General features: G+C 70.1%; 55 protein-coding genes (2 of these 55 cut by a window edge). 18 read left to right on the top strand and 37 right to left on the bottom strand.

Features of this window, described 5'->3' with window-relative positions; genetic code table 11:
• From LWP59_RS13445 to LWP59_RS13490, 10 genes are all read right to left on the bottom strand, one after another.
• Window positions 1-85: the beginning of a sugar ABC transporter ATP-binding protein gene (locus LWP59_RS13445; RefSeq protein ID WP_144635437.1), read on the bottom strand. Its footprint begins 1,424 nt before the window's first position; the window shows 85 of its 1,509 coding nt (coding positions 1-85); the start codon lies at window positions 83-85; the stop codon falls past the left edge of the window.
• On the bottom strand, window positions 82-1,665 hold the full coding sequence (locus LWP59_RS13450) for a GMC family oxidoreductase (RefSeq protein ID WP_144635434.1): 1,584 nt from the start codon (window positions 1,663-1,665) through the stop codon (window positions 82-84). Before LWP59_RS13450 ends, LWP59_RS13445 begins: the two co-directional genes overlap by 4 nt.
• A gap of 10 nt (window positions 1,666-1,675) precedes the next feature.
• The gene (locus tag LWP59_RS13455; protein WP_144635431.1) at window positions 1,676-2,596 is read right to left on the bottom strand and encodes a sugar phosphate isomerase/epimerase family protein; all 921 of its coding nucleotides are present in this window, start codon (window positions 2,594-2,596) and stop codon (window positions 1,676-1,678) included.
• Window positions 2,593-3,639, bottom strand: coding sequence for a Gfo/Idh/MocA family protein (locus LWP59_RS13460; RefSeq protein ID WP_144635428.1), 1,047 nt, complete (start codon window positions 3,637-3,639; stop codon window positions 2,593-2,595). Before LWP59_RS13460 ends, LWP59_RS13455 begins: the two co-directional genes overlap by 4 nt.
• Complete coding sequence (locus tag LWP59_RS13465) at window positions 3,639-4,529, bottom strand: sugar phosphate isomerase/epimerase family protein (RefSeq protein ID WP_144635425.1); 891 nt, start codon at window positions 4,527-4,529, stop codon at window positions 3,639-3,641. Before LWP59_RS13465 ends, LWP59_RS13460 begins: the two co-directional genes overlap by 1 nt.
• A 210-nt stretch (window positions 4,530-4,739) precedes the next feature.
• Window positions 4,740-5,600 (bottom strand): sugar phosphate isomerase/epimerase family protein, encoded by an 861-nt coding sequence (locus LWP59_RS13470; RefSeq protein ID WP_144635422.1) that lies wholly within the window; start codon window positions 5,598-5,600, stop codon window positions 4,740-4,742.
• Between the two features lie 11 nt (window positions 5,601-5,611).
• A complete protein-coding gene (locus LWP59_RS13475) occupies window positions 5,612-6,643 on the bottom strand; it encodes a zinc-binding dehydrogenase (protein WP_144635419.1) in 1,032 nt (343 codons plus the stop codon).
• 13 nt (window positions 6,644-6,656) lie between these two features.
• Entirely contained in the window at window positions 6,657-7,490 is an 834-nt protein-coding gene (locus LWP59_RS13480) for a carbohydrate ABC transporter permease (protein ID WP_144635416.1), read from the bottom strand.
• Window positions 7,491-7,493: 3 nt separating this feature from the next.
• A complete protein-coding gene (locus LWP59_RS13485; RefSeq protein WP_144635413.1) occupies window positions 7,494-8,435 on the bottom strand; it encodes a carbohydrate ABC transporter permease in 942 nt (313 codons plus the stop codon).
• Entirely contained in the window at window positions 8,435-9,892 is a 1,458-nt protein-coding gene (locus LWP59_RS13490; RefSeq protein ID WP_144635410.1) for an extracellular solute-binding protein, read from the bottom strand. Before LWP59_RS13490 ends, LWP59_RS13485 begins: the two co-directional genes overlap by 1 nt.
• A 106-nt stretch (window positions 9,893-9,998) precedes the next feature.
• Between LWP59_RS13490 and LWP59_RS13495 the strand changes: the two genes are divergently transcribed.
• On the top strand, window positions 9,999-11,264 hold the full coding sequence (locus LWP59_RS13495; protein WP_229858042.1) for an ROK family protein: 1,266 nt from the start codon (window positions 9,999-10,001) through the stop codon (window positions 11,262-11,264).
• A 182-nt stretch (window positions 11,265-11,446) separates the two neighbouring features.
• Here the strand turns inward: LWP59_RS13495 and LWP59_RS13500 are convergent, their stop codons facing one another.
• The 8 genes from LWP59_RS13500 to LWP59_RS13535 all read right to left on the bottom strand — a co-directional run bounded on the left by LWP59_RS13500 (window position 11,447) and on the right by LWP59_RS13535 (window position 19,243).
• On the bottom strand, window positions 11,447-13,102 hold the full coding sequence (locus LWP59_RS13500; RefSeq protein WP_144635404.1) for an amidohydrolase: 1,656 nt from the start codon (window positions 13,100-13,102) through the stop codon (window positions 11,447-11,449).
• Window positions 13,099-14,598 (bottom strand): purine-cytosine permease family protein, encoded by a 1,500-nt coding sequence (locus LWP59_RS13505; RefSeq protein WP_144635401.1) that lies wholly within the window; start codon window positions 14,596-14,598, stop codon window positions 13,099-13,101. Before LWP59_RS13505 ends, LWP59_RS13500 begins: the two co-directional genes overlap by 4 nt.
• A gap of 106 nt (window positions 14,599-14,704) precedes the next feature.
• Window positions 14,705-15,298: a DUF4286 family protein gene (locus LWP59_RS13510; RefSeq protein ID WP_144635398.1), complete on the bottom strand. Its 594-nt coding sequence runs from the start codon at window positions 15,296-15,298 to the stop codon at window positions 14,705-14,707.
• Between the two features lie 20 nt (window positions 15,299-15,318).
• On the bottom strand, window positions 15,319-15,702 hold the full coding sequence (locus tag LWP59_RS13515) for a carboxymuconolactone decarboxylase family protein (RefSeq protein ID WP_186383111.1): 384 nt from the start codon (window positions 15,700-15,702) through the stop codon (window positions 15,319-15,321).
• Between the two features lie 14 nt (window positions 15,703-15,716).
• Window positions 15,717-16,796, bottom strand: a complete 1,080-nt coding sequence (locus LWP59_RS13520) for an LLM class flavin-dependent oxidoreductase (protein ID WP_186383110.1) — start codon at window positions 16,794-16,796, stop codon at window positions 15,717-15,719.
• Window positions 16,797-16,875: 79 nt separating this feature from the next.
• Window positions 16,876-18,372, bottom strand: coding sequence for an aldehyde dehydrogenase family protein (locus LWP59_RS13525; RefSeq protein WP_308431764.1), 1,497 nt, complete (start codon window positions 18,370-18,372; stop codon window positions 16,876-16,878).
• A 39-nt stretch (window positions 18,373-18,411) separates the two neighbouring features.
• Window positions 18,412-18,903, bottom strand: coding sequence for a flavin reductase family protein (locus LWP59_RS13530; RefSeq protein ID WP_144635389.1), 492 nt, complete (start codon window positions 18,901-18,903; stop codon window positions 18,412-18,414).
• A gap of 7 nt (window positions 18,904-18,910) precedes the next feature.
• Complete coding sequence (locus LWP59_RS13535) at window positions 18,911-19,243, bottom strand: EthD family reductase (RefSeq protein ID WP_144635386.1); 333 nt, start codon at window positions 19,241-19,243, stop codon at window positions 18,911-18,913.
• Between the two features lie 401 nt (window positions 19,244-19,644).
• Between LWP59_RS13535 and LWP59_RS13540 the strand changes: the two genes are divergently transcribed.
• The gene (locus tag LWP59_RS13540; protein ID WP_229858065.1) at window positions 19,645-21,186 is read left to right on the top strand and encodes a PucR family transcriptional regulator; all 1,542 of its coding nucleotides are present in this window, start codon (window positions 19,645-19,647) and stop codon (window positions 21,184-21,186) included.
• 97 nt (window positions 21,187-21,283) lie between these two features.
• Here LWP59_RS13540 and LWP59_RS13545 read toward each other — a convergent pair whose 3' ends face one another.
• Window positions 21,284-21,664, bottom strand: coding sequence for a hypothetical protein (locus tag LWP59_RS13545; RefSeq protein ID WP_144635380.1), 381 nt, complete (start codon window positions 21,662-21,664; stop codon window positions 21,284-21,286).
• A gap of 176 nt (window positions 21,665-21,840) precedes the next feature.
• Between LWP59_RS13545 and LWP59_RS13550 the strand changes: the two genes are divergently transcribed.
• The 4 genes from LWP59_RS13550 (at window position 21,841) to LWP59_RS40325 (ending at window position 27,551) form a co-directional block, all read left to right on the top strand.
• Window positions 21,841-22,464, top strand: a complete 624-nt coding sequence (locus LWP59_RS13550; RefSeq protein ID WP_222425453.1) for a cadmium resistance transporter — start codon at window positions 21,841-21,843, stop codon at window positions 22,462-22,464.
• An 87-nt stretch (window positions 22,465-22,551) separates the two neighbouring features.
• The gene (locus LWP59_RS13555; RefSeq protein WP_186383109.1) at window positions 22,552-22,998 is read left to right on the top strand and encodes a hypothetical protein; all 447 of its coding nucleotides are present in this window, start codon (window positions 22,552-22,554) and stop codon (window positions 22,996-22,998) included.
• Between the two features lie 128 nt (window positions 22,999-23,126).
• On the top strand, window positions 23,127-27,314 hold the full coding sequence (locus LWP59_RS13560; RefSeq protein WP_144635374.1) for a cation-translocating P-type ATPase: 4,188 nt from the start codon (window positions 23,127-23,129) through the stop codon (window positions 27,312-27,314).
• 111 nt (window positions 27,315-27,425) lie between these two features.
• A complete protein-coding gene (locus LWP59_RS40325; RefSeq protein WP_267903746.1) occupies window positions 27,426-27,551 on the top strand; it encodes a hypothetical protein in 126 nt (41 codons plus the stop codon).
• Window positions 27,552-27,562: 11 nt separating this feature from the next.
• Here LWP59_RS40325 and LWP59_RS13565 read toward each other — a convergent pair whose 3' ends face one another.
• From LWP59_RS13565 to LWP59_RS13585, 5 genes are all read right to left on the bottom strand, one after another.
• Entirely contained in the window at window positions 27,563-28,501 is a 939-nt protein-coding gene (locus LWP59_RS13565; protein WP_229858044.1) for a PrsW family intramembrane metalloprotease, read from the bottom strand.
• 180 nt (window positions 28,502-28,681) lie between these two features.
• Entirely contained in the window at window positions 28,682-29,701 is a 1,020-nt protein-coding gene (locus tag LWP59_RS13570; protein ID WP_144635371.1) for a dipeptidase, read from the bottom strand.
• Window positions 29,698-30,090, bottom strand: coding sequence for a nuclear transport factor 2 family protein (locus LWP59_RS13575; RefSeq protein WP_186383108.1), 393 nt, complete (start codon window positions 30,088-30,090; stop codon window positions 29,698-29,700). The genes LWP59_RS13570 and LWP59_RS13575 overlap by 4 nt, the downstream gene beginning before the upstream one ends.
• Window positions 30,087-31,649 carry a hydantoinase/oxoprolinase N-terminal domain-containing protein gene (locus tag LWP59_RS13580; protein ID WP_229858046.1) on the bottom strand — a complete coding sequence of 521 codons (1,563 nt, stop codon included), beginning with the start codon at window positions 31,647-31,649 and terminating at the stop codon, window positions 30,087-30,089. Before LWP59_RS13580 ends, LWP59_RS13575 begins: the two co-directional genes overlap by 4 nt.
• Entirely contained in the window at window positions 31,646-32,740 is a 1,095-nt protein-coding gene (locus tag LWP59_RS13585; protein ID WP_229858048.1) for a DUF917 domain-containing protein, read from the bottom strand. The genes LWP59_RS13580 and LWP59_RS13585 overlap by 4 nt, the downstream gene beginning before the upstream one ends.
• Before the next feature lie 235 nt (window positions 32,741-32,975).
• Here LWP59_RS13585 and LWP59_RS13590 point away from each other — a divergent pair, with 235 nt between their 5' ends.
• From LWP59_RS13590 to LWP59_RS13600, 3 genes are all read left to right on the top strand, one after another.
• Window positions 32,976-33,290 carry a hypothetical protein gene (locus LWP59_RS13590; RefSeq protein ID WP_144635364.1) on the top strand — a complete coding sequence of 105 codons (315 nt, stop codon included), beginning with the start codon at window positions 32,976-32,978 and terminating at the stop codon, window positions 33,288-33,290.
• A 69-nt stretch (window positions 33,291-33,359) separates the two neighbouring features.
• Window positions 33,360-34,124, top strand: coding sequence for a polysaccharide deacetylase family protein (locus tag LWP59_RS13595; RefSeq protein ID WP_144635361.1), 765 nt, complete (start codon window positions 33,360-33,362; stop codon window positions 34,122-34,124).
• Between the two features lie 29 nt (window positions 34,125-34,153).
• Window positions 34,154-35,311 (top strand): YncE family protein, encoded by a 1,158-nt coding sequence (locus LWP59_RS13600; protein WP_229858050.1) that lies wholly within the window; start codon window positions 34,154-34,156, stop codon window positions 35,309-35,311.
• A gap of 203 nt (window positions 35,312-35,514) precedes the next feature.
• On the opposite strand, the gene LWP59_RS13605 is transcribed toward LWP59_RS13600, so the two are convergent.
• Window positions 35,515-36,942 carry a purine-cytosine permease family protein gene (locus tag LWP59_RS13605; protein ID WP_144635358.1) on the bottom strand — a complete coding sequence of 476 codons (1,428 nt, stop codon included), beginning with the start codon at window positions 36,940-36,942 and terminating at the stop codon, window positions 35,515-35,517.
• Between the two features lie 72 nt (window positions 36,943-37,014).
• A complete protein-coding gene (locus tag LWP59_RS13610) occupies window positions 37,015-38,166 on the bottom strand; it encodes an FAD-dependent oxidoreductase (RefSeq protein WP_144635355.1) in 1,152 nt (383 codons plus the stop codon).
• A gap of 269 nt (window positions 38,167-38,435) precedes the next feature.
• On the opposite strand from LWP59_RS13610, the gene LWP59_RS13615 reads away from it, so the two are divergent.
• Window positions 38,436-40,097 carry an amidohydrolase gene (locus LWP59_RS13615; RefSeq protein ID WP_144635352.1) on the top strand — a complete coding sequence of 554 codons (1,662 nt, stop codon included), beginning with the start codon at window positions 38,436-38,438 and terminating at the stop codon, window positions 40,095-40,097.
• Window positions 40,098-40,147: 50 nt separating this feature from the next.
• The gene (locus tag LWP59_RS13620) at window positions 40,148-41,167 is read left to right on the top strand and encodes an Lrp/AsnC family transcriptional regulator (protein WP_144635348.1); all 1,020 of its coding nucleotides are present in this window, start codon (window positions 40,148-40,150) and stop codon (window positions 41,165-41,167) included.
• A 338-nt stretch (window positions 41,168-41,505) separates the two neighbouring features.
• Here the strand turns inward: LWP59_RS13620 and LWP59_RS13625 are convergent, their stop codons facing one another.
• The 8 genes from LWP59_RS13625 to LWP59_RS13660 are packed head-to-tail and all read right to left on the bottom strand — an operon-like array spanning window position 41,506 to window position 47,673.
• Window positions 41,506-42,009 carry a flavin reductase family protein gene (locus LWP59_RS13625; protein ID WP_144635345.1) on the bottom strand — a complete coding sequence of 168 codons (504 nt, stop codon included), beginning with the start codon at window positions 42,007-42,009 and terminating at the stop codon, window positions 41,506-41,508.
• Window positions 42,009-42,419 (bottom strand): ester cyclase, encoded by a 411-nt coding sequence (locus LWP59_RS13630; protein ID WP_186383107.1) that lies wholly within the window; start codon window positions 42,417-42,419, stop codon window positions 42,009-42,011. Before LWP59_RS13630 ends, LWP59_RS13625 begins: the two co-directional genes overlap by 1 nt.
• A gap of 11 nt (window positions 42,420-42,430) precedes the next feature.
• On the bottom strand, window positions 42,431-43,921 hold the full coding sequence (locus tag LWP59_RS13635) for an aldehyde dehydrogenase (protein WP_144635339.1): 1,491 nt from the start codon (window positions 43,919-43,921) through the stop codon (window positions 42,431-42,433).
• Complete coding sequence (locus LWP59_RS13640) at window positions 43,918-44,664, bottom strand: alpha/beta fold hydrolase (RefSeq protein ID WP_144635337.1); 747 nt, start codon at window positions 44,662-44,664, stop codon at window positions 43,918-43,920. Before LWP59_RS13640 ends, LWP59_RS13635 begins: the two co-directional genes overlap by 4 nt.
• Entirely contained in the window at window positions 44,661-45,212 is a 552-nt protein-coding gene (locus LWP59_RS13645; protein WP_144635334.1) for an amino acid synthesis family protein, read from the bottom strand. Before LWP59_RS13645 ends, LWP59_RS13640 begins: the two co-directional genes overlap by 4 nt.
• On the bottom strand, window positions 45,209-45,811 hold the full coding sequence (locus tag LWP59_RS13650) for an amino acid synthesis family protein (RefSeq protein ID WP_144635331.1): 603 nt from the start codon (window positions 45,809-45,811) through the stop codon (window positions 45,209-45,211). The genes LWP59_RS13645 and LWP59_RS13650 overlap by 4 nt, the downstream gene beginning before the upstream one ends.
• Window positions 45,808-46,953: an LLM class flavin-dependent oxidoreductase gene (locus LWP59_RS13655; protein ID WP_144635328.1), complete on the bottom strand. Its 1,146-nt coding sequence runs from the start codon at window positions 46,951-46,953 to the stop codon at window positions 45,808-45,810. Before LWP59_RS13655 ends, LWP59_RS13650 begins: the two co-directional genes overlap by 4 nt.
• A gap of 33 nt (window positions 46,954-46,986) precedes the next feature.
• A complete protein-coding gene (locus LWP59_RS13660) occupies window positions 46,987-47,673 on the bottom strand; it encodes a GntR family transcriptional regulator (protein WP_144635325.1) in 687 nt (228 codons plus the stop codon).
• 211 nt (window positions 47,674-47,884) lie between these two features.
• Between LWP59_RS13660 and LWP59_RS13665 the strand changes: the two genes are divergently transcribed.
• The 3 genes from LWP59_RS13665 to LWP59_RS13675 are packed head-to-tail and all read left to right on the top strand — an operon-like array spanning window position 47,885 to window position 50,713.
• A complete protein-coding gene (locus LWP59_RS13665) occupies window positions 47,885-49,342 on the top strand; it encodes a purine-cytosine permease family protein (protein ID WP_144635322.1) in 1,458 nt (485 codons plus the stop codon).
• A complete protein-coding gene (gene ribB, locus LWP59_RS13670; RefSeq protein ID WP_144635319.1) occupies window positions 49,339-50,463 on the top strand; it encodes a 3,4-dihydroxy-2-butanone-4-phosphate synthase in 1,125 nt (374 codons plus the stop codon). The genes LWP59_RS13665 and ribB overlap by 4 nt, the downstream gene beginning before the upstream one ends.
• The gene (locus LWP59_RS13675) at window positions 50,438-50,713 is read left to right on the top strand and encodes a hypothetical protein (protein WP_144635317.1); all 276 of its coding nucleotides are present in this window, start codon (window positions 50,438-50,440) and stop codon (window positions 50,711-50,713) included. Before ribB ends, LWP59_RS13675 begins: the two co-directional genes overlap by 26 nt.
• A gap of 171 nt (window positions 50,714-50,884) precedes the next feature.
• Here the strand turns inward: LWP59_RS13675 and LWP59_RS13680 are convergent, their stop codons facing one another.
• Both LWP59_RS13680 and LWP59_RS13685 read right to left on the bottom strand, forming a co-directional pair.
• Window positions 50,885-51,604, bottom strand: a complete 720-nt coding sequence (locus LWP59_RS13680; RefSeq protein ID WP_144635314.1) for an aspartate/glutamate racemase family protein — start codon at window positions 51,602-51,604, stop codon at window positions 50,885-50,887.
• A 161-nt stretch (window positions 51,605-51,765) separates the two neighbouring features.
• Window positions 51,766-52,311, bottom strand: a complete 546-nt coding sequence (locus tag LWP59_RS13685) for a hypothetical protein (protein WP_144635311.1) — start codon at window positions 52,309-52,311, stop codon at window positions 51,766-51,768.
• Window positions 52,312-52,761: 450 nt separating this feature from the next.
• Between LWP59_RS13685 and LWP59_RS13690 the strand changes: the two genes are divergently transcribed.
• Genes LWP59_RS13690 through LWP59_RS13705 form a run of 4 tightly spaced genes read left to right on the top strand, consistent with a single transcriptional unit; the run spans window position 52,762 to window position 55,377 of the window.
• Window positions 52,762-53,085 (top strand): hypothetical protein, encoded by a 324-nt coding sequence (locus LWP59_RS13690; RefSeq protein ID WP_229858071.1) that lies wholly within the window; start codon window positions 52,762-52,764, stop codon window positions 53,083-53,085.
• Window positions 53,082-53,699 carry a 5-oxoprolinase subunit B family protein gene (locus tag LWP59_RS13695; RefSeq protein WP_144635309.1) on the top strand — a complete coding sequence of 206 codons (618 nt, stop codon included), beginning with the start codon at window positions 53,082-53,084 and terminating at the stop codon, window positions 53,697-53,699. The genes LWP59_RS13690 and LWP59_RS13695 overlap by 4 nt, the downstream gene beginning before the upstream one ends.
• Window positions 53,696-54,598 (top strand): 5-oxoprolinase subunit C family protein, encoded by a 903-nt coding sequence (locus LWP59_RS13700; RefSeq protein ID WP_144635306.1) that lies wholly within the window; start codon window positions 53,696-53,698, stop codon window positions 54,596-54,598. Before LWP59_RS13695 ends, LWP59_RS13700 begins: the two co-directional genes overlap by 4 nt.
• Window positions 54,595-55,377 carry a putative hydro-lyase gene (locus LWP59_RS13705; RefSeq protein ID WP_144635301.1) on the top strand — a complete coding sequence of 261 codons (783 nt, stop codon included), beginning with the start codon at window positions 54,595-54,597 and terminating at the stop codon, window positions 55,375-55,377. The genes LWP59_RS13700 and LWP59_RS13705 overlap by 4 nt, the downstream gene beginning before the upstream one ends.
• A 10-nt stretch (window positions 55,378-55,387) precedes the next feature.
• On the opposite strand, the gene LWP59_RS13710 is transcribed toward LWP59_RS13705, so the two are convergent.
• Window positions 55,388-55,958, bottom strand: the 3' portion of a protein-coding gene (locus LWP59_RS13710) for a carcinine hydrolase/isopenicillin-N N-acyltransferase family protein (protein ID WP_144635298.1). The gene runs 275 nt beyond the window's last position; only the last 571 of its 846 coding nucleotides appear in the window; its start codon lies off the right edge, out of view; its stop codon occupies window positions 55,388-55,390.

Below are 55,958 nucleotides of genomic sequence, written 5' to 3' on the forward strand. Positions count from 1 at the left end.
ACAGCTCCATGCTCAGCCCGCACAGGGCGGTTACGCCGCCGAAGCGCTTCGCGATCCCGGTGAGCGTCACGAGTGGTGCGGTCATCGCGCCTCCCCGAAGGTGGTGCCACGGGCCGCGGCCGCGAGCCGCTCCGCCGTCATGACCGTGGGCAGCATGGTGTTCCCGGCGGGCGCGACCGGGATGACGGAGGCGTCCGCGACCCGCAGGCCCTGGCAGCCGTGCACGAGGCCGGCCTCGTCGACCACGCCGTCGCGCTCGGGCGGGGCCATCCGGCAGGTACCGGTGAAGTGGTAGCCGGAGGCCGCCATGTCCTCGATCGCGGTGTCGAGCGCCGCGTCGTCGGCGATCGTCCTGTCGTCGATCCCCGTCGGCTCGTGCAGCAGGCCGGCCAGCGGGTCGCTGGTGATCACCTGCCAGCCGAGCCGGACGATCTCGCGCATGGCGTCACGGTCCACCTGCTCGCCGAGGTAGTTCGGCCGCACGCGGGGGAGCTCGGCCGGGTCGAGGGACCTGATGTGTACCGTGCCGGTCGCGCGGGGTTTGTTGAGCACACAGCCGATTCCGGCGACGTGGGTCACGTCCGCGCTGCCCTTGCCCGCCAGGCCGCGGGCGCCCTCCCCGGTGGTGGCGACGTTGAGATAGGCGAACATGGTCAGCTGTGCGTCGAGCGATCCGGGCTGGACGGTCGTCGAGGTGCGGACGGCGGTCTGCAGGCTGAAGTCCTCCGGCGACCACGCGCCCTCCCGCGGGGGAGCGACGAGCGGGACGGAGAAGTGGTCGCCGAGATGGTGCCCGGCCGGAAGTTCGGCGACCGTGGGCACGCCGAGCCGCGCCAGCACGTCCCGCGGCCCGATGCCGGACCGTTGGAGCAGCGCTGGGCTCTGGATCGCTCCCGCGCACAGGATCACCTCGCCCGCGCCGACGCGGGTCCCGTCGGCGAGGTCGACGCCGGTCACCCGGGTGCCGTCGAACGTGATGCGCCGGACCAGGACCTCGCCGCGCACAGTCAGGTTGGGCCGGGTGCGGGCGGGCGCGAGGTGGGTCAGCGCGGTGGACAGCCGCAGGGTGCCGCGCCGGTTCATCGGCACCGGCCCGACCCCTTCGGCGTCCGGCGCGTTGAAGTCGCACACGTCGTCGATGCCGAGCTTGCGGCAGGTCTGGACGAACGCGGCCTGCAGCGGACCGTACTCGTCCTCGTGGGCGCGCACGAGCGGAAACGGACCGGCACGGCCGTGGATGTCGTCGCCGGGTGCCGCGTCGTCCTCCAGCGCCCGGTACGCGGCGAGGACGTGTGGCCAGTCCCAGCGCGGGTTGCCCAGCGCGGCCCACTCGCGGTAGTCCGCGGTAGCGCCGCGCAGCGAGATCATGCCGTTGATCGCCGAGGCGCCCCCGACGAGACGGGCCTGTGGCACCGAGATCCGGACGTCGCCGTGTCCTTCGGCGGTCAGTGCCCAGTCGTGGCGCGGGTCGACTTCGGGGGCGTGCCCGCGCATGGGCACGTACCGGCCGTCGCGGACCGCGCCCGGGATCGCTTCCTCGACGGGGTAGTCGGGACCGGCCTCCAGCAGCAGGACCGTCCGGTCCGGATCCTCGCTCAGCCGGGCCGCGATGACGCAACCGGCTGTTCCACCTCCGACGACTACGACGTTGTAGTGCTCGGTCACGGGCTTCTCCTCAGGCTATGAGCAGGGGGCGGAGCGTGCGGTGGGCGACCTCCAGGCCCGTGCGGACCTTGTCCTCGGTGCCGCCCCAGACGGGGTCTTCGTGCTCGACGGACAGCACGCCGTCGAAGCCGCCTTCGTAGAGGGTGTCGACCACGGCCCGCCAGTCGACCTCACCGAGGCCGGGCACCCGGTAGCGCCACCAGCCGACGTCGAACGGGTCGGTGCGGCCAATGGCCTTGCCGGGCCAGCCGTAGCGGTGCCGGCGCTCGGGGAACAGCTGGATGTCCTTGGCCTGCGCGTGCGGGATCTTCTCGACGTAGGGCCGCAACGCGGTCACCGGGTCGATGCCCATCCACATCAGGTGGCTCGGGTCGTAGTTGAGGTAGAGGCCGAGGGAGAACATCCACTCCCACAGCTCCGGCGAGTAGGCCAGGTTGCCCGGATACCCGTCGGGGTGCCAGCCCTCCATCACGCAGTTCTCGACGATGAGCTTGACGCCCAGCTCACCCGCGCGGTCCACCAGCGGGGCGAACACCTGCTCGGCATCCTCGAGGTTCTCGGCCACCGTCCTGCCCGGATGGCGGCCGACGAACGTGCCGACCGTGGGGCAGCCCAGCCTGGCAGCGGCCTCGACGCAGGCCAGCACGTGCTCGTTGATCGCTTTCCGCTCGTCCGGGTCCGGATGCAGGTTGTTGTCGTAGAAAGCCAGCGACGACAACGTGAGCCCGTACCGGTCGAACAGCGTGCGGGTCTCGTCGGCCGCACGCTCGCTCAGGTTCGCGACATCGAGATGGGTGGCGGTGAACGGGCGGTCGCCGAGGTCGGGCCACGCGGCCACCTCGAGGGCCTCGTAACCGTGTGCCGCGGCCCATTCCGCGATCTCGGCCAGCGGCCGCGCGGGCAGGCAGGCGGTGAGGAAGCCGAGCTTCATGACGTGGGAACCTCCACCCAGGCCGAGGATGTGCTGGACGCGACGACCGCGTGGGTGAGCGCGGCCGCCCGGACGCCGTCGGCGAAGGTGGGCAGGCCGTCCGGGACGTCACCGGAGAGGGCCCGGTAGGTGTCGGAGACGAAGGCGTTGAAGCAGTCCTGGTAGCCCTGCGGGTGGCCCGGCGGCAGGGTGGAGTACCGGGCGGCGGCCGGCGACATCGTGGCGGAGCCACGGTCGAGCACGGTGTTCGCGCCCAATCCACCGATGTGCAGCTGCTCGGGGTGCTCCTGGTCGAAGCCGTACGACGCGCGGGTGCCGTCGAGTGAGAAGCGCAGGGAGTTACGCCGTCCGATCGCGGTCTGGCTCACCACGACCGCGCCGGCCGCGCCCGCCGTCGTCTCGAACTGCACCGTCGTGGCGGTGCCCCCGCCGGTGGTCCGTGCGCACAGGCGGGCCATCCGGTGGCCGGTGACGAACTCCACGAGGTCGCACCAGTGCACCCCGATGTCGGCGAACGCGCGATGGGGCCCGCCCTCGGCCGGATCCCCGCGCCAGCCCGCGCTCGCGCCGCCGGCCTGCCAGTCCTGCAGGTAGGCGCCGTGCAGCAGGCTCAGCTCGCCCGCCTCCCCGGCCGCGACCCGGGCCCGGGCCTCCCGGACCGCGGGGTAGAACCGGTAGACGAACGGCACTGTCGCGATCCGGTCGCCGGCTTCGGCGGCGAGTGCCACGGCGTCCGCGAGGGAGGTCGCCAGTGGTTTCTCGCACACGACCGCCTTGCCCGCGGCGAGTGCGTGGCGGGCCAGCGGCACGTGCAGCGAGTTGGGGGTGCAGATGTGCACGACGTCGACGTCGTCGGAATCGATGAGCTCTTCGGCGCCGGTGGCCGGTGCCGTGGCACCGAGCCGCGTCGCGGCCGCCGCGGATCTGTCCGGAGTGGACGCCGCGACCCTGGTCACGGTTCCCCCGGCCACGCGGACGGCCTGAGCGTGCACCGCACCGATGAACCCCGCGCCGATGATTCCGGCTCGCAACTGATCCGCCATCACTTCTTCCCCGCCGGCCCGTCAGGCCGGCTGTCGTCGGGGCCCTCGCGGGCCGGTGTCCCGGGGCCGACGGTCGCCGCCCCGAGTCGTTCGTCCAGATAGGACATGCTGAGCTGGGCGGCCTCCGCCGGGTCGCCGTCGTAGTGGTCGAGTTCCACGAGCAGCCACCCGTCGTAGCCGATCTCGCGCAGCGCGGCCAACACGTCGCCGAAGTCGACGTCGCCCTGCCCGAGCGGCAGGAACCGGCCGTCGCGCACGTCCTTGAGGTGCACGTGCCGGACGCGGTCACGGTGCGCGCGGATGAGCTCGGCCGGATCTCCGCCACCCGCGGCGAGGTGCGCGGTGTCGGGGCAGAAGCCGATGCGGGAGCGGCCGAACAGCCGGTGTACCTCGTCCGGGCTTTCGACGATCGTGGTGAGGTGCGGGTGATAGCAGGCTGTCAGCCCGTGGTCCTCGGCGAGGCCGGCGACGGTGTCGAGTGCTTCGCCGAGGCGGTCGTAGTCGCTGTCGGGGGTGCCCGCGGCCCGGCGCGCACCACCGCCCACGACGAGGTGCTCGGCGCCGAACGTCGCGGCGAGCTCCGCCGTCCGGCGTACCCGGTGCAGCTCGTCGGGCAGGAGCTCCGAGTAGACGAAGTTCGCTCCCGTGTAGACGCTCACGAGCGTGAGGCCGGTCTCGGCGAGCAGGTCCCGCAAGCGCTGCGGTTCGGCGGCGAAGTCGGCGAGGTTGCCGTCGAACAGTTCCACGCCGTCGTAGCCGGCGGCGGCGATGTCCCGCAGCGCGCGGGCCATGGAGCCCGGGACGCGGTAGACGAGGTCCTTGACGCTCGTGACCCCCGTCGGGTCGCCCGTCACGCCGCCCCAGGTGATCGTGTGGTAGCCGAGCCGCATCGCGCCCCTCCGCCGGAAAACCGCTTTCGGTGATTATGTGCAAGGTATTGCGTGCCACGTACAAAAGTCAAGGTGGAAGGAGCAGATGCCGGGAGTCCTTGCGCGGGGTCCTTTCCGCCGGGGTCTGCGGCAGGACATCTGCGCTACCGGTCGCCTCGCGGTGCGTGGCGACGGTGAGGTTGCCGCGGACCCGTATGACCAGCGCGGCGGCTATCCGTCGACCCCGGCCCGCCGCAGGCAGTCCCGGACGTACCGGTCGGACGCAGCCAGCTGCGAGGTCACCTTCTCCAGGGACCAGCCGCCGGTGCCGTGGCACTTCAGGCTCGCCGGCCCGCGGTAGCCCAGCCGCCGCAGGGTGGCGAGCGCGACGCTGTGGTCAAGGGTCCCGTCCGGGCGCGGCAGCTGCCGCTCGCCCGGCCCGAAGTTCAGCCCGTCGACCCCGCGGCGGTAGTCACGGTCGATGTCCCAGATGTAGTAGTAGAGCAGCTTCTTGCGCTCGGCGAGGAAGGTGAGCACCTCGCTGATCGTCTCTTGCATGACCCACAGATGCGACGGCGCGACGCACACTCCCAGGTTCGGATGGTCGAGCTCGGTCACCAGTCGCTTGATCTGTGCGAAGCTGTCGACCCCTTCGTCCCAGCGCTGTTCCTCGCCCGCGCCGGACTCGAAGTCCGCGTTGAACGGGACGGTCAGGTGGTTCTCCACCGCGATGCGGATTCCCTTGGCGGCGGCGGCCTCCACCAGCGGCGGCAGGAACGAGCCGACGAAGTCGGGAAAGTTCGCTTCGCAGTCGAACACGACCGTGTCGATCCCCAGCTCCGCCGCGAGCTCGATGCGCTCGGCGATCTCCTGCTGGTCCTTGCCGTAGGTGGTGAGCCCGCACGGCCTGATGCCGTGGGTTTCCAGCGTCTTCCGGATCGCGCCGACGTCGTCGCCGGGGTTCACGTGGTGGGCGAGGGGAGCGGCCGAGGACCACAGGTTGACCTCGTCGAACCCCAGCCGGGCCAGCTCGCGTAGCGCGACGTCCAGCGGGAAGTCGTGGTACGGCAGGATTTCCGCGGTGTAACGCATGTCGTTGCCTCTCAGTCCCAGGTGAACACTGCTTTGTCGGTCAGGCGCCGGTCGAACGCGCGGAACGCCTCGGGCGCGTCGTCCAGCGCGAACCGGTGGCTCACCAGCTCCTCGACCGGCAGCGCGTGGCGCACGGTGAAGCGGCTGAGCTCCGCGAACAGGCCGATGGGGAAGTACCAGCCGCCCACCACCCGCAGCAGCTTGCGGATGAGCTGGTCGCTCGGGTTGATCGTGGTCTGCCGTGACTCGCCCACGAAAGCGACACTGCCGAGCTTGCGCACGCTGTCCAGGGCTGCGTTCTGCGCGGGCGGTGCGCCGGAGCACTCGACTACGACGTCGGGCCCCTGGCCGCCGGTCAGCTCCCGCAACCGGGCCACCGCATCGTCGGAACCGGAGTTGACGACCGCGTCCGCGCCGAGCTTTCGCGCCAGCGCGAGCCGGTCGTCGAGCAGGTCGACGGCGAGCACGGTCGCGCCGAGCGCCTTGCCGACCAGCACCGCGGCGCCGCCCATCGGGCCCATCCCGAACACCGCGAGCGTCGTCGCGCCGCACACGGCGAGGGACTTCTGGGTGGCGTACTGCGTGCCCACCATGTCCGTGAGCAGCGCTCCGGCGGTGTAGGAGAGCTCGTCCGGCAGCGGCAGGCAGTTCACGGCCGGCACCACGAAGTACTCGGCGTCACCGCCGTCCACGTCGAACCCGAGGCACTTCCAGCGCGGACAGAGCATGAGCCGGCCACCGCGGCAGTATTCGCACCGCATGCAGCCGATCGCCAGGTATGCGGTGACCCGGTCGCCCGGCGCGAGGCCCGTCACGCCCGGGCCGACCTCGACCACGTCCCCGGCCGGCTCGTGCCCCGGCACGACGAGCCCGCCGCCGGCGGCCTCGCCACCGACGATCGGGTCGCCGGTGTACAGGCTCATGTCACTGCGGCAGATCGCCGAGGCACGGGTGCACACGAGCACCTCCCCCGGTCCCGGTTTCGGCGTCTCCCGCTCGACGACCCGGACCTCGCGGTCGCCCGGCAGCAGAACGGCTTTCATGGCGGTGCTCCTTTTACTTGACGGCGCCGAAGGTGAGCCCGGAGACGATCCGGCGGCGCAGGATGAGGGTCAGGACGACGATCGGTGCGACGATGACCGTCGAGGCGGCGGTGAGCAGCCCCCAGTCGGTTCCGAACATGCCGGTGAACTCCATGATCCCGACCGGCGCGGTCTTGGCGTCCTGGCGGGTGAGCGACAACGCGAGCAGGAACTCGTTCCAGGACAGGATCGCGGTGAGGATCGCCGCGGTGGCCACCGACGGCACGAGCAGTGGCCAGAGCACCCGCCGCAGGATGCCCCAGCGCGACAGCCCGTCGAGCATCGCGGCTTCCTGGAGCGCGTACGGGATCTGCAGGATGCTGCTGCGCAGGATCCACACCGCGATCGGCAGGTTGATCGCGGCGTACGGCACGATCAGGATCGGGTAGGTGTCGAACAGCCCGAGGTTGCCGGCGAGGATGAACAGCGGCACCACGGAGACCATCGGCGGGAACATGTACGTCGACAGGATCCACGACGACAGGAACCGCCGGGGCCGGAACTCCCGTAGCGAAAGCGCGTACGCCGCAGGGACCGCCAGCAGCATGGTGAGGATCGTGGCGCCGACCGTGACGATCACGCTGTTGAGCACCAGCGGCGCGAAGGCCTGGCCCGTCCCGCCACCGGTGAGCACCTTCGCGTAGTTGTCCAGGGTGGGCCGGAACGACCAGCTCGGTGGCACGCTGGTGGCGACGCCCGGCGGTTTGAGCGAGGTGACGACCATGAACACGACGGGGATCAGGGACACGAGCAACCAGGCCCACAGCACGAACTGCCCGAGCCAGGCACTGATCTTCCGGTTGGCCACGGCCTACGCCTCCTCGTTGTCGCCGCGCCGGCCGACCAGCCGCAGCAGTACGGGTGTCAGCGCGAGCAGGAGCACCAGCAGCAGGAGCCCGACGGCGGCGGCCGCGCCGATCCGGAAGCTCTGCAGCGCGACCCGGTAGATGGCCAGGTTCACGATCTCCGTCGAGTCGCCGGGGCCGCCACGGGTGAGCACCTGGAACGAGTCGAACGTCTTGACCGCCTGGATCGTCCGCAGTACGAGCGCGATCCCCAGGAACGGGGTGAGCATCGGCAGCGTGACGTGCCGGAACGCCTGCCAGCGGGAGGCGCCGTCGATCGCCGCCGCCTCCAGCGGCTCCGGCGACAGCGACTGCAGACCCGCCATGAGGATCAGCGCCACGAACGGGGTCCACTGCCAGACGTCGAGCCCGAGCACCGTGAGCCAGGCCGTCGCCGGCCGGCCGAGCCAGTCCAGATCGGCGGGGATGACGCCGAGCGCGCCCAGGTAGTGGTCCACCCAGCCGTAGTTCGGGTTGACCAGCTGCCGGAAGAGCAGTGCCGACACGGCGGGGGCGACCGCGAAGGGCAGCAGCATGAGCGCGGCGGCCGGCCCTGAGCCGCGGACCTTCGCGCTGAGCGGGATCGCGAGCCCCAGTCCGAGCACCATCTCCAGCGACACGGCCACGACGACGAACACGAGCGTCGCCAGGAGGGACGAGAGGATCTCCGGATCGGTCAGCACGGCGGCGAAGTTGCTCAACCCGACGAACTCGCTCTGCCCGCCGAACAGCTCGACGCGACGGAAGCTGGACACGAGCAGGTAGAGCGTGGGCACCACCGTCAGCGCGACGAGCACGAGCAGCGCCGGGGAGGCGAAGAGCCAGCCGCTGCGGTTGCCCCGCCGCCGGGCCGGCCTGCTGTCATCCACAGCGGGCACTGTCTTGGCGGGAAGGGTGTGGGCCGTCATCAGGGCACCTCGTATCCGGCGGCGGTCAGCAGGCGGCGGACCGACCGCGCGGCCTGGTCGAGTGCGGTGCGGGGCTCGGCCCGCCCGGCCGCGGCGGTGTTGACCGCGACCGCGATCGCCTGGCTCACCTCGGTGTAGTTGGTCAGCCGAGCGCGCCCGACACCGACGGCGAGGGTGTCCCGCAGCGCCCGGTAGAACTCGGCGTCCGGGCTGGTGGGGTCGGCGACCAGCCGGTCGTACACCGACGTCCGGGTCGGGTGCAGGCCCGCCTTCGCCATCTCCAGCTGGGCAGGGGAGCTCGTGAGCCAGGTGATGGCGCGGTAGGCCCACGCCTTGTGCGCCGAACTGCGATTGATGCTCAGCATGTACGTGCCGAAGTGCGGACCCGCGGCCTGCCCGCGGGGCACCGGGGCGTAGCCGAGCTCGCCGAGCCGGGGCGAGTCGAGCTTCATGCTGTGGTAGTTCATCGACATCGCGGCGAGCCCGGCGCCGAAGGTCGACGCGGTCTCGTCCCAGGACGCCGACGCGGTGCCCGGCGGCACGACCGGGTGGTCGGTGATCATGTCACGGTAGAAGGCCAAGGCCCGTGCGCCAGGCTCGTCCGCGAAGTGCAGGCTCAGATCGTCGCCGATCAGGTGCCCGTCGCCACCGAAGCAGGCCAGCAGCGTCTTGAAGTCGTCCGTCGCCCAGTCGCCGACCCCGGCCATCCACGTCGTGCCGTACAACCGTTGGCCGGGGCGGGTGAAGAAGGCGGCCACGGTGCGGAATTCGTCCCAGGTGGACGGCACGGCCAGGGACTTGCCGGTGCGGCCGGCGAACGCGTCCCGCTCGGCCGGATCCTCGAACAGGCTCTTGCGGTAGGCCATGGTGAGACCGTTGGCCTGGATGGGCAGGCCGTAGACGTCGAACCCGGCAGCGCTGATCGCGTCCACCGCGGCCGGCGCGTCGGTGGCGGGGAAGTGCGCCGTGGGCGAGTCCTCGCGGTAGACGGCGGTGTCGTAGAAGATCTTCGGGATGAAGTCGGCGAGGTCGACCTCGGCGAAGTCGTTGAGCGCCGGCTCGCGCAGGTAGCCGCCGAGCGGCTCGATCACCTTCGTCAGTGCGGGCGTCCATGGCGTGTCCATGATCATGATGTCGTAGTGGCGGCTGCGGACGGCCAACTCCGCGAACGTCCGCTGCTGCAGCGCGTCGTAGGGCTGGCCGTCGATCTCCAGGTCGAACCCGAAGCGGTCGCGGAAGGCCGGCAGCAGCCCGCGCACGGCGTCCAGATCGCCCTCCACCGTGGCGTACAGCATGCGCAGCCGGTCGGGCCTGGGCTCGCCCGGCCGGGCACCGACCGGCCCGGGACCCGCGGCGCAGCCGGACAACGCCGCGACCCCCGCGGCCAGCCCCGCGGTCCGCAGCAGCTGTCGGCGGGTGAGCCGGTGGAGTGGCACGTGCACCTCCTGGACGTCCATGTCACGAAGAGCGATTCTGTTTGCCGGGAGCAAATTAATGCTTATAGAAAACAAAAGTCAACCCCGCTTGAGCAGAAAGACGGGCATCCGGGCTAATCTGGGAGTCGTGACCGACATCAGCATTCCGGCGGACCAGCTTGGTGACCTGGTCGCCGTTCTCGATCTCGTCCGCTCGGGAACCGCCCGGACCAGGCCGGATCTGGGCCGCCGGTCCGGCCTCGGCCGCACCGTGATCACCCAGCGGGTCGGCCACCTCATGCGAGCCGGCCTGATCGAGGACGGCGAACTGGGGATGTCCAGCGGAGGGCGGGCTCCCCGCGAGCTGCGTTTCCGGTCGGAGGCAGGGGTCGTGCTGGCCGCCGAGCTGGGAGCGACGAGCATCAGTGCCGGGGTCACAGACCTGGCGGGCCGCCTGCTCGCCCACCGCGAGGAGGTCGCGGACATAGCGCAGGGCCCGGAGCCCGTGCTCGCCCGAGTCCGGGCGATGCTCGACGGCCTGCTCGCGGAGGTGAACGGCGCGCCGGTGTGGGGGATCGGCGTCGGGCTGCCCGGTCCGGTCGAGTTCGCCACCGGCCGGCCCAGCGCACCGCCGATCATGCCCGGCTGGGACGGTTACCCGGTGCGCGACCACCTGTCGGCGCACTACGACGCGCCGACCTGGGTGGACAACGAGGTCAACACGATGACGCTGGGGGAGTACCGCAACGGGGCCGCGCAGGGGGTGCGCGACTACCTCTACGTGAAGATCGGGACCGGGATAGGAGCCGGCCTGATCTCAGGCGGTCGGCTGCACCGAGGGAGCCAGGGGTGCGCCGGGGACATCGGCCACACTGCGGCGCGCGCGGACAGCTCCGTCGTGTGCCGTTGCGGGAACACCGGCTGCCTGGAGGCGCTCGCGGGCGGCGCGGCACTGGCGCGCGACGGTGCGGCGGCCGCGCGCGACGGCAGCAGCCCGGTGTTGGCGGAACGGCTGGCGCAGCGGGGTCAGGTCGACGCGGCGGACGTGGCCTGGGCGGCGCAGAAGGGTGACCGCGTGGCGGTGGAGCTGCTGGTCCGCGCCGGCCGGCTGATCGGCGAGCAGCTGGCGATGCTGATCAGCTTCTTCAACCCGTCGCTGCTGCTGATCGGCGGCGGCGTCGCGGGCGCGGGCGACCAGCTGATGGCGACCATCCGGGAGGCGATCTACCGACGGTCGTTGCCACTGGCCACGCGTGACCTGCGGATCACCGGCTCCTCCCTAGGTGCGCGCGCCGGCGTCGTGGGTTCGGCCTTCATGGTCCTCGACGAGCTGTTCGCGCCCGACCGGCTGTCCCGCTGGCTTGACCTCGGCAGCCCGGCCGGGCACCCGCAGCTGGCGGACGCGGTCGCCTGAGCCAGTGCGCGCCGGCGCACGCTGCTGCCACTCGGGTCGGCACCAGACCGGCCTGGGACCTGCAAGCCCGGCGTCCCCAGCCGGGCACACCCGCGGAGCACGACGCCCACCGGCACCTTCTCCAGGTCCACCGGCAACGCGACCGGGGAAATCGTCCTTGCCGGACAAGCGTTTTCGGAGCCTTACCTGGAATGAATCCGACGCCCGCCGAGGAACACCGAGTCCACCTTGATGCGGGGGATGTCATCCACAGGAACCTGGTGTGGGTCCCGGTTCAGCACGATGAAATCGGCGAGCTTGCCCGGTTCCAGTGAGCCCTTTTCCCCGTCCTCGCCCATGGTGTACGCGGCGTCGATCGTGCACATCCGCAACGCCTGCTCCACGCTGAGCGCCTGGTCCGGGTCGATCAGATTACCGTCGAAGGATTGACGCCGCACCGCGCACCACACGCTGAACAGGGGATTGGTCGCCTCTCGCTCCGAGCCGATCCAGACATCAGAGCTCGCGGACAGGCGCCATCCGCCTGCGGTCAGGGAAGCGAACGGGAAGCGGCCGGTGCGGCCGAACTCGCCGAGATAGTCGACAAAGTAGTCACCGAAGGTGTAGAGGAACACCGGTTGCGGCACCGGGTGCACCCCGGCCAGCCGCCAGAGCTCGATCAGCTCGTCGTCCGGCACCAGGTTTCCCGCGTGCTCGACCCGGGTTCGGTTCCGGCCCCCGACTGATCCGCCGGCGGCGATGAGCTGCTCGCACACCCACCGTTGCGCGCGATCGCCGTTGGCGTGCACCGCGACCTGCAAGCCCCGCTCCCGGGTCGCCGACAGCACCTCGGCGAAGTAGTCCGGAGTGAGCGCGATGTCGCCGCAGAAACCGGGGCGGTGCAGATAATCATGGCTGACGGCTGCGCTCGACGCGGAGAACCCGCCGTCGGAGAACAACTTCAGGCCGCGCACCGTGAAGTCGTCCGGAGCGCTGCTCAACGGAAGGTGCCGCGGCCAGTCCGCGATCTCGTCCAGGCTCATGGTGCCCGGTGTCCACAGATACAGCCGCATCCGGACCGGCAGCCGCCGATCGAGCGCGAGCGCGTCCATCTCGCCGATGCCCGCCACCGTTTCCGAGATCTCGCCGATGGTGGTCACACCGTTGCTGGTGAACAGGGTCGACAGGCCCTCCTCGAGCGCGTCCCGCAGCTGGCCCCGGTCCATCCGGCCGAACGGCAGCAGATTGTCCATTTCGGTCACTACGCCGCTGGGATCACCGTGGCCATCCAGCTGCACCGCCGGTTTCCCGGTGATGCTGTGTTGAGGAGGCCGGAAGTCGCGGTCGATCCCGGCAGCCTCCAGTGCTGCGCCGTTGAGCACAGTGATGTGTCCTCCGGCCCGTAACGCGATCGGCACTGTACGGCTCACCCGGTCCAGCTCCTCTCGGCTGGGTAACCGGCCTTCGCGAAGCTTGCGGTCGAAGAACAGGTTCGCCTGACCCACCAGCCACTCGGTCCGCCGCTCGTCGATTCCGGCGGACAGCGCGGCGAGCACGTCCTCGACTGTCCGGCACTCCGGGGCACGACAGTCCACCGTGCCGAAACCCGCCCTGGCCGCCACTTCGGCATGCGCGTGCACATCGACGAAACCGGGCAGTACCGGCCGGTCCCCGGCGTCGAAGACCCGGACACCAGCGGCGATCAGCGTGGGGACGTCTTCCCTGGTGATATAGGAGGAGATGCGTCCGCGGGACACGGTGAAGCCGTCCCGGGGTGTCCGGTCCGTGGCCATGGTGAGCAGCCGCTTCGACAGTACGACCAGCTCGGGCAGGCCGTCCGGCCGCTGTTCGATGCTCATCGCAGCTCTTTCTCTCCGGCGGTGGCGGCCACGCCCGCCGCGGGGTTTACCGCCGTTCGGGGAATCGCATCGCCTGGGGCGCCGGTGTCGAACACCTCGTCCGGCAGGATGAGCGCCTCGGGCACGGTGTTCCGGTCCGAGCGGGCGAGGAAGTAGTAGAGCAGCCCGGTGAAGGCCAGGCCGACGATCCACGAGATGTCCGCGCCGCCGAGGCGGCCGACCAGGGGGCCGGTGTAGAGGCTGGTGGCCAGGAACGGCAGCTGCGCGAGCACACCGAGCCCGTAGGACAGCAGGGCGCGCCACCGCCACCGGCCGTAGCGGCCGTCGGGGTCGGTCAGTGCGGGCGTGTCGTAACGCTCCTTGGCGATGCAGTAGTAGTCGACCAAGTTGACCGCACTCCACGGGGTGAAGAAGGTGAGCAGGAAGAAAAGGAAGGTGGAGAAGTTGGGGAGGAAGTTGGTGCGTCCGAGCACCGCCATCGTCGTGCCCACGACGATGATCGCGACGATGTAGACGGTCCTGGCCCGGCGGCTGATCCGATACTGCCCGCGGAAGCCGCTGATCATGGTGACCAGTGACATGAATCCGCCGTAGGTGTTGAGCACGTTGATGGTGAGCTTGCCCAGCGCGATGACGAAGTAGAGCACCGCCGCCACCAGCCCGGCCGCACCCAGTCCGACCACGTAGCTGACCTGGTTGGCGGTGAACGCGCTGCCGCCGGCCGCGGCCGCCAGCGCCCCGAAGGCCATCGACCACTGGCAGCCGAGCACCGAGCCGGCGTAGGTGGACCAGAACGTCGCCTTCCGCGAGACCGAGCGGGGAAGGTAGCGGGAGTAGTCCGCGACGTAGGGTCCGTAAGCCAGCTGGTAGCCGGCGGACAGTGACATGGCGAGCAGGAATTCGGGCACGCTGGTGTGCCGTTCACCGATGATCGTCCCGAGGTCGCTTTCCTGGAGCAGGCGGAACGCCAGGTAGAGGAAGGCGAGCACGCTGATCGCGCTCGCGATCCGGCCGAGCGCATGGATCATCCGGTAGCCGACCACGGCGATCACCCCGGTGATCGCCGAGAAGATGATGATGCCCGCGGTCACGTCGATATGGGTGAGTGCGGCGACCGCCTGCCCGGCCAGCACCGAGCTGCTGGCGACGAACCCGCAGTACATCAGTACCACGCAGCACAGCGGGACGACTGCGCCGTACACCCCGAACTGGGCCCGGCTGGAGATCATCTGAGGCAGCCCGAGGCGGGGCCCCTGCACAGAGTGCAGGGCCATCACGATGCCGCCGAGCAGGTTGCCCACGAGCAGGCCGATGATGGACCAGAACGCGTCGGCGCCGAAGATGACGGCGAGCGCGCCGGTGACGATCCCGGTGATCTGCAGGTTCGCGCCCAGCCACAGGGTGAACTGGTTGAACGGCCTGCCGTGGCGCTCACTGTCGGGGACGATGTCGATCGAGCGGCGTTCGACCACGAACGCGGTATCGGAACTGCTCACGTCTACTCCTCAACGGGGGTGGGGCTGGCGGAGGCGTTTTCTCCGGGATCGGGTCGGTGGGCCGGTGGCCCCGGTCGGCAACCGCCCCGACCGGGGCCACCCGAGCTCAGGGCGTGTCGTGGCTGCGCCGATCTGTGAGATCAAGAGCCTGGTAGAAGGACCGGACGTTGTCGCGGAACCACGGTCGCGTGGCGAGCCGTCTGGTCCACTCCGTCCGGCCGGCGTTCGCCCTGGCTGGGCTCGCCAGCACCTCGCGGCCGTCCAGGTAGTGCAGCGCCAGATGCGTCACCCGGCGGGTGGAGGCGTGCATCCGGTACCGGCGGACGGCGTGCCAGCCTGGTATCCGCAGCAGCAACGGAACGTGTTCGGTGTCGAACCAGGCATCGAACTCCGCCCACTCCTCCTGGGGGACCGTGGAGGTCACCAGGAACAGGCCAGGGGAGCGGTCCGGCGAGGTGGGGTCACCCGCGAAGGTGTGCGGCCGAGCCTCGTACCAATCCGGGGACGGTGCGCCGGCCGCCGCCATGTGCGCGGCCAGTGCCGGACGGGCCGTGCCCGGTCCGGTGCCGTTGGACGCCCAGGTGATCAACATCCCGTCCGCGCCACGCCAGGCGCGGCATTGCCGGGGGAACTCGCGCGCGAATCCCAGCACTACCTCGTCCACGGCGTGGCCGGCGTGGAGCAGTAACAATCCGCTCACCACAGCTCACCTCCTTTCGGTCACTGGTCGCCGGCCAGCTCGCGGAAGGCGCCGCGGACGACCTCCAGTGAGGCGTAGGCGGCGGGCAATCCGGCGTAGAAGGCCAGGTGCACGACCGCGGCCACGATCTCCTGGTGGGACAGGCCGGCGCGGACGCCACCCAGGACGTGTGCCCGCAGCTGCCCCTCGCGGCCGAGTACGACGAGCGCGGCGATCGTCACGAGGCTGCGGTACTTGAGTTCCAGTCTCTCGTCGCGCCAGACCTGGCCGAACACCATTTCGTCCGCGAGCCGGTTGAGTTCCGGCGCCAATTCGCCCGCGGCTCCCGCGGCGAGTGCCTGGTCGGTGTCCGGTCCGAAAAGGACTCGACGGACCTCGTGCCCGGCTTCCCGGTTCGTGGTCACCTCCGTCTCCCCGTTCACGACGCCGGGGACGCGGCCGGCGCCAGCTGCTTGTGCCGGGAACGCCGGTACGGCTCGATGACACCCTCGGCGAAGACACGCATCGACTCCAGCACGGCTTCGTGGTCGGGGCCGAAGTCGAAGTGCAGGAGCAGCCGGTCCACCCCCAGCGCCTCGTACTCCTCGACCTTCGCCAAGCATTCCTCGGGCGTGCCCATCAGCATGTTCTGGTAGATCGTCGCCTCGTCCGGTTCGTTGTCGATCGGCTCGGGGGAGACGACGCCGCGCGGGTCGGCGTTCTGAGTGAAGTGGTGCAGGCGCTGGTTGATCCGGTGATTGGTCAGTGCTTCCCCGGTGTGCCTGCGCGCCTCGGCCGCGGTTTCCGCGGCGAAGGCGCTGCGCATGATCGCCAGCTGTTGCTCGCCCCGCACCCCACCGGCCTGCTCGCGTGCCTCGTGGAAGGTGTCCGCGATGTCCTTGACCGCCGACATCGGGCGCAGGAAGGGCCAGTTCGCCACGTGGTACCCCTTGCTCGCGGCCATTTTCACCGAGGGGCCGGACATCGCCGCGTACCACAACCGGGGATGCGGCTTCTGGTACGGGCGCGGCCAGACGTAGGCCTCGTCGATGTCGAAGTACCGGCCCTTGTGCGTGATGGCGGCCGACTCGCTGTTCCAGATCTTTTCCAGGACCTCCAGCGCCTCCAGGAATCGCGGCTGGGCTTCGGCGAAGGGAATGCCGAGCCGTTCGAACTCGTATTCGTAGGCGCCGCGGCCGACTCCCAGCTCCAGCCGTCCTTCCAGTGCGTTGTCCAGGAAAGCGACCTCGCCCGCGGTGATCAGCGGGTGGCGGTAGTTGAGCAGGTTGACCATCTGGCCGACCTTGCAGTCGACGTTGAGCCCGATCTGCATGGCCAGCAGGCTGGCGCTGGGCGCCTGCATGAAATGGATCAGGTGGTGCTCCGGCACCCAGACGCAGCCGTACCCGAGCCGGTCGGCCAGCTTGGCTTCGTCGAGCCGTTCGGCGAACAGGGATCGCTGGTAGTACTCGGGGCGGTGAATCCGGTTGTAGGAAATGAAGACATCGAATTCGATCACGGAAATCCTCCTGAGGCAGCGGGAGATGCCGGTGCGGTCGGTGCTGAACTGCGCTCGCGCGCGAGAGATGGCGGCCCGGTCAGGCCAGATTCGTCCAGACGCTCTTCGTCTGCAGGAACTTCTCCAAGGCGGCGCGGCCACCGTCCCGGCCGTGGCCGGAGTTCTTGTAGCCCCCGAAGGGAACCGCGCCGTCGAAGTAGTTGTAACAGTTGATCCAGACGGTGCCCGCCTGGAGCCGTCGGGCCAGGTCATGGGCCTTGCGGACGTCGTTGGTCCACACTCCCGCGGCGAGCCCGTACTGGTTGGCGTTCGCGCGGGTGGCCAGCTCGTCCACCGTGTCGAAGGCCTGGGTGACCAGCACCGGGCCGAAGATCTCGTCGCGGCAGACGGTCAGGTGGTCCGGCACGTCGGCCAGGACGGTGGGCTCGACGAAATAGCCGCCGGCGAGCGCATCGCCGGCTCGCCGGCCACCGGTGACGACCTTCGCCCCATCGCGCTCGGCGGACGCCAGATACCCGGTGACCCGCTCGAGCTGCTTGCCGGAGACCAGCGGTCCCAGCGTTGTGCGGGGATCGAGGCCGTGCCCGAGCTGTAGCTCGCGGGCTTTCTCGGCAACTGCGGCGACCACATCGTCGTAGATCTCCCGCTGGACCATCAGGCGGGAACCGGCGGAGCAGGTCTGGCCGCTGAGGAAGAAGATCGCCGTAGCGGCCGCGGTGGCGGCCGTCTCGATGTCGGCGTCGGCGAGAATGATGTTGGGGCTCTTGCCGCCCAGTTCGAGCGAAACGTGCTTGAGCTCGCCTCCGGCGGTAGCGCCGATCTCCCGGCCCACCGCCGCCGACCCGGTGAAGGTGATCTTGTCGACACCGGGGTGAGCCACGAGCGCGCGGCCGGCACGACCGCCGAAGCCGGGGCAGACGTTGAGCACGCCGGGCGGGAAGCCTGCTTCCAGTGCCAGGCGGCCGAGGAGCAGTGCGGTGAGCGGAGTCTGCTCCGCCGGCTTGAGCACCACCGTGCACCCGGCGGCCAGCGCCGGTGCCAGCTTCCACGCGGCCATCAGCAGCGGGAAGTTCCACGGGATGATCGCGCCCACCACGCCGACCGGCTCGGATCGCGTGTAGACGTGCATATCCGGATATCCAGTGGGGATCGCCTGGCCCTCGATCTTCGACGGCCAGCCGGCGAAGTACCGGAAGTGCCCGGCTGTCAGGGGGATGTCGGCATTCGCCGAGGCGCTCAGCGGCTTGCCGTTGTCGAGGGTCTCCAGCTGGGCGATGAGCGGTGCGTTCTCCTCGATGAGATCGGCCAGCCGCAGCAGCGCGCGTTCCCGCTCGGCCGGGGCGAACCGGCCCCATGGCCCGTTGAGTGCGGTACGGGCGGCGTATACGGCGAGGTTGATGTCCTCGTTCCCGGCTTCGGCGACGGTGGCCAGGGTGCGGCCGTTTCCGGGGTCGGTGGTCTCGAATGTCGCCCCGTCGCGCGCGTCGCCGAACTCGCCGTTGATCAGCAGCTGGTGTGCGCTGCGGAGGTGATCCCGGACCTCGGGGAGAAGGCGGTCGGTCTCGGTGATGTTCACTGTTTTCCTTTCCTGGACCGGATGTGGCGGATCCTGGCGTCAGGCCGAGGCAGCCGGCCGGGGGTCCGAGAGGGCCCAGAAGGCGCGGCGGCAGAAGACCATCGGTTCCCCGGCGTCGGCCTGCGCCGACAGGACCCGGCCGATCAGGATGCTGTGGTCTCCGCCCTCTCCGATGCTGTGCACCCGGCACTGCATGGTGGCGAGGGCGTCGCGCAGGACCGGTATCCCGCGCTCGTCGGGTCTGAAATCCTCACCGGCGAACTTGTCCGCGCCCCGTGTGGCGAAGATCCTCGCCAGCCGCTCGTGGTGCGGGCGCAGGAGGTTCACCGTGAAGTAAGTGGCTTCGGCGAACACCGGGTGGCACTCCGCCGAGGTGCTGAGGCAGACGACGATGAGTGGCGGGTCCAGGGACAGGGAGGCGAAGGCGCTGGCGGTGAAACCCCACGTCTTGCCCGCTTTGTCGACCGTGGTGGTGATGGTGACCCCGCTGGGGAAGCCGGCCACGGCCTCCTTCAAGTCACGATCCAGCATCGTGGCGCTACTCCGTCCGTGATTGATCGGTTGGTCGCTGGATCACACGCTCGTCGAAGGTGAGGATGGTGACGCCCTGCGCGAAGTTGGCGACGTCCTCGGTCGCCGCTATCCCCTCCGGCGAGCTCATCCCCGCCCGCATCGCCTCGGCCGAGTCGAAGGCGAGTTCGGCGACGAGGTGGTACGGCGTGCTTCCGGTCGTCGACACCGGGCCGTCACTGACGACGAACCGGGTCAGCCCGGGGATGCGTCCGGCCAGTGGCACGTGCACGCGAAAGTAGTATTCGTCGAACTTCTCCGGGTCGTCCGGCCGGTCGTACAACACCACTGTCGTCGCCATGATCGGTCCTCGATTTCTTCCGCAATACCGCGTCCGGAAAATCCGGCGCCATAACGTTTTCCTTGGTGAGACGAGGTGGTAACAAGGAATCGTCATCGGCCGGCGCGGTTATCGCTTCCAGCTGTTTTGAATGAATGTAGTGAACGCGCCCCCGGCATGTCCCTGGCCAGATGTCGATAGTTTCCGGGCCGCTGCTGGCCAACTGTCCATCCACTCCGGTTCGCCCGGCGGCCATGACCGAGTGTCACGCCGGCGACATCGGGCAATCGGTCGGCGGATCTTGCGGTTTACCGCCGGCCGATGGAAGATACGTCGATTCGTGGACCAGATCCCGGTCATCAGCCCGGTCGAACCCCGGTCGAGAGGGGAGGTAGGCGGCGGTGCCCCTGTGGTTGGAGTCGATGTTGCGGGTTCCTTCGCTGCACCTCACACTGGTTACGGGGAGTAGCCGACTGCGGGAACGAAGGTCGGTGCGCTGGGTGCACATCAGCGAGCTGCCCGACCCGTCACCGTGGTTGCAGGGTGGCGAACTGCTGCTGACCACCGGATGCGTGATCGGGCAGTCGGAGCGAATGCAACGCGAGTTCGTACGGCGGCTGGACGAGACCGGTTGTGTCGGGATCGGATTCAGTATGGGGACCGGTGGTGAACCGCTTCCGGGCATGGTGGACGAGGCGAAAATCAGGAACTTTCCGCTGTTCACGATTCCGCACGAAGTTCCGCTGATGGCGATCACGTCATGGGTGTCCGATTACCTCAACCAGGAGCGCAACCAGGTCCTCACCCGGGCCATGCAGATGCACCGCGCGGTGCTGCGCTCGGTCCTGCACGGTGGAGGACTGGCCGGGGTGGTCAAGAGCTCCGCGGCGTATCTTCCGGAGTTCTCGTTCCTGCTGTTCGACTACTACGGCCGGCTCGTCGCCGAGCACTGGGGGGGCACTGCCCTGCCGGACCCCGCGCAGGCCTTCTCCGCCATCTCGAAGCCACTGCGCGATCAGGAGCGGGTGTCGACCGAGGTCGAGGGCGCCGAGGTGACCGCCGCGGTGGTCCGCGTGCCCCACGAGGTCGAGGCGGTGCTCCTCGTGGCGGGCACCCGCGGGATGCAGGAGCATGAGTTGCTGCTGTTCGAGCAGGCGCTGACCGGTATCGGGATCGAGCTGACCCGGTTGCGCTCGTTCCGGCTGGAGCGCCGGCGCCAGGTCGGTGAGCTGCTGGACGACGTGGTGACCGCGATCTTCGACGATTCGGTCATCCGGCTGCGGCTGGCCCGGCTCGAGATCGATCCAGGCCAGCCCTATCAGGTGCTCTGTGTGCATCGGCCGGAAGAGGTCAGCGAACATGCGCTGGCCGCGCTCATCGAGGACTCGCTGGGTACCGCCACGCCCATGCTCGTCGGCACGCACGACGGCGAGCTGTACTGCGTGGTCCAGTCCGAGTCGCCCGAGCCGTCGGCGGCCATCGCCAAGGCCGCCGAAGTCAAGGGATGGCACGGAGTGCGGGTCGGCAGGAGCCTGCCGCGTAGCGAGGTGGGGGAGCTGCTGCCCGCGATGCGGGAAGCCCGGCTGTGCGCGTCGGCCCCGCTCACACCGGACGTGCAGGTCCGCGATGTCACCGTAGTAGGGGTACCCGGCCTGGTGGCAGGACTACACGCTCATCCGGCCATCGGGAGCTTCGTACGGCAGGTGATCGGCCCGCTGTGTGAGCAGGACCGTCGAGACGGCAGCCGGCTGCTCGAGACCGTGCGCGCCTACCTTCGGCACGGTTGCCGGCCGGGGGCGGCGGCAAGCGATCTGCATATCCACCGCCACACCCTGTCCTACCGGCTGGAGCGGGTTCACAAGCTCACGGGATGCGACCTGCGCGAAGGCAACCATTTCCTCACCTTCGGCCTGGCGCTGGAGGCCTACGACCAAGGTCTGGCCCAACCCGGCCAGGTGTCGTGAACTGGGATGTTGTTGTTGGTGGGGTGAGGGCGCCGTGCCGGACCATGGCGTTGTCGGTCAGCACTCGCAGCGCGCCGACAGAGTCCGAGCGAGCCTGTCAGGTCCCAGCCTGTGACGGCGCGGGCGCGGAGTGACCTTTCGGCTCGAGTTTGATCACCTTCGGCTCGGTGCGCTGTTCGTCCTCCAGTGCCACCACTCCTTCGGCGTCGCTGCCGACGGGTTTCGCCGCGCCTTCGAGCAGTTCGCCGACGGTCCGGATCGGTAGCGGCAAGGCGCTGTTGGTCAAGATTTTGAAAATCGGGACCGCGGCGATGAACAGGGCGAGCGGTGGCTCGATGAGGCCGGCGCCCACGGCGATCGCCAGTCCCCCGAAGTACCCTGCCGACCGCGGCACGTCCACGCTCACGGGACCGATGTCGATGGCCAGGACACTGCCTGGTGCGCCGACGCGGATTTCGATCAGGCTGTTGGTCGCCATGAAGCACTCCCACGCACCGGAACCCACTGCTTGCTTCCCTGACATACCCAGCGGAACCCTGTCCCTACCGCGGACAGCCCGAGGAAAATCGCTGCCCGAAGCCCGAATTGTCGAAGGTTTCCGAGACGCCGCAGCCACCCGAGGGGCCCGGTGCCTCGGGGCCGTAGCCTGCGATGGTGACCGGCCCGCTCGCCGCGCTCGCCACGGCCGGCGCCGTGTTCGCCGGCACCAATATCGACGACCTGCTCGTGCTCACCCTGCTGTTCCTCGCCGCCCGCGCCACCGGGCGTCCGGCAGCGTGGCAGATCTGGGTAGGCCAATACCTCGGTCTGGGCGTCCTGGTCGCCGTGTCGATCGCGGCGGCGCTCGGGTTCACCCTCGTCTCCAGCGGCTGGGCCGGGCTGTTTGGCCTCGCGCCGTGCACGCTGGGCCTGCTCAAACTGGCAGCGGCCTGGCGCGCCCGCCGCACCGGGGCCACGACGCCCGACCCGGTGGCCACTGGCACGGCCTCGGTGGCCGCGTTGACGATCGCCAACGGGGGCGACAACATCTCCGCCTACGCCCCGCTGTTCCACACTCTCGGCACCACCGCCACGGTGTACACGATGATGGTGTTCGCGGTGCTGCTCGCCGGATGGATCGCTGCCGGGTCCTGGCTCGGCTCTCGCCGGGCGGCAGTGTCCGCCGTGGAACGATTCGGACAGTGGCTCGTACCGCTGGTCTACCTGCTGATCGGCGCCGCGATCATCGTCGAGTCCGGTGTCCTCCGTAACCTCGAGCTCTATCACCCGAAAGGGTGACGCTGCCCCGCACGCTGATGTTCACTTGATGTTCGATAGCGCGTAACGTCGCTCGGATCTCGTGAACAATTCCCCGAGGAGGCAGTCATGCCCACCAAGTCTCCGCGAACCCGGGCCGGCCAGGATGACAGCGCACAGGGGGCCGCACCCGAGCAGCGAACCGGTGTGGCAGCGGAAGAGCCGGCCGCCGAAGAGCGGGCCGCCGAAGAGCCGCGTACGGCCACTGTCCGTCTTCCCTTTCTGACAGCCCAGTTCCGAGCGCCACGGCTGCATCTCCCGGCGCCTCCCGTCGGCAAGAACGAGGTCACCGCGGCGGCGCAGACCGCACGGTCGTTTCTGCCGGAACCGAAGCAGGTCCTGTACTTCGGTGGCCTGGTGGCGATGGCGGCCCTCGAAGTGATCGAATGGCCGGTCGCCGTCGCGATCGGGGTCGGCACCGCGGTGGCCCTCCGCGGTCGCGAAAGCGAGCGCGACCAGGGTGACCGCCAGGAGGCGAGCACGCAGCCCGCGAACACGAGCGGCACGCAGCAGTAGCGATGTTTCTCTCCGGCCTGGCGGGCGCGGCCGCGAAAATCGCCGGAACGCTGATCACACTCGCCGCGCCGTCTGCCGGAAGGCGTGTCTGGTCGGCAGAAGACCGCCTTCACGTCGAAGTTCGCGGGGTGCACCGCCCAGGCACGGAGAACGCGGTCCGTGCGCTGCGACAGCGGCTGCTGGAGCTCGACGGCGTGCGGTCGGTGGAGGTCAACGGTCATTGGGGCCACGCGGTGGTGGGCCGCGACCCCGATGTCGTCGGCCAGGAAGAGATCCTCGCCGCCGTGGCGGATGTGGAGCGGGAATGGGAGTTACGCGAGCAGGCGCCGGCGAGCGTGCGCCATCCGGCGAATCCGGGGCCGGGCATCCGCGAACTGGCCGCGGCCGGGCTGAGCCTCGCCGGTACCGGCTACGCCTTCGCCGGCCGGATCCTGCCGGTGCCCCCGCTGCCCCCGGTGTGGCCCGCTCTGCTCTCGCTGGTCGACTCGTCGCCCCGGCTGCGCACCGTCGTCGAGGACCGCCTCGGCCGGCCGGCCACGGACGCCCTGTTCGCCCTGGGCAGCGCCACGAGCCAGGCCCTCGCGCGCAGCCCCGTCGGACTGCTCACCGACACCGGCTACCGGCTGCTGCTCCACCGGGAGGCCGGCGCCCGGCAGCAGGCCTGGCGAGAATGGGAACGGGAGGCCGCCGCGCGTCCCGGAACACACGAAGCCGAGGCCGTGGACTACCCGCCACGGCCGGCCCCCCGGCCTGGCGGCCCGATCGAAAAACTCGCCGACGGGTCCACCGCCCTGGGACTGGCCGGGTTCGGCACGATACTGGCGACGACCCGCAACCCGGACCGCGCGACCGGGGTTCTGGTCGCCGCCGTGCCGCGCGCGGCGAAGCTCGGGCGCGAGGCGTTCGCGGCGCGGCTGGACACCGGCTTCTCCGGAACCGGCAGCCTCGTCCTCGAATCCGATGTCCTGCGTCGGTTGGACCGGGTCGACACGGTGGTACTGGACAGCGCATCTCTCCTGACCGGTCGATCCATTGTGGACAGTGTGCTGCCGCTCGGTGAGGTCGATGAGGCCGGGCTGTCGCAGCGTGTCCATGACCTCGTCGACCTCCGCGACCCGGGGACGCGCCGGGAACGGCACGGCTGGGCACTGACCACCGTGGGCGGCGAGCTGTCCCTGGAGGTCCGGCAGCGGGCGGACCAGCTCGCCGAGCCGGATGGGACCGTCCTCGTCCTGCTCCACGGCTCCGTGCCGGCCGCTCTCGTGCGGCTGCTGCCCGAGGCCGATCCGATGGCCGAAGCCCTGGTCGAGGCAGCCGGGTCGGCCGGTTCCGTGCTGCTGGCAGGCCGGCCTGCGCTGCGCAACCGGCTGCCGGTCGACGGCATGGTGGCGGGTGGTGCCGCGCTGGCGGATGAAATCCGCCGGCTGCAGGAAGACGGGCATGTCGTCGCGCTGGTCAGCGGGCACGAGCGCGCCGCGCTGGCCGCTGCCGACGCCGGGATAGGACTGCCCTGCAAGGCAGGCGCCGTGCCGTGGGGAGCCGATGTCGTCTGCCCCGACGCCGGTCAGGTATGCCTGTTGTTGTCCGCGACCGCCATCGCCCGGCGGACGAGCGTGGACGTCACCCGGCTGTCCATCGCGGGCTCCGTGGTCGGCGCCCTGCTCGGCGGTTTCGGCCCGGCGGCCGGAGCAAGCGCCCGTACCTCGTTCCCCGTCCACCTCGCCGCCGCCCTGGCGCTCGTCGTCGGAACCTGGCGGGGTATGACAGTCGGTGCGCAACCGGTTCCGCTGCCCGCGGACCGCACGCCGTGGCACGAGATGTCCCCGCCTGCGGTGCTGGAACTGCTGTCCAGCTCGCCCGAGGGCCTGGCCGAAGCCGAGTCGGCGCGCAGGCAGGGCCGGACCGGAGCCGGCGAGGAACCGGCGGAGACCGGGCTCGCCCGGGCGTCGGTGGACGAGCTCGCCAACCCGCTGACGCCGGCGCTCGCGGCCGGCGCGGGGATCTCGGCGAGTGTCGGGTCGATCAGCGACGCCCTCCTGATCGCCGGCGTGCTGGGCCTGAACGCGCTGATCGGTGGCGCCCAGCGGGTCGGTGCCGGCCGGGAACTGCGCCGGCTGATCGACACGAGCTCGGCCCGGGTCCGGCTGCGGCGCGAGGGACGCGTCCGGGATGCGCGGGCGGTGGACCTCACCCCGGGTGACGTGATCGAGCTGCGAGCGGGTGACGCGGTGCCGGCCGACGGGCGCCTGATCGAGGCCGGCGGGCTGGAAGTGGACGAATCGAGCCTCACCGGAGAGTCCCAGCTCGTGACCAAGACGGTCGCGGCCACGACCGCCGCCGATGTCGCCGACCGCCACTCGATGGTCTACCAGGGCACCGTGATCGCCGCCGGGCGCGCGCTGGCCGTGGTGGTGGCTGCCGGTGACCTCACCGAGGCCGGCCGCAGCGCGCACGCCGGCGGCGACGCGCCGAAGACCGGGGTCGAGGCGAGGCTGAGTGCGCTGAGCAGCCGCACACTTCCGCTCGCGTTCGGCGCCGGCGGCGTACTGATGGCCCTGGCTCTGTTGCGGGGCAGGGGAATCAGCCAATCGCTCGGACAGGCGGTGAGCCTGGCCGTCGCCGCCGTGCCCGAGGGCCTGCCGTTCGTCGCCACGGTCGCCGAACTCGCCTCGGCCCGCCGCCTTTCGCACCAGGGCGTGCTCGTGCGCAGCCCGAGCACGATCGAAGCGCTAGGCCGCGTCGACGTGCTGTGTTTCGACAAGACCGGAACGCTGACGGAGGGCCGGATCGCGCTTCGGCGCGTGTCCGACGGCGTCACCGATGCGGAGCTTCACGACCTCGCTGATCCGCTGCGCGCCGTGCTCGCCAGCGCGGTGCGGGCCAGTCCCTGGCAAGAAGGGGACGGTGGCGTACCGCATCCCACCGACCGCGCGGTCCTCGACGGCGCTCGTGAGCTCGGCGTCACCCCGCAAGAAGGGGTCGGCGAGCTGGAGTGGGTCGCCGAAATCGCCTTCGAACCGGCGCGCGGCTACCACGCCACGCTCGCCCGGCACGGGGACGGTCTGCTGCTGAGTGTCAAAGGCGCGCCCGAGGTGCTGCTCGCCCGGTGCACCAGCTGGCGGGACGGGATGTTCGGCCCTTCCGCACGACGGCAGGTCGAGGCCGAGGTCGAACGGCTCGCCCGGCAGGGGTTCCGGGTGCTCGGCGTGGCCGAACGCGCTGCCTCGGGCCGGGCCGACCTCGATGACGAGCGCATCCGGCGGCTGGAGTTCCGCGGTCTGGTCGCCCTCGCCGATCCGGTCCGGCCGACCGCCGCCGGCGCGGTGACCCAGCTACGCGAGGCCGGAGTCGACGTGCTCATGGTGACCGGGGACCATCCCAGCACCGCGGCCGCGATCGCCGCCGAACTGGACATGATCGACGGCCGCGGCGTGCTGACCGGCGCGGAACTCGACGCGCTCGAGGACATGCAGCTCGCCGAGGTGCTGCCCCGGATCGCGGTCTTCGCCCGGGTCAGCCCGGCGCAGAAGGCACGGCTGGTGCGTCAGCTGCGCAAGGCCGGGCGGGTGGCCGCGATGACCGGGGACGGCGCCAACGACGCGCCGGCCATCCGGCTCGCCCACGTCGGGATCGCGCTCGGCAGCCGGGCCACGGCGGCCGCGCGGGAGGCCGCCGACCTCGTCGTCACCGACGACCGGATCGAGACGATCACCGGCGCGCTCATCGAAGGGCGCGCGATGTGGTCCTCAGTGCGGGACGCGGTCGGGATCCTGCTCGGCGGCAACCTCGGTGAGATCGTCTTCACCCTGCTCTCCGGGGTGTTCAGCGACGCCGATGTCCTGAACGCGCGACAGTTGCTGCTGGTCAACCTGCTCACCGACGTCCTGCCGGCGATGGCCGTCGCGGTGCGTCCACCGGCGGACGCCACGCCGGACCGGCTGCTCGCCGAAGGGCCGGAAGCCTCTCTGGGCGGGGTGCTGGTGCACGACGTCTACCGGCGCGCCGTGATCACCGCCGCCAGCGCCGGGGCAGGCTGGCTTTTCGCCCGCCCGGTCGGCACCCCGCGCCAGGCCGCCACCACGGCCCTGGTCGCGCTCGTCGGCGGGCAGCTCGCCCAGACGATCGCGGTGCGCGGGCGCACCCCACTCGTCGTCGGCGCCGGGCTGGCTTCGCTCGTCGTCCTGGCTCTCGTCGTGCAGACCCCCGGACTGAGCCAGTTCTTCGGCTGCCGCCCATTGCTGCCCCACCAGTGGGCCATCGCGGGCGGCGCCGCCACCGCGGCGGCCGCCGCGGAACTGCTCTGGCACGCCCGGTAACTACGCCTTCCGCTGGGCTTCACCTGCCGAACATCTCGTCCCCACCTGCGCCTCACCAAGCTGGGTGACGCTACCTGGGTAGGAAGAGACACACGAGGTAGGAGCCGCACCATGCCAGAACTGCTCGCCACCATCCTCGCGAAGGCGGGAATGCTGCTCCTCGAGGCCGTCATCGTGCGCGTCGTCCAGGAGATCTTCGTCGCGATCACCCGCCCGGCAACCGCCGTCGCCGCGTAGGCCGGGCGACCTCAGGCCGTGCGGGTGGGAATCCGCCACAGCACGGGGGAAAGGTCTTCGCGTTCGGCGCGCCGGTGGGCTGCCCGTAGCCAGATGAGCCCGAGGACAGCGACGATGACCAGTCCGCCCCAGCTGAAGACGGTGAACAGGTCGGCCTGCGCGGCGGTGGGCTCAGGCTCGTAGCCCTGCGCGAGCAGCTGGTACTGCCAGGGCGTGCCGGTCAGCACCAGGGTCAGGACCAGAGCGATGCCGTGCATCGAGTCCCACAGTGCGTGCAGCACGGCAACGCCGAGGTAGGACAGCAGGAGACGGCCGGTGAAGGCGAAATGCCGGTGGCCGCTCGCCGAGAACAGCACGCTACCCAGGATGGCGGTCCACAGGCCGTGCCCCACGGGCATGAGCAGCCCGCGCAGGATCTCGGTCTGGACGAGGTCCCTCAGCGAAAGTCCGTGCTCGGTGAACAGCGCGGTGAAGGCGTAGCCCGCGGATTCGAACGCGGCGAAACCGAAGCCCACCGCGGCACCGAGGATGAGCCCGTCGCGGGCATACTTGTGCGCCAGGTGGCGGGTCAGCACTGCCAGGGCCGCGAGCTTGACCGCTTCTTCGATCAGGCCGACACCCAGGAACAACCAGGGTGAGGGGTGCAGCAGGTAGGTCTCCAACAGGGACGCGGCGAGCACCCCGAGCACCCCGCCGGCGACGAAGGTGGTGAACAGCAGCTCGGCGGTGAGCTCACCGGTGTGCCGGCGGTCGAAGGCCCACGTCACGAACGTCACCGGCACCAGGAAGCTGCCCAGCAGCACCAACGTCGGTACGAGGTTGGGGTTGCCGGTCAGAAAGGTGATCACCACCGTCAGGACCCACAGGGCGAGTCCGGTCAGCAGCATCCGCAACCAGATCCGCCGGGGACGGGCGGGGGTCGGAGCGCGGGCCGGCATCTGGAACGTCATCCTGATCGCCTCCGTTCGCTTCCCGGCGGCACAGGCGTTCCCCAAGCGCTCCCCATCGAAACAACGACCCGTCCCCGGCCGTGAGCCGCGGACCCGGCCGGGCGTAGCGACCGGCGCGGTATCTCGCCCCGTGCACTGACGGCGCGTCGTGGTCGAGCCGGACGCCGGGTGCGTCGCCGCTCAGGTCACGGCATTGTCCGGCGGCAGGGCCTTGGCCAGGAAGGCGGCGAGCGTGTCGTGGGCGACCGCGCGCGCGGCTTCGTCGCCGAGTCTGTTCAGCAGCAGCGGGCCGAGGGTCGCGAAGTCGGCGGGCCTGCGGAGCCCGTCCACGACCGGCAGGTCGGCCAGGTCGACCAGCGCCCCGGTGAGAACCGGGTCCACCGTGGCTGTCACGTCTTCCATGAAGTCGGGGCCCAGCGCGACATGGCCGGCCCCGACGAGCCCCACCGCGTGTTCGACGTGGTCCACATAGGACCCGATGTCGGGCCGGTCGCGCAGGAACGGGCCGAACGCGTTGATTCCCACGAAGCCGCCCGACGCGGCGACCGCCCGGATCTGCTCGTCGGTCAGGTTGCGCGGGTGGTCCTGCAGCGCGCGGCACGAGGAGTGCGATGCCACGAAGGGTGCCCGGGCGACCTCGGCGAGGTGCCAGAAGCCCTTCTCGGACAGGTGGCTGACATCGAGCACCATCCCGAGCCGCTCCATCTCGGCGATCGCCTCGACACCGAGGCCGGTGAGCCGCCCACCGGTGTCCTCCTCGCCGACGCCGTCCGCGAGCATCGTGCGCCGGTTCCAGGTCAGCGAGGACATTCGCACGCCCGCGCGCCAGAGCACGGTGAACATCGCGAGGTCCCGGCCGACCGGTTCGGCGCCCTCGATGGCCAGCACCAGCGCGATCTTTCCGTGCGCCTGCACGCGGGCCAGCTCATCGGCGGTCTCCACGATCGCCACGTCTGCCGTGTGCAGGTTCGCGAGGTGCCGCGCCTCCTCGAGCATGAGCAGGCAGCGCCGCAGGGCGGCTTCGCCCACGAACTGCTCTTCCGTGTAAACGGGCAGCACCTGCAGGGCGACGCCGCCCTCCCGCAGCTGCGGGAGCCAGAAGTCGCCGAACGGGTCGGCGTGCCCGCGCTCGCGCAGGTGCCGTACCGCCATGAGCAGGTCGTCGTGGCAGTCCGCGATGGGCAGCGCAGCCCCGGTCATCGAGTCTCCTTCGCGTGCGCCAACACGGCGTCCAGCGCCGCGCCGTCGTAGTACAGGGCTGCCCGCGTGATGCGACCGCCGGTCACGGTGATCATCGAGCACCCGTGCACGTCCAGTGGTGCCACCCCGGGTTCGGCCGGGGTGCCGACCATCCGCCACCGCACGGCCGCGCGGTGGCCGTCCGCCACCGCCTCGACGATCTCGCGACGGTGGTCGGGGTAGCGGGCGAGCAGGGCCGCGTTGGCCGCCCGGTCGTCCTCCGCCGAGCCGACCGCGGGCTTCCCGTTCACCTCGACCGTGAGGTCCGGGGCCACCAGGCGCTGCGCGGCGCCGAGATCGCGGGCGTTCCCGGCGTCGTTGTAGGCGCGGTAGACCTGTACCGGGTTCACCGTGCGGTCCCGGCCAGCGGTCCCGCGGCCTTGACCTGCACCCGGCACGTCTTGCCCGGCAGGTAGCTGAGCGGCACCTCGTGCACCGACGTGATCCGCAGCCGGCAGGGGTCGGCGCCCGCCCGCTCGGCAGCCGCGCGGGCGAGGGCGCGCGCCTCCTCCAGACAGGCCTCCCTGCCCTTCGGCTCGTACCGGTACACCCGGTCGACCGCGCCGGAGGCCTCGGCGATGGCCGCGCCGAACGCGTTGGCCACCGAGTAGTGTTCCGGCCGCAGCACCTCCGACACCCCGGGCACCGTGTCCGGCACGAGGTGGGAGCCACCGCCGACCGCGATCAGGGGGAGCTCCGAACGGCTCGCCTTCATCCGCTCGCACATCACCTGGATCCGCTCGTCCACCCAGGCGAGGGCCGCGGACACCATCGATGGGTCCACTTCGGACAGCCGGTCCGCGTCCCCGAAGCCGGCCAGCCTGCCCGCCCGCACCGAGATGTCGGACAGCGTCAGGGTCTGCCCGCCGCGCACGAGCGCCTCGTCCACGACGCGGTAGCCGACCGAGTCCGGGCCGATACGGGGGCCGTCCGGCCCGGGGCGCACCACGGTGCCGCCACCGAGACCGATCGAGATCAGGTCGGGCATCCGGAAGTTCGTCCGTACGCCGCCGACCTCGACCGCGGCCGAGGACTCGCGCGGGAACCCGTCGACCAGGATGCCGACGTCGGAGGACGTGCCGCCGACATCGATCACGAGGGCGTCGGTGAGCCCGGCGAGCGCGCCGGCTCCGCGCATCGAGTTGGTCGGCCCCGACCCCACGGTGAGAATGGGGAACCGGACGGCCTCCTCGGCGGTCATCAGCGTGCCGTCGTTCTGGGTCAGGTACGACGCCACGGAGAGGCCGTGCCCCGCGAGCGCGGAGTGGAAGCCCAGCACGACCCGTTCCGCCACGCCGAGCAGCGAGGCGTTCAGCGTGGTCGCGTTCTCCCGCTCCAGCAGGCCGAGCGCACCGACCTGGTGGCTGAGCGACACGGGGAAGTCCGGGCCCAGCTCCTCGGCGATGATCTTCGCGGCGCGCAGTTCGTGGTCGGGGCTGGCGGGGGAGAAGGGGCTGGTGATGGCGATCGCGGAGACCTCGCCGGCGCACCGGGCGGTGAACTTCCGCACGGCCTCGACGTCGAGCCGGGCGATCTCCGTCCCGTCGTACTCGAACCCGCCGCCGATGATCGCCGACGGCCCGTGCACCACGTCCAGCAGGTCCTGCGGCCACGCGGCACCGGGGCGGACGGCCAGCGACGACGGCGCCGCGATCCGCAGGACGCCGACCCGGCCGAGGTCGCGACGCTGGATGATCGCGTTCGCCGGGTGGGTGGTGCCGAGCATCGCCTGGGTGATCGCGCTCGTGTCGACGCCGGCCACCACCCGCTGGAGGGCGGCCCGGATGCCGTCGAAGGGATCCGGCGTGGTCGCCGCCTTCGTCGCCGCGACCACCGTCCCGCTGTCGTCGACCACGACCGCGTCGGTATTCGTGCCGCCGACGTCGATACCGATCCGAAGCGCGTTCACCGCGCGACACCCCCCAGCGGGACGTAGTCGATGTCGTAGCCGAAGGCCCTCGGCCCGACCAGCTCCAGCATTCCGTCGCGGTGCCATTCCGGGGCACAGGGCATGCCGATCACGTCGACGCGCTGGCCGTAGGCGAGCGTCTCCGTGGTGATCGGGCTGGCGTCCTCGTGGTCGAGCATGCAGATCAGGTCCGGGGCGGTGATCACCGGCCGGTCGCCCTCGAACGCGAGCAGCAACTCGTTCTGGATCTCGATCCGCATCGTGCGGTCCGGATCGGCGAAGTGCTCGACGGTCACAGTGCCACGGGCGAAGCCGTCCGTGGTGTGCCGGTCGATGTCGACGATCTTGCCGGAGAAGAACTCACGCGCCTGGGCGAAACGCAGGAACTCCTGGTAGGCGCCCGGCTCCCCGCGTCGTACCGCGGCCAGCCGGGCGCCCAGCTGCACGCAGTAGGTCATCGATCCGGAGATCCCGTGCTCGAGGACCTGGCCCGCGGTGAGCGGGTAGCAGGAGATCGCGTTGGCCAGGCCCAGGGTGATCACCGTGCTGCGGGCGAGGCGCTCGGCGAGCAGGTTGTTCGTCGCCTCGAAGACGACGAGGTTGCCCTTCTCGTCGGCCACGCTCATCGGCGCCGCGGGGATGCCGCCCAGCGTGAACACGGTCATCTCGATCTGCGGGAACGCCCGGCGCATGCCGTCGGCGTCCACCACGGGCACCCCGAGCTCGGCGGCGACCGCGATGGGGACCAGGGTGTTCATCCCGCCGACCTCGATCGGCTGGATCGCGGCGGGCTCATCGCCGAGGTGGCGGGCCAGCGCGCGGACCGCGGCCACGAACTCGGTGCCGGACGGCACCTTCTCGATGATCACGGTGGGGGCACCGATGACGGCCACCGTGAGCACCCGCGCGTCCCGCGGCAACTCGGACGGGGTGACCACGCGCACCGGGCCGAAGTCCTCGATGGCCTGCCGGGCCATCAACCGGGCGATATAGGGGTCACCACCGCCGCCGGTGCCCAGCAGCGTGGCTCCCAAGGTCAGATCGTCGAGATCGGCGATCGTCAGCTCCCACATCCGTTCCTCCTCGCGCACTGATGGCAACTTACCCACCACCGGGTGCACACCGATGTGCCGAGCACACGGTGGAGACCGGTCGGCTGTGCGCGGCGCACACGCGGTCCGGCGCGGGCGGTATGGCGGAGCTGGTACAGGACCCACACGTGTCCGTGTCCTGCCAGGGCCAGCCGAGGGCGGGGCCCCTGCCGAGCTGCAGGTTCTCCCGTTCTTCGGCAACATACGCTGACGAAGTACCGCCGGTGAGCCGCGGGTGTCGCTTGTGGACAGCCGGGGTGAACGGGGACGCCCCGTCTTCGCCCGGGCGGAGACGGCCGGTTCCGAGTTTCGCGAGCGTGTGATTCCTTCTGGCAAGGGTAATCCGTCCCAGAAGGGGTTTCACGGCGAAAAGGAGAGCGCAATGCTCGGTTTGCTGGCTTTGCTGTTGCTTGTCTGGTTGGTCTTCATTGTCGTCGGTGTCGCTGTCAAGGGATTGTTCTGGCTGTTGATCCTCGGCGTGGTGCTGTTCGCCGTCACCGGGGTGATCGGGTTTGTCAAACGCGAGGCGCTGGGGCGCGGCCGCCACTGACGAGCGCCGCCACGTCCCGTGTTTCGGGGGGCTACCGTCTCTGTCCTGAGGGCGGCGGGAAGGGCGACGATGCGCGAACAACAGAAGGACCGGCGCTGGGTACTCGGTCTCGGCCTCGGCCTGGGTGCGGCGGTGACGGCAGGCTGCGGCAGCTCTGGCCCGCCGGAGCCGAGCACGCCTCCCGGGACCACCGCTGCGGCACCCACCACGGCGGCCTCCGTCGCACCTGCTGCCGGACCCGCGACGCAGTTCGTGCGCGCGGAGTCCGGCCGCCCGGAGGTGGCGCTGACCTTTCACGGTGCCGGCGACCTGGCGATCACCCGGCAGGTGCTGGACGTGCTGGCGCAGCACGGCGCCGAGGCCACCGTGCTCGCGGTGGGCACCTGGCTGGCTTCGGCCCCCGACGGCATCCGGATGGTCCGCGACGGCGGCCACGAGATCGGCAACCACACGTGGAGCCACGGTGATCTCGCCCGGATGCGGGCGGACCCGATGCTGACCGAGATCGAACGGTGCCGGGACGAGCTGGACCGCCTCGTCGGCGCGCCCGGCACGTTCTTCCGGCAGTCGCAGGGCCAGTACGCCACCAGGACCGAGCTCGATGAGGCCGGGAAGGCCGGGTACAGCCGTGTCCTGTCCTACGATGTCGACTCGCTCGACTGGACCGACCCCGGTGCGGACCGGATCCGGCGCGCGGTCCGGGCTGCCCGGGCGGGCAGCATCGTGAGCATGCATCTGGGCCACGCCGGGACCGTGGCCGCGCTGCCCGGAGTGCTCGCCGACCTCCGCGACCGAGGGCTGACCCCGGTCACCGCAAGTCAGCTGCTGGCGTGAAAATGCCCTCGAGGAACAGGGAAACGACAGTGAAAACCCTTCTGGCCGTGCCGGTTCTGCTGACGGGCGCCCTGCTGGCGGCGTGCACCTCCACCCCGCCCGCTCCACCGGCGCCCATGCCGCCGGCCCCCTTGCCCGCCGCGAGCGCGGGCCTGCCCGGGATGCCACCGGTGCACGACGCGCACGACATCTACAGCGACGCCGGCGCCGACATGCTGTCTGCCGCGGCGAAGGCGGCCAAGCCGCTGGTCTACGTCCCGCATGCGAAGTCCGGCGACGTCTGGGTCATCGACCCGGCGACCTTTGCTGTGATCGGCAGGTACCCGGCGGGCAAGGAGATCCAGCACGTCGTCCCCGGCTACGACATGACCACCCTCTACGCCACCGACGACAAGGCCGACCATCTGCTGCCCTTCGACCCGCGGACAGGTCTGCCCGGCAAACAGATCCCGGTGATCGACCCCTACAACCTGTACTTCACGCCTGACGGCCAGTACGCCGTCTCCGTCGCCGAGGCCCGGCGCGAGCTGGTCTGGTATGACCCGCGCACCTGGGTCCAGCGCGACATCACCCCGGTACCCGCCTGCGCGGGGATCGACCACGCAGACTTCTCGCCCGATGGCCGTACCGCCGTGTTCACCTGCGAGTTCGCCGGGGCCGCCGCCGTGATCGACGTCGCGTCGCACAAATTGTCGCGGATGATCCCGATGCCGCAACGGCACACCCACATGGGCCCCCAGGACATCAAGCTCGCGCCCGACGGATCGGTCTACTACATCGCGGACTCCGACGCGAACGGCGTCTGGGTGCTCGACGGCGCGGCCACCAAGGTTCTGCGGTTCATCCCCACCGGCATGGGCGCACACGGCCTCTACCTGTCCCGCGACGCGCAGCAGCTCTATGTGAGCAACCGGCACGAGGGCAGCGTGAGCGTGCTCAACGCCTACACCGGTGCCGCGATCGCGAAATGGTCCATCCCCGGCGGCGGCAGCCCGGACATGGGCAACGTGACCGCCGACGGCACGCAGCTGTGGCTGTCCGGCCGCTACGACCGGTCGGTCTACGTCTTATCCACAAAGGACGGATCGCTGATCCGGAAGATCCCGGTGGGCAACGAGCCGCACGGCCTGTGTGTCTGGCCGCAGCCCGGCCGGTACTCGATCGGGCACACCGGTATCACCCGCTGAAGCCGGCGGGACGCGTGCCTGACGATCACGGATGTGCATACGGGGCCGCCTCGAGTCCCACACACCTGCCGTTCGCCGCCAATTCGACCTTGCCGGCCGGAGCTCGCCATCGACACGGACGGGATCAGCTGTGGCGCGCGCGAACCGGCAGGGGCGAGGGCGTCGTCCGGGTCGTGCCGACCCCCGCGGCGGGGCGTAGAGCGTCAGGAGAGCGCGGGTACTTCGCTCGGCTGCTCGCCGGGCGCGGGCAGGTTCTTGCGGATCTCGCCGCTGAACAGGAGGTACAGCCCGCCCGAGACCAGCAGGCCTACGATGAACGCCAGATCGGCGCCGCCGAGCGCCTTGGTCACCGGTCCGGTGTAGAAGCCGAGCGACAGGAACGGGATCATCGCGAGGAACCCGCCGAAGTAGGCGGTCAGGCCCCGCCATGCCCAGCGCCCGTACACCCCGTTGGGGTCACTGATGTCGGCGATCGCGTAGCGGCCGTGGCGGACCAGGTAGAAGTCGACCAGGTTCACGGCCGTCCACGGGACCAGCAGGTTGACCATGATCGTGATGAACTCCTCGAAGCTGTTCATGTAGTCGGCGGGCATGGCCACGCTGAGCACTGCGCCGACGACGCCGACGAACACAACCCCGGTGATGCGCACGCGCAAGGTGGGGTTCACCCGCTTGATCCCGTCGACGATCGTGGTCCCCGACAGCATCGCGCCGTACGCGTTGACCCCCGAGGTGCCGATCAGCGCCGGCAAGGTGGCCAGCACAGCCACCACGCCGAAGCCGGGGAAGACGCGGTCACCAATGCGGTACAGCTCGGTGAGCGCGTCCGGGCTCGGCACATAGCTGGAGATGAGGCTGCCGAGGCAGGCGAGCCACGCGGCACCGGTGAAGCCACCCAGGAATGTCCAGCCGATCAGCTTGCCTTCCGGGACATCCTGAGGCAGGTACCTGGTGTAGTCCGAGACGTAGATGCTGTAGCTGATCTGGTAGCCGCCGGCCGCCGCGAACTGTGCCAGGAACGCCGAGAACGTGAACCCGGTCGAGACCGGCGTCGCGCCGCTGAGCGGAAAATGGATGACGGCGGCGACCGTGAGCACCGCGAAGATCGCGATGATCAGATAGCTGAAATAGCGTTGCACGGTATGCAGCAGATCGTGTCCCACCACGGCGATGAGGACCGCGATCACCGAGAACACCAGGTACCAGATCTTGCCGCCGGACAGGAACATCGCGACCGCGTCCCCGGCGAGAATCATCTGGAAAACGTTGTACCCGACGTAGATGAACACGGCCATCAGCAGCGGGAAGATCGCGCCGCGCGAGCCGAACTGGGCCCGGGACTGGATCATCTGCGGCAGGCCGAGCCGCGGTCCCTGGTTGGCGTGCAACGCCATGAACAGGGTGCCGAAAGCCATGCCGCAGACAACGGCGATCAAGGACCACACCAATCCCAGACCCAGCGACGGCCCCAGGAAACCGATCAGCAGCGACGGCAGCATGAATCCGCCGGTGAGCCAGAACGGGCCTTGATGCCATGCCTTGCCGTGTCGTTCGGCGAGGGGGATGTAGTCGATCGAGCGGCGCTCCACCCCGCCGATCGTGCCTGCCCTGGCGATGTCGCTGCCGGCCATGAGGAACCTCCGCGTGTCAATGCATTCGGGTGGACTGTCCGTTTCAGTGCTGTGGATCGGGTGGTGCGGTGTTCAGTCGCGGTATCCCTGCCGGACCAGCTGAGCGCCTTGGTGCGCCGCCACGTTGACCCGCTCCTGCCAGGTCTTGGACCGGCCGGCGACCCAGACCAGCGCCGAGCGGACGTCGGCCAGCGGCCTCGGCCAGCGAGTGCCGACCTTGCCGTAGAGCCGCGAGTACCGCTGCGTCGCGTCGGTGACCGGCCGCTGCCGGGATTCCCAGGCGCGCAACGCATCCGGCACGTCCGCCGCACCGTCCAGCATCAGTGCGAGCGCGTACCCGTTGGTCATCGCCAGGCAGGCCGCCTGGCCGAGGTTCGGCGACATCGCACTCGCCGCGTCACCGATGACCGCGACGCGTCCCTTGACCCAGCCGTGGCATCGGACATCGGAGAACGACGCCCATCGCGAGGCCTCCGGGATCCGTTCGATGACGTCGCGCAGGGCGGGAAACGAGCGCACCCATGACTTCTTGTCGAGCGGCTTCTCCCGGCCGGCGAGGTCACTGGCGGGGCAGCAGGTGTAGACGTAGACCTGGTCCGGGGTGACGGGGACGATGCCCACCCGGCGACCGCCGTTCCAGTACTCCAGGGCGTGGTTGACCGGGTCCTGCGGCAGGCGGGGGATGAGGTGGCGGCCGCAGCCGTCCTCCAGATCTCGCACGGCCAGGTTCAGTCCGACCGAGTTTCGCACCGGCGAGCCGACGCCGTCCGCGCCGACCACCAGGTCGGCCCGGTGGGTCTGTCCCGATTCCAGCAGCAGTTCGCCCTCCGGGGTGGCCCCGGCGACGAGCGAGCTCGTCACGACCTCGACGCCGGCCCGGATCGCCGCGTCGGCCAGGGCGCGGTGCAGATCGGTACGCAGCACCGTGAACAGGCGCGTCTGATCGCCCTTCATCCAGTCGTCCTGGATGAGCCGCCGGCGTTCGTCGTACAGCCGCCAGCTGGAGATTCGCTCGGCCCGGCTGGTGGCCTCGTCGTACGCGCCGATCTCCTCGAGCACCCGCAGGGCGTTCTCCCATACGAAGATCCCGGCGCCGATCTCCCGCAGCTCGCGGCCACGCTCGTGGACCCGGACGCTCCAGCCACGCTGGGCGAGTGCGGTGGCCACGGTCAGCCCCGCGAGGCCACCCCCGGCGATCTCCGCGTGACGAACTGCAGACGACATGACGGTCCTCCCACGAACACGAGCACGAGCAAGACGGACGGCGAGGCGAGCTCTCCCCGGCGTCGTCCGGAATCAGTCGGACAAGAAGTAGCTGTGAACGTAATCAGTCGCCCCGCGCCCCTGTCAAGGGTTATCTGGCTCAAACCGTCGTTCTAACTGTTATTTGGTGCATATTTCGTTATTGACGAGCGGTCGACGGCCTCATATCGTCCTCTCAACGAGGCCGGCCGGTAGTAGTCGGTCATCGAGCTGAGGAGGCATCGCCGAGTATGGACAACGCTGCGGACCTGGTCCTGTTCTCGAACCGGGTCGTCTGGCTCGCCGACGACGATCCGGTTTCCCCCGGGTTCGTGGCCATCCGCGACAACGACATCGTCGCCACCGGCCCCCGGGAACAGGCCCAGGCGCACATCGGGCCGGAAACCGTCGTCAAGGACTTCGCGGCGCGGCCGGTCATGCCCGGCTTCGTCGACGTGCACGCGCACATGGAGGTCGCCGCCCGCACCCTGTACCAGACCGTCGACTGCCGGGCGCCGCGTTGCGCCGATGTCGGCGACGTCCTCGACACCCTCCGAGCACACCTCGACGCCGCCGTCGACGGCTGGCTCGTCGGCCAGGCCAACCTGTTCTTCGACCAGAAGCTCGCCGAGAAGCGGCTGCCGACCCGCGCCGAGCTCGACTCGGTGAGCACCGAGGTCGCGATCGTGGTCCGCGCCGGCGGCCACGTGAGCGTCCTCAACAGCCCGGCGCTCGCCCGCGCGGGAATCGACCGCGACTACGAGGCCGCCGACTACAGCATCACCGGGATGCCGACCGTCGAACGCGGCGAGGACGGCGAACCGACCGGCGTGGTCAAGGAGATGGACAACCTCCTGCCGTTGCCCCGGATCTCCGGCGAAAACCTGCGCCACGCCATCCGCCAGGGGGTGCACGACCTGTTCACGGTGCACGGTGTCACCACCATCGGGGAGATCTCGGAGACGGTCGAGGGACTGCGCGAGATGGACCGGCTGCACCGCGACGGCGAGCTGGGCGCCCGGCTGCGGATCTACCTGTGGACGCCGGGAACGGTCAGCCTGGAACAGGCGTGCACCCACGCCGACTGGCTCGGACTGGGTGCCGGGGAGGACCTGATGCGCATCCACGGCGTCAAGATGTTCTCCGACGGCGGCTATTCGGCGGCGAGCGCCGCGATGAAGCAGCCCTACGTCCTCGACGGCCACGGCCATCACTGCGGTCAGGTGGCGCTGAGCCCCGAGCAGGTCGCCGCCGCGCTGAAGCAGACGGCGGCGGCGGGTCTCCAGCTCGCGATCCACGCCAACGGCGACCGCGCGCAGGAAGCCATGTGTGAGGCGATCATCGCCGCCGGCGGTGCGCCGGCCGGGGCCCCGGCGCCCCGGATCGAGCACGCCGGCAACCTGCTGCCCGAGCCGGAAGCGACCGCGCTGTGGCGCCGCGCCGGCATCATCCCCGTGCCGCAGCCGGTGTTCCTCTACACCTTCGGCGACTTCTTCCCCACCTACCTCGGTGACTACGGCAAGCGTGGCCGGTTCCCCTTCCGCGACCTGCTCGACGAAGGCTGGCCGATCACCGGCAGCTCGGATGTGTGGATCGGCTCGGAGGAGCGCGCGACCAACCCGTTCTTCAGCATCTGGTGCACCCTGCGGCGGCAGTCGTTCTTCGGGGAGATCCTCGACGGCGACCAGCGGATCACGGTCGCGGAGGCGCTGCGGATGCACACGATCAACGCGGCGGCGACCCTGGGCGAGGGCGACCGCTACGGCTGTCTGGAGCCGGGGAAGCGAGCCGACGTGATCGTGCTGGACCGCGACCCCTTCGCGTGCTCGGACGACGAACTGCTCGACGTGCGGGTGGACGAGGTGTACCTCGGGGGCAAGCTCGTCCATACCCGCTCGGGGAGCCCGGCGTAGGCGGGGGTTGGGCCGGGCCCGCGGCCCCGGGACCAGCTATGTTCCCTCTCATGCGCGGACCTGACCACCCGGTGCCCGGTTTTCTGCCAGGGGTGTTCCCGCTGTCCGGCGGCGACGGCGGGAGCACCGGGCTCAGCGAGGCCGACCGCGCTCTGATCCGCGCCCTGCAGGCCGATGGCCGGCAGTCCTTCGTGGCGTTGTCGCGGGAGCTCGACATTCCGGAGCGGACCATCCGGCGCCGAGTGAACCAGCTGCTCGCGGACCAGGTCATCCAGATCACCGCGGTCACCGATCCGGCCATCCTCGGCTACCGGGTGGCCGCGCTGGTCGGGCTGCACTTCGACGGCAGGCGGAACATCCGGGGGTTGATCACGTCCGTCACCCAGGCCGCCGCCGTCGACTATGCCGTGATCACCACCGGGCGTTACGACGCTCTCGTCGAGGTGCTGTGCCGGGACACGAGCGAACTGCTGTCGGTGGTGCACGAGTCGCTGGCACAGCTGCCCGGGGTGCGCGGCGTGGAGATCTTCCCCTACCTGCAGCTGTACTACCAGGAACCGGGGTGGGACGCCGCCCAGCAGAAGGCCCACAACGGTGTGCGCGACGCCCGTGGCCCGCTCGACGCGACGGACCGGAAGATCGTCGCCGAGCTGAGCGGCGACGGGCGACTGGCGTTCGCCGTCATCGGGGAGCGGCTGGGCATGTCCGAATCCCAGGTCCGCAAGCGGGTCACCCGCCTGCTCGCCGAGCGGATCATCCGGATCACGGCCATCGCCAACCCCCGCAGCCTCGGTTTCGAGAACCAGGTGTGGGTGGCGATCCGTTGCACCCCGGGGCACAGCGTCGCGGATCTTGCCGAGACCCTGACGAGAATTCCCTCGATCACCTACGTCGCCGCATGTGCCGGCCGCTTCGACATCTTCGCCGAAGCGGTCTGCCGCAGCACCCAGGACATGGCCCGCCTGGTCGACGCCGAGATCAGAACGCTGACCGGGGTCGCGCACACCGAGCTGATGCTCTGCCTCGACCTGTACTACCGCGCAGTCCAGCCACCTTTCGAAGCTGAGTGAGGTTCTGGAGACAGCCTCGCCCGGCCGACAGATCATGGGCCATTGAGGTTGTCCGAGCTCGTCCTTCGTCAGAATTTCGAGAACTCCGCTGAAGACGAGTACAGCGGAGGATGGTTCCGCGCCGAGCAGTGCCGCCCGTTGCTCATCGAACCGGTTGTTGTGGCCGCCGGACGAGTTCCAGCACGCGTTCGGGCTCGGGGATCCGGTACAGCAGGAGCGGGCGGCGGCTGCCCGCACGGTCACCGGCCACAGGAGCAGCCGCACGACGACGAGGACCACCCACAAGGCGAGGCACCGGCCGTCCGCAGCCGGCTCATCGAGTGCGGAAGTGACCGGCTTCAGCCCAACGCGGGTACCAGTTCGCTACCGTCGTAGAACTGGGAGTTCGTGTAGAGCAGGGGCGCGAGCGGGGTGCTGTGCGCATGGAGGACGGAACCGAGGAAGACGGTGTGCGTCGAGGTGCGGATGCGGTGGGCGATCTCCGCTTCGAGGTGGGCGCAGGTGCCGTCCAGGACCGGGGTGCCGTGGTGGCCCTGATGCCAGGCCAGTCCGGCGAACTTGTCCGCGCCCTTCGCCGCGAAGGTCCTCGCCACGGGGAGCTGGTCGTGGGCGAGCAGGTTGACCGCGAAGCGCTCGGCGCGGAAGAGGACCTCGTGGGTCGAAGACGTTTTCGCGACGCACACGAGGATGACCGCGGGGGAGACGGTGACGCTGGCGAACGCGTTGACGGCCAGGCCGCGCGGGACGCCGTCCGCCATCGTCGTCACGATCGTCACGCCCGTGACGAACCGCCGGTGGAAACCGCGGACGTCTTCGCCGGGGACGGTGGTGGCACTGCTCATCAGTACTCCCAGAGATTGACGACGCCGAGGTTCGCGAACAGGTCGCCGCTCTCCCAGGACACCCATTCCTCCTGGACCTGGCCGCCGGCGAACCGGGCGAACGTCATGCCGCTCGTGGTGATCCGCCTGCGCGTGACCGGAAGTTCGTGGAACGGGCCGAGGTGGGTTCCCTCGCTGCGCCAGTTCACCGCCACCAGGTCGCCATCCTCGGCGAGGTGTTCGACGTGGGTGCGCAGGTCGGGGAAGGCCACCCGGGTGGCCTCCAGCGCGGCGAGGAACTCGCGCCGGTCCGCCGTCCCGGTGCGGCTGTGCCTGCGGTAGTCCGGCGCCAGCAGCGCCTCGAGCCCCGTCAGGTCACCGTCGTTCCACGCGTGGTGCCAGGCGGCCACCACGTTCTCCTTGTGGGTCACGGTCGCCTCCCTCACCGCATGACGAACGGGTCGGCCGCCGGCGCGTCGTCGGTGTTGACCCACACGCTCTTGGTCCGCGTGTACTGCGTCATCACGGCGAAGCCGTTTTCCTTGCCCAGCCCGCTGGATTTGAATCCGCCCAGGGGAGACATCGGGGACATGGCGCGGTAGGTGTTGATCCAGACGGTACCCGCGTCGAGCTTCGCCGCGACGCGGTGTGCCCGGCCCACGTCCGCGGTCCAGACGCCTGCCGCGAGTCCGTAGTCACTGTCGTTCGCGATGCTGATCGCTTCCTCGTCGGAATCGAACGGGATCAGCCCGGCGACGGGGCCGAAGATCTCTTCCCGCGCGATCTTCATGTCGTTGCGCACGCCGCTGAACAACGTGGGTTCGTAGAACCAGCCGGGCAGCTCCGTACCGTCGCGACCCGACGGCCGCCGGCCTCCGGTCTCGAGCCTGGCGCCCTGCTCGAGGGCGCCGGCGACGAAGCTCTCGACCCTTTCGCGATGCGCGGCGAAGGCCAGCGGGCCGATCTCAGTTGCCGCGTCCAGCGGGTCGCCGACCACGATGGTGCGGGCGCGCTCGGCCACCCGCGCCAGGATCTCGTCGTGCAGGCTGCGGTGCACGAGAACGCGGGACCCGCCCACGCACGTCTGGCCCGCGGCGGCGAAGATCCCCGCGACCACCCCCATCGCCGCGTTGTGCGGGTCGGCGTCGGCGAAGATGATGTTCGGCGACTTGCCGCCGAGCTCCAGCGTGACCGGCACGAGACGGTCACCCGCCACGGCCGCGATCCGCCGCCCTGTCTCGGTGCCGCCGGTGAACGCGATCTTGTCCACGCCGGGATGACGGATCAGGGCGTCCCCGGCTTCGGCGCCGAACCCGGTCACGACGTTGATCACGCCGGCCGGGATGCCGGCCTGCTCGACGAGCGGCATCAGGTCCAGCAGGGATGCCGAGGTGTGCTCGGAGGGCTTGACGACGACGGTGTTGCCCGCCGCCAGCGCGGGCGCGAGTTTCATGGCGGTCAGCAGGAGCGGTGAGTTCCACGGGCTGATCGCGCCGACGACACCGATCGGCTCACGCAGGGTGTAGTTGAGGATCGCCGGGTTGAGCGCCGGGATGACATCGCCCTGCACTTTGTCCGCGATCCCGCCGAAGTAGTAGAACCACTCCGGCAAGGTGACCAACTGCCCGCGCATCTCACGCAGGAGTTTGCCGTTGTCCTGCGACTCGGCGCGCGCGAGCAGCTCCGCGTTCTCGCCGATGAGGTCACCCAGCCGGCGCAGCAGGTGTCCCCGTCTGGTCGCGCTCAGGTTCGACCACTCCGGCGACTCGAACGCGCGGCGCGCGGCCCGCACTGCCGAGTCGACGTCCTCGGTCGTACCGCGGGCGGCCCTGTAGATCGGCTGCCCGGTCGACGGGTCGATGCTGTCGAACGTGCCGCGGCGCACGGCGTCGCACCATTTCCCGTCGATGTAGTGCTGACGTGTAGCTGTCATGGGTGGTCCGTCCTCTTGTCTGATGTGGACAGATGCTCGGTGATCGCCTTTGCCAGTACCCGGGGTTGCTCGAGGGGAAGCAGGTGCGCCGCGTCCTCGACGACGACGGCCCGCGCATCCGGGATGCGGCCCGCCAGCCGCCGGGCCATGTCCGGTGTCGACCCCGTGTCGCGGCCACCCGTGATCACCAGGGTGGGTGCGACGATCCGGGTCAGGTGTGGCCACAGGTCGGCGTCGGCTTCGGCGAAAACCCGGTAGCAGGCCAGGTAGGAGTCGCGGTCGTTGGCCAGCAGCGTGTCCGACACGAGCGGCGGCAGGTGCGGCCTGGATCGCCGGAAGCCAGGCGAGAACCACCGGTCGACCGCCGCCCGAGCACTGGCTTCGAAAGACTCGGCAGCGCGGTGGTAGCGGGCGCGCACGGCCGCGCGTTCGTCCGGGGTGCGGTCGGCGACTGTGCTGACCAGCACGAGGCTCGCGACCTTGTCCGGGTGACTCAGCGCCAGCTGCTGGGCGACCAGCCCGCCCAGCGAGAAGCCGATGAGATGGACCGGCTCGGCGAGGGTGTCCGCGACGTCCTCGGCCAGCGCGGGCAGTGAGGTGGGTCCGGTCAGCGGGGACCGCGTGCCATGCCCGAGAAGATCGGGCGCCACGGCCGGGGCGGGCAGCAGGGGCCGGAGGTCCGTCCACATCGTCCCGTCGAGCCCGACACCGTGCAGGAGCACCAGGCGGTCCGTCGCGGTCATCGTTCGCTGGACAGCGGCGCGAGCCGCGCCTTGGGCCTGCCCGCGCTGGCCGCGGCCAGACCGATGATGATCTCGTCGGCCCGCGGCGCGTCGGCGACCTGGACGGTGACGGTCTGATGGTGCGAGCGGATCGTGGCGTCGGTGACATGCTTGAGCGGGATGTCGAACGACACACCGGCAGGTGCGACTTTCTCGACCGCGGGCAGCAGGGTTGTGGCGTTCGCGGCGTCCCGGAAGAAGTTGCCGAACTTGAGGGTGTGGATGAGGCCCGAACCGTGTTCGACCTCCCCGCCCAGACCGACGATCGCGGCCTTGCCGTAGGCCTCGACGGGCCGGCCGAGGGCCTCGACGACCAGTGGCGCGAGCAGCGCGCCGAGCGCCGGTGCCACGTCGTCGATGGCAGGCAACAGATCTTCCACGTATCCCGCGCCGTGCCACGGATTCTCGATGACGGCGAGCACGACCGCGATGCGGCTGGGCGGGTCCACGGGCCGGCCGTTCTCGGTGATGGTCTCTTCCACCTGGGTGACTGTCTTGCGGACCTTCATGCGTGCACCTCACTGAGGATGTCGGTGGGATCGATGGCGGTGTCGGTGCGGCGGTCGCCGATGCGGGCGAGGGGCCGCGGCCCCGCGGAGACGCCGAGGGCGATGAGGATCTCGTCGGCGCGCGGTGCGTCGCTGACCGACAGGTTCACGGCCTGGTAGTGGCTTCGGGTGGAGGCGGCCGTCTTGTGCCACATCGGCACGGTCAGCACGGTGCCGGCCGGGGCCTGGGACTCGCCGAAAGCGATGATCGACTCGCCCTCGACGATGTGGCGGAACAGGTCGCCGAGGAACGGGGTGTGGATGAGGGCGGCGCCGTGCTCGACCTCTCCGTCCAGCCCGACGAGAGCGGCCTTACCGAACGCCTCGACGTTGTCGGCGCCACCCAGGGCTCGGGTGATGCTGGTGGCGAGCGCGGAGGCGATCTTCGGGGCGAGTGTTTTCACCTCGGGGCCGAGGTCGGAAACGTGGCCCTGGTGCAGCCACGGGTTGGTGATGACAGCGGCGGCCACCGCTTTTCGCCACGGCCTGTCGAGGGGCTGTCCGCCCTCGGCGAGCACCACCTCCGTGCGGGTGACGATCTTGCGGATGGGATCGGTCATCGCAGCGCGCCGGCCAGCCCCGCGAACTGGGGCATGACCTTCTCGGCGAACAGGTCCAGGCTCCGGCGTGCGTTGCGGTGGGGCAGGCCGGGGTGGGTCGTCCACAACAGCAGGTGTTCCAGCGAGATCTCCGAGCGCAGCTCTTCGATCTTCTCCGCGACGAACTCCGGCGTGCCGACGAGCTGGTTGCGAGAGAGCAGGAAGTCGAAGTCCAGCCGGTGGCCGTCCGTCAGCTCCTCACCTTCCTCCATGAGGTTGCCGAGGCCCCGCCAGTGCGTGATCCACCGGTAGCTGGTCATCACCGCTTCCTCGAACTCGGCGCGCGCCTGTTCCATGGTGTCGGCGACGTAGACGTCTCGCACGAGTGCGATGCCCTCGCCGAGCGGCACGTCCCGACCCTGCGTCTCGGACGCGACGTCACGGTAGAGCTCGAACCGGCCCTTGAGTGCGGAGACCGGAGGCAGCCAGAAGATTCCGTGGAAGTTGTTGCGTGCGGCCGATTCGATCGAGCGCGGGCTGTCGATGACCTGCCACAGTGGAGGGTGCGGCTGCTGCAGGGTTCGCGGCGACAGCGCCATTTTCGTGATCTCGTGCTCGGCGTTGGTGAACTCCGGCGTCGCCGGCGACATCGGATGTTGCCACTTCACCCCTGGTGCCGGGAAGTCGTAGAACTCCCCGTGGTGCGCGAAGAACTCGTTCGCCCACGCCTTCTGCAGGATGGCGACCGTCTCTTCGAACAGTGCCCGGTTGCGTTCCTGGTCACGCGGGTCCGCGCTCGGGTTGAGGTTGAGCGCCTCCCGGCCGTACAGGCCGCGGCCGACGCCGACCTCGAGTCGGCCGCCGGAAAGGTGGTCGAGCATCGCGAGGTCCTCGGCCAGGCGGAGGGGATGCCAGAAGGTGGCGATGTTCGCCGCCTGCCCGATCCGGATGTTCCGTGTGTGCGCGGCGATGTCGACACCCATCAGAACGGGGTTCGGAGTGATCTCGAAGCCCTCGTGCCCGAAGTGGTGCTCGCTGTACCAGATGGACCAGAACCCGGCCTCGTCGGCGGCCCTGGCGAAGTCCCGGGCCTCGTTCATGACGACGTCGTACTCGCCGAGGCGGCCGGGGGCGCCGAGGTTGTGGAAGATCGAAAAGCGCATGGTTCTCCTTCGAATCGGGCTTCGCGAGGAAGGTCAGGCGGACGAGATGACGGCGTCGAGACCCGCCATGACGGCGTGATGACTGGCCTGGACATGCTGGCGCATCAGGTTCTCCGCACCCACCCCGTCCTTCGCGCGAATCAGTTCCAGAACGCGGTGGTGCTCGCGCTCGGAGTCCAGCGGCCGGCCCGGCTGCGCCAGCGAGGTCTTCACCAGCCGCGGATAGGCGAGCTGGTTCATCAGGATGCGGTAATGCGTGGCGAGCTTGTGGTTGTCGGCGCCCGCGATGAGGATCTCGTGGAACTCGTGCACCAGCTCCGCGTAGCGTTCGGTCTCGCCGGCCGCGACCGCGGCGTCGGCGTCGGCGACATTCGCTTTCATGGCGGCGAGCTCGGGAATGTCGCCGCGCGCGGCCATCAGACGGGCCGCGGCGCCTTCGAGCAGCTGTTTCATCTCGAACAGCTCGTTGATCTCTCGCCGGGACGGCGCTGCCACGAACGTGCCGACGCGGGACCGGACCTCGACGAGGCCTTCGGTCTGCAGTTGCTTGAGTGCCTCGCGCACCGGCGTACGGCTGATACCGAACGTCTCGGCCAGTGTCACCTCCGACAGCGCGTCGCCGGGGGCGAGCTCCCCGTTGATGATCATCTGCCGCAGGCCGTCGGCCACCTGTTCCTGCAGATTGGTGGTGACCAACTTGCGTGTCGACCCCGCGGCCATTCCTCGTACCTTCCACCATTGCTGCCATGTTGTATGGCAGATCCAGAAGAAAGCTAACGGAGCGATAGCGGCTCCGTCAAGTCGTGCTTTGGCCGGGTTTCCCTTGCTAGACCTTGCTTAAGGGTGATCCTTGACATCCCGGCCGACGTTCTGCACAGTGACCCGTCACAGGGCCGCTGCCATACATCATGGCAAATAGAGAGGTTTACTCATGCCCAAGTCCCCCTCCGCCGAGACCGAGGACCGGCACTACCGCACCAGGGTCGCGGCGATCGAGCCGTACGGTGTCGACCACATTCCGGACGCCGAACGCCATGGCACGGCCCGGTCCCAGTTCTCGATCTGGTTCGCCGCCGGTCTCAACTTCCCGATCATGGTGCTCGGGTTCTCCGCGGTCAGCTACGGGCTCTCGCTCACGGCGGCGGTGACGGCGATCGTCGCCGGGTCGCTGATCGGCGCCGTCGTGCAGGGCGTTCTCTCGCAGATGGGCGCACGACTGGGCGTACCGCAGCAGATCCAGGCGCGGGGGCCGCTCGGATTCTTCGGCAACTTCGTCCCGGTCGCCTATATCAACGTCTTCGCCGGTATCGGCTGGGCCGCGGTGACGATCATCCTCGGTGCGCAGGCGCTCCACCACCTGGTGCCGGGCGTACCGTTCTGGCTCACCGCGCTGATCCTGGTCACCGTCCAGCTCGTCGTGGCCGTCTTCGGCTACAACATGATCCATTTCCTGCAGAAGATCCTGTCGGTGGTGCTGTTCTTCGGCTTCGTGCTCATCACCGTGGTGTCCGTGGTGCGCGGCGACGCGCTGAACTTCGACGCCAACCCGGCCGCACCGTTCTACCTGGGCGCGACCGGCGGCTGGATCACCTTCGCGGGGTTCTTCATGTCGTTTCTCATCGCGTGGTGGCCCTTCGCGTCGGACTATTCGCGGTACCTGCCCGACGACGACACCACCGCACGCCGCGCCGGCGGCTACACCCTCGCCGGAAACTTCCTCACGCTGACCTGGCTCGGCATCGCCGGTGCTCTGCTCGGCGGTTCCGCGATCGCGGGGGAGGAACCCATCCAAGCACTGGCCCGGCTGACCGGCCCCTGGGCCCCGGTCGCGCTGGTCATCGTCATGATCTCGTCGTTCTCGCAGAACTTCCTCAACGTCTACGGCGGCGCGATCTCGGTGCAGACCCTGCGCATCCCGGTCAGCCGCCGCACCGCCGTCGTCGTGATCTGCGTGGCGGCCTACCTCATCAGTCTGTGGGCGGGGGCGGGGTTCGAGGCGAAGTTCAAGAACTTCTTGTTCCTCGGGGCCTACCTCATCGCCCCCTTCGGGGCCGCGCTGCTGCTCGACTACTTCGTGGGAGGACGCAAGGACAAAAGCCGCATTCCCGAGCTGTACGACGAGACCCGGCTGGTGAACTGGGGTTTCTTCGCCTGGCTCGCCGGGGTCGTGGCGTCGGTGCCGTTCTGGAACCTGTCCTTCTACCGGGGCTGGGTCACGGTCCACCATCCTGAGTGGGGTGATCTGACCTATTTCGCGGGCTTCGCCGTGGCGGTGGTGGTCTACCTGCTGACCTACCGCCTCCCGGGAATTCGCCGGCGGGGTGCACCGAGTTCGGACGCCGCCGTTCCGGTCGAGAGCGCCGTGGTCGGTGGCGAGGAACGGCCATGACGCCCGCGCTGGACTTCGTCGCCCGAGTCGAGACCGCGGTGGCCGAGATCGCCGCGGGCCGGGCGGTCGTGGTCACCGATGACCACGACCGGGAGGACGAGGGCGATCTGATCTTCGCGGCCGAGCTGGCGACAGCCGGGCTGGTCGCGTTCACCGTCCGGCACGGCTCCGGGGTGCTGTGCGTGGCGATGGATGGCGACCGGCTCGATGCGTTGCGCCTGCCTCCGATGTGTGTCAGGAACGAGGACCCGAAGGGCACTGCTTACGCGGTGAGCGTCGACGCGCGCCAGGGCGTCGGCACCGGGATCTCGGCCGCCGACCGCGCACGGACGCTGCGGTTGTTGGCGGACCCCGCCACCACACCCGGCGAGCTGACCCGTCCAGGACACGTGTTCCCGCTGCGGGCGCGGCCTGGAGGAGTGCTGGAACGGCGCGGCCACACCGAGGCCGCGGTCGAGCTGACGCGGCTGGCGGGGCTGCCGGAAGCCGGGGCGCTGTGCGAGATCGTCCACGACGAGGGGACGCTGCGTCGCGGCCGGGCACTCGACGAGTTCTGCGCGGAACACGGTCTGCACAAGCTCTCCGTGGCCGACCTCGTCCGCTACCGGCGCCGCCCGGTCGTCGCGGGACCGGTACGCCTGCCCACGCCGCACGGCAAGTTCAAGGCCATGGTCTGCGTGGACGAGGAAGCCGAGCACCTCGCGCTGGTGCTCGGGGAGGTGGCAGGCCGGGATGACGTGCCCGTGCACGTCCACACCGAATGCCTGACCGGCGACGTCTTCGGTGCGCGCGGATGCGGCTGCGCGGCCCGGCTCGACCAGGCGCTGACCGAGATCAGGCAGGCCGGCGCCGGCGTGCTCGTGTATCTGCGCCGGACCGGCAGCCTGCTCGGCAGCCTGCGGGGCGGCGCGTGCGGGCGAGCCGATCCCGTTGTGGCGGCGCGCGTTCTGGCGGATTTGCGAGTCGCCTCGGCCAGGATGCTCGGCGGCGACTCGGCCGTCGAAGCAGCCCTCACCCCCTCGGGAGTCGGTCGGCAGCGGCAGACGCGCGCCCGGCACAGGACCACCATCGACATCACGAGAAAGGACCCGCGCCATGCCCACCCTGCTCACCCAGCATGACGTCGCCGACTTCGACGCGTGGCGAGCGGTGTTCGCCGGCCACCAGGACAACCGCCGTGCCCACGGCGCCACGGCACACCACATCTATCGCGACGGCAGCACAGTGGTCGTGCTGACCGATTTCCCCACCCGGGCCGCGATCGAGGCTTTCCTCGCCGACCCGGCTCTGGTGCGAGTCTCAGCTGCCGCTGGCTTCCTCGCTCCGCCAGTAACCCGGATCGTCGATCCGGTCGACGTCGAGGTCTATTGAGGTGTCCCGGCGCTTCCAGCGCACTCCCGCTGACGTCCCTGCTCGTCATTGATCGGTGGAAGAACTGAAATTCCCGGCCTGCCCGCCGGTGCCGCGCGATCGTGCACCAGTCAGGCGCGGGATGGCCGCTGCCACCTCCCTCCCCGGTGGCAGCGGCCATCCCGCGAGCTCTCAGGGGATGCGCTTCTTGGCGGGCGGTGGCAGGTAAGTGGCGCGGCTGGGCCGGACGCCGAGGCGCACTTGGGACTCCAGCCACAGCAGCGCGGCGCCGGTCGGGTCGATCACCGGAATGAACGTGCCCTCGGCGGCCAGCCGTTCCTGCAGGCTTGCGGCGACGCCGATCATCCCGGTGCAGCCGAGCACGATCACCTGGGCTTCGTCCGCGTCGACCGCCGCCTTGGCCTGCTCGTGCAGCCGAGTCAGGAGGGTGTCGGGATCGTGCAGGGTGAGCACGGGCATGTCGACGACGCGCACGGAGCCCACCCGGTCGGTGAAGCCGTACCGGCGGATCAGGCTGCGGATCATCGGCACCACGTTCGGCAGCACCGTCACGATGCCGACGTGCTCGCCCAGTGCCAGCGCGTGCAGTACGGCGGGCTCGAAGCCGCCGACCACCGGCACGTCGACCACCTCGCGAGCGGCGTGCACCGCGGGGTCGCCGAAGCAGGTGATGAACACGGCCTCCGCGCCGCCTTCGGCTGCCTTCACCACCTCCTCCAGGATGCCCGGCCCGGCGAGCGCCTCGTCGTATTCGCTCTCGATCGATGCCGGACCGCGCTGGATCCGGACGACCTCGACGTCGGTGTCCGGGCCGAGCCAGTGTTCGACCTCCTTGCGCACGCCTTCGGTGAAGTCGTCGCTGATGAGCGGGCTGACGACGGTGAGCTTCATGGGACGTCCTCCTGATCGCGTCAACACGTGATCTCCAGAACGCTAGTGATGGATGGCGTGCTGACCCATATGCACAATGCACAGCGGTGACCGACCAGCGCAGCACAATGCCCATCGGCCTGCCTACCGTTATTGCTTGCGGTAGCGCCTCGCCGTGTCGATCAGTGCCGGAGGCGGGGCGGCCAGCCTGGTTCGGGGACAACATCCGAGCCGACGTTCAGGACCCGCCATTCACCGTCGGTGAGCCGCATCACCATCGGTACGACGATGCTGTAGGTGTCCGACTCCCACACGGCCCCGGGCAGTTTGCTGACGTCGTGGACGTACAGCAGCTTCGTCTCGACGTCGATGAGCCGGGGGGCCGACGCGATGCCCCAGTTCTCCGGGTTGTCCCCGATCCCGGCATAAACGGTCTTGCGCAAGGCCCGCACGGTGACCGTCTCGAAGTTGCTCCACAGTCGGTGACCTGGCCCTTCTTTCGCCAGGGCGGCGGCAACCTCCTCGAAGTCGAAGTCGAGACGCGTGATGGGGCCGCGGTTGGCGTGTACCCACAGTTGCGCGAGGCAGATCCGGAGCGTGGGGTCGACGAGCGGCCACGCCCTGAGAAGGCCGCCGTCTCCGGCGGCGGAGAGGAGGAATTTGTGAGCGGCGTCGGCGACGGCGGCCTGTGCCAGGCTCTCGGAGTCGTCCATGCCTAGGCGTCGCATCCGGCACCCCGGTGGTTTCGGCTCGCAGCGCATCGTTATGACCGCAATGCATGACATGACCGCGCGCCGAGACGAGCGACCTGGCGAATGCGTTCCAGCGAGCTCGTTCCGGCAGGCCTCGAGCACATCGACCGCCGGTCGAGCGAGTGCCCCGGCGCCGCTGCAGGCGCTGCGAGAACTGGTCCCGGTGCGATGAGCCGCTCGCCCTGGCACCGCGAGCGCGTATAGCGGCGGGCAGGTACCGCAACGCGTAGTCCTCCCGGCGCTCGGCCCAGTCCGACTCGGGGCCTTGTCTGTCCGTCGGTCATTCCTCACCCTGCCCGGTGTTTCGCCGACCGACGGGCGCTCTGTAATGTAAGTATTGTCGAACGATCCCACAAGAGGTCGGCCGAACAGGGTGTGGCAGGGGCTGGACGCGGTGGCGCGCAGCGGATGGGGGACAGGTCGGGCATGAACCAGATGGCGGTCGGCTGGGCAGCGGGTCTCGCCGCGGATCGTGCGCTCCTGGACCGCGTGAGCACGGCCGAGCGGGTGGCCGAGACACTGCGGACCCGGATCAGCGAAGGTCTGCTGCCCCTGGGCACCCAACTGTCCGAGGAGACGATCGGCACCGTGCTGCAGGGATCGTGCACCCGGGCCGCCCTCGACGACGGCGAGCAGGCCGCCCGCAGCAGGGACTGGCTCGGTACCGGCACCGCCGAAGCACAACTGATCGCGGCCTACCGCGAGCGCAGCCGGCCGCAGCCCGCCGCTCCCGGTCTGGGTGACCGATGAGAACGATGCTCGTCGGCGCCCGGGCGCTGCTGGTGGAATTGGACGACCGAACCGCCGTGGACGACCTGTACGCCGAAATCGAGCGGCGCCGCGTGGCCGGCACGCTGCCGCGGTGCGAGGAAGTCGTCCCGGGCGCCCGCACCGTGCTGCTCGACGGGCTGACCGATCCCGTCGCCCTGGCCCGTGACCTGACCAGCTGGCACATCCCCCGTACCGAGGCTCCCGCGACGGCGCTGGTCGAAGTACCCACCGTCTACGACGGTGCTGATCTCGCCGAGGTCGCCCGGTACTGGGAGATGACCACTCGCGAGGTGATCGCCACCCACACCGGCAGCCGGCACCGGGTCGCGTTCTGCGGCTTCGCGCCCGGTTTCGCCTATCTCACCGGCCTGCCGCCGGGCCGCACCGTACGGCGCCGCCCGGCCCCCCGCTCCGCCGTGCCGACCGGCGCCGTGGGGCTGGCCGATCAGTACACCGGTATCTATCCCCGATCCTCACCGGGCGGCTGGCAGCTGATCGGGCGCACCGATCTGTCGCTCTGGGACACCGGCCGTGTTCCCGCCGCGCTGCTGACGCCCGGCACCGAGGTCCGGTTCGTCGAGGTGCCGGCATGAGCCGCGTCCTCGAGGTACTGCGCGCCGGGCCGTTGACCACTGTGCAGGACCGCGGCCGGATCGGACTCGCCCACCTCGCCGTTCCCCGCTCCGGAGCGCTGGACGAGCCGGCCTGGAAGCTGGCCAACCGGCTCGTCGGCAATGACGAGCACGCCGCCGCCCTCGAGACCACCTTGGCCGGGCCGGCGCTGCGCCCGCGCGTTTCGTGCCACCTGGCGATCACCGGCGCCTGGGTGCCCATCGACATCGACGGCCGGGCCGCGCCGTGGGGAATCCCCTTCTTCGTCCGCGCCGGACAGACCGTCAGCATCGGGACCGCCACCCGCGGCCTGCGTGCCTACGTCGCGGTTTCCGGTGGCTTCGCCGTGGCACCCACCTTGGGCAGCCCAGCCACCGATCTGCTCTCGGGTCTGGGGCACCCGCCGCTTCGCGACGGCGACACACTTCCCCTCGGGGAGCCCGTCGGCCCGCCCGCGGTGATTGCCTCCGCCCCCTACCCCGCGCCGCCCACAGAGCTGCACCTCCGTCTCATCCTCGGCCCGCGTCACGACTGGTTCACCGACGACGCGATCTCGCTGCTGGCCGGCACCACCTACAGCGTCACTCCGGTCAGCAACCGGATCGCCCTGCGCCTCCACGGCACACCGATCCCTCGCCAGGCGACGAAAGAGCTGCCCAGCGAGGGAACCGTCACCGGCGCCGTCCAGGTTCCCGCCGACGGACACCCGCTGGTCTTCCTGAAGGATCACCCCACCACCGTCGGCTACCCCATCATCGGCGTGGTCGACCCGTCGGATCTTTCCCTGTGCGCACAAGCCCGGCCGGGCACGCCGGTCCGGTTCCACCTGAAGACCGTCCCCCGCGATCGTCGGATCCGATTCCCTGAGGAGCGTCCATGAACACCACACCGACCACCAGCCCCGCCGAAGCCCGCAGCCGCTTCCGGGCCGGCGTGCGGGTACCGACGGCAGGCTGGGCGCCCGGTCACGCCCAGGCGAACATGATCATCGTTCCCCGGGAGTACGCCTACGACGTGCTGTTGTTCGGGCAGCGCAATCCCAAGCCCTGCCCGATCATCGACGTCTCCGACGCGGGCAGTCCGCGCACCGCCCTGGCCGAGGGTGCCGATATTCGCACGGATCTGCCGGCGTACCGGGTGTGGCGGGATGGGGAGCTCGTCGACGAGCCGGGCGACATCACCGGATACTGGACCGAAGATCTGGTGACTTTCCTGATCGGCTGCAGTTTCACCTTCGAGACGCCGTTGGTCGCCGCGGGGATCGAGGTGCGGCACATCAGCGCCGGCAGCAACGTGCCGATGTACCGGACCAACCGGCCGTGCCGGTCCGCGGGCAGGTTGAGCGGCCCGATGGTGGTGTCCATGCGGCCGGTCCTGGCCGACCGGGTGGCGGACGCGGTGCGGATCAGCGGCCAGTTTCCCGCCGTGCACGGCGCCCCGGTCCACATCGGCGAGCCCGCGGCGCTGGGCATCCTCGATCTGTCCACTCCGGACTTCGGCGACCCGGTGGAGGTCAAGCCGGGCGAAGTGCCCGTCTTCTGGGCCTGTGGCGTGACCCCGCAGGCGGCGATCATGGCGTCCCGGCCGCCGTTCGCGATCACCCACGCCCCGGGCTACATGTTCGTCACCGACGTTCCCGATCACACCTACGCGGTGTAGGGAGCCCCGTTCAGGACATGAGCCGCACGCCCAGGGGCGTGATCGTGCCGTCAGCGGTGGTGAGGTCCCCACTTCCGGAACCCTCGGCCAGCGAGAAGCGGACGAGCCGTCCCCACGGCGTGCGGCTGTCCTGCTCGTACCCTCGTGAGCTGCCGCACGGAAAACCGAAACCGAACCACAGGTGCCCGGCCGGGTCGATGATCTCGCTGGAGATCGTGCCGTCGGTCGTGCCGTGGTTGCACAACGACCGGCCGTGCTTTCCGGTCGGCCCGCCGTCTTCCTGGTGGTCTCGCAGAACCTGCCGCAGCGCTTCCGGGGTGGCGGTGTCCAACGCGCGGAGCAGCTCGCTGCCCCGGCCGTGCCGGTGGGTCGACGCGGTGGTGTCGTCCCAGGAAGGGGCCGGGCTTTCCGCCAGGCACTGCCACACGTTGGCTCGCGCTTCGGTGCCGGTCGTGGGAACCCGCACCGCCACGCGTCCGCCACCCACCTCGACGACCGCCATACCCCCCGACCGGTCGGCGAGCAGGTAGTTGCCCGGCAGCGTCTTGTCCCCGGTCAGGTAGGTCAACGCTTCGTCCAGG

Origin of the sequence: Amycolatopsis acidiphila (assembly GCF_021391495.1) — a bacterium.
GTDB lineage: Bacteria > Actinomycetota > Actinomycetes > Mycobacteriales > Pseudonocardiaceae > Amycolatopsis_E > Amycolatopsis_E acidiphila.

What these genes read in the sequence shown, in the direction of transcription:
- LWP59_RS13455 (WP_144635431.1), bottom strand. Translation starts at nt 2,596, where the DNA reads ATGAAGCTCGGCTTCCTCACCGCCTGCCTGCCCGCGCGGCCGCTGGCC.
- LWP59_RS13460 (WP_144635428.1), bottom strand. Translation starts at nt 3,639, where the DNA reads ATGGCGGATCAGTTGCGAGCCGGAATCATCGGCGCGGGGTTCATCGGT.
- LWP59_RS13465 (WP_144635425.1), bottom strand. Translation starts at nt 4,529, where the DNA reads ATGCGGCTCGGCTACCACACGATCACCTGGGGCGGCGTGACGGGCGAC.
- LWP59_RS13470 (WP_144635422.1), bottom strand. Translation starts at nt 5,600, where the DNA reads ATGCGTTACACCGCGGAAATCCTGCCGTACCACGACTTCCCGCTGGAC.
- LWP59_RS13475 (WP_144635419.1), bottom strand. Translation starts at nt 6,643, where the DNA reads ATGAAAGCCGTTCTGCTGCCGGGCGACCGCGAGGTCCGGGTCGTCGAG.
- LWP59_RS13485 (WP_144635413.1), bottom strand. Translation starts at nt 8,435, where the DNA reads ATGACGGCCCACACCCTTCCCGCCAAGACAGTGCCCGCTGTGGATGAC.
- LWP59_RS13490 (WP_144635410.1), bottom strand. Translation starts at nt 9,892, where the DNA reads ATGGACGTCCAGGAGGTGCACGTGCCACTCCACCGGCTCACCCGCCGA.
- LWP59_RS13500 (WP_144635404.1), bottom strand. Translation starts at nt 13,102, where the DNA reads ATGAGCATCGAACAGCGGCCGGACGGCCTGCCCGAGCTGGTCGTACTG.
- LWP59_RS13530 (WP_144635389.1), bottom strand. Translation starts at nt 18,903, where the DNA reads ATGCTGGATCGTGACTTGAAGGAGGCCGTGGCCGGCTTCCCCAGCGGG.
- LWP59_RS13535 (WP_144635386.1), bottom strand. Translation starts at nt 19,243, where the DNA reads ATGGCGACGACAGTGGTGTTGTACGACCGGCCGGACGACCCGGAGAAG.
- LWP59_RS13540 (WP_229858065.1), top strand. Translation starts at nt 19,645, where the DNA reads ATGTTGCGGGTTCCTTCGCTGCACCTCACACTGGTTACGGGGAGTAGC.
- LWP59_RS13545 (WP_144635380.1), bottom strand. Translation starts at nt 21,664, where the DNA reads ATGGCGACCAACAGCCTGATCGAAATCCGCGTCGGCGCACCAGGCAGT.
- LWP59_RS13555 (WP_186383109.1), top strand. Translation starts at nt 22,552, where the DNA reads ATGCCCACCAAGTCTCCGCGAACCCGGGCCGGCCAGGATGACAGCGCA.
- LWP59_RS40325 (WP_267903746.1), top strand. Translation starts at nt 27,426, where the DNA reads ATGCCAGAACTGCTCGCCACCATCCTCGCGAAGGCGGGAATGCTGCTC.
- LWP59_RS13565 (WP_229858044.1), bottom strand. Translation starts at nt 28,501, where the DNA reads ATGACGTTCCAGATGCCGGCCCGCGCTCCGACCCCCGCCCGTCCCCGG.
- LWP59_RS13570 (WP_144635371.1), bottom strand. Translation starts at nt 29,701, where the DNA reads ATGACCGGGGCTGCGCTGCCCATCGCGGACTGCCACGACGACCTGCTC.
- LWP59_RS13595 (WP_144635361.1), top strand. Translation starts at nt 33,360, where the DNA reads ATGCGCGAACAACAGAAGGACCGGCGCTGGGTACTCGGTCTCGGCCTC.
- LWP59_RS13605 (WP_144635358.1), bottom strand. Translation starts at nt 36,942, where the DNA reads ATGGCCGGCAGCGACATCGCCAGGGCAGGCACGATCGGCGGGGTGGAG.
- LWP59_RS13610 (WP_144635355.1), bottom strand. Translation starts at nt 38,166, where the DNA reads ATGTCGTCTGCAGTTCGTCACGCGGAGATCGCCGGGGGTGGCCTCGCG.
- LWP59_RS13615 (WP_144635352.1), top strand. Translation starts at nt 38,436, where the DNA reads ATGGACAACGCTGCGGACCTGGTCCTGTTCTCGAACCGGGTCGTCTGG.
- LWP59_RS13620 (WP_144635348.1), top strand. Translation starts at nt 40,148, where the DNA reads ATGCGCGGACCTGACCACCCGGTGCCCGGTTTTCTGCCAGGGGTGTTC.
- LWP59_RS13625 (WP_144635345.1), bottom strand. Translation starts at nt 42,009, where the DNA reads ATGAGCAGTGCCACCACCGTCCCCGGCGAAGACGTCCGCGGTTTCCAC.
- LWP59_RS13635 (WP_144635339.1), bottom strand. Translation starts at nt 43,921, where the DNA reads ATGACAGCTACACGTCAGCACTACATCGACGGGAAATGGTGCGACGCC.
- LWP59_RS13640 (WP_144635337.1), bottom strand. Translation starts at nt 44,664, where the DNA reads ATGACCGCGACGGACCGCCTGGTGCTCCTGCACGGTGTCGGGCTCGAC.
- LWP59_RS13645 (WP_144635334.1), bottom strand. Translation starts at nt 45,212, where the DNA reads ATGAAGGTCCGCAAGACAGTCACCCAGGTGGAAGAGACCATCACCGAG.
- LWP59_RS13650 (WP_144635331.1), bottom strand. Translation starts at nt 45,811, where the DNA reads ATGACCGATCCCATCCGCAAGATCGTCACCCGCACGGAGGTGGTGCTC.
- LWP59_RS13655 (WP_144635328.1), bottom strand. Translation starts at nt 46,953, where the DNA reads ATGCGCTTTTCGATCTTCCACAACCTCGGCGCCCCCGGCCGCCTCGGC.
- LWP59_RS13660 (WP_144635325.1), bottom strand. Translation starts at nt 47,673, where the DNA reads ATGGCCGCGGGGTCGACACGCAAGTTGGTCACCACCAATCTGCAGGAA.
- LWP59_RS13665 (WP_144635322.1), top strand. Translation starts at nt 47,885, where the DNA reads ATGCCCAAGTCCCCCTCCGCCGAGACCGAGGACCGGCACTACCGCACC.
- ribB (WP_144635319.1), top strand. Translation starts at nt 49,339, where the DNA reads ATGACGCCCGCGCTGGACTTCGTCGCCCGAGTCGAGACCGCGGTGGCC.
- LWP59_RS13675 (WP_144635317.1), top strand. Translation starts at nt 50,438, where the DNA reads ATGCCCACCCTGCTCACCCAGCATGACGTCGCCGACTTCGACGCGTGG.
- LWP59_RS13680 (WP_144635314.1), bottom strand. Translation starts at nt 51,604, where the DNA reads ATGAAGCTCACCGTCGTCAGCCCGCTCATCAGCGACGACTTCACCGAA.
- LWP59_RS13685 (WP_144635311.1), bottom strand. Translation starts at nt 52,311, where the DNA reads ATGCGACGCCTAGGCATGGACGACTCCGAGAGCCTGGCACAGGCCGCC.
- LWP59_RS13690 (WP_229858071.1), top strand. Translation starts at nt 52,762, where the DNA reads ATGAACCAGATGGCGGTCGGCTGGGCAGCGGGTCTCGCCGCGGATCGT.
- LWP59_RS13695 (WP_144635309.1), top strand. Translation starts at nt 53,082, where the DNA reads ATGAGAACGATGCTCGTCGGCGCCCGGGCGCTGCTGGTGGAATTGGAC.
- LWP59_RS13700 (WP_144635306.1), top strand. Translation starts at nt 53,696, where the DNA reads ATGAGCCGCGTCCTCGAGGTACTGCGCGCCGGGCCGTTGACCACTGTG.
- LWP59_RS13705 (WP_144635301.1), top strand. Translation starts at nt 54,595, where the DNA reads ATGAACACCACACCGACCACCAGCCCCGCCGAAGCCCGCAGCCGCTTC.